Annotated in this window: 56 protein-coding genes (1 of these 56 running past the window's edge); 34 read left to right on the top strand and 22 right to left on the bottom strand. The window is 58.5% G+C overall.

The window, feature by feature from the left end; all coding sequences use genetic code 11:
* The 3 genes from ACP7EE_RS03125 to ACP7EE_RS03135 form a co-directional block, all read right to left on the bottom strand.
* The coding region (locus ACP7EE_RS03125; protein WP_426233427.1) for an IS110 family transposase at positions 1–524 on the bottom strand (524 nt) is incomplete at its 3' end.
* A 318-nt stretch (positions 525–842) separates the two neighbouring features.
* Entirely contained in the window at positions 843–1,610 is a 768-nt protein-coding gene (locus ACP7EE_RS03130) for a TerC family protein (RefSeq protein ID WP_420650041.1), read from the bottom strand.
* Positions 1,611–1,693: 83 nt separating this feature from the next.
* A complete protein-coding gene (locus tag ACP7EE_RS03135; RefSeq protein WP_420650042.1) occupies positions 1,694–3,001 on the bottom strand; it encodes a CitMHS family transporter in 1,308 nt (435 codons plus the stop codon).
* Between the two features lie 414 nt (positions 3,002–3,415).
* Between ACP7EE_RS03135 and ACP7EE_RS03140 the strand changes: the two genes are divergently transcribed.
* The 4 genes from ACP7EE_RS03140 to ACP7EE_RS03155 all read left to right on the top strand — a co-directional run bounded on the left by ACP7EE_RS03140 (position 3,416) and on the right by ACP7EE_RS03155 (position 6,137).
* Positions 3,416–4,429 carry an AAA family ATPase gene (locus ACP7EE_RS03140; protein ID WP_420650043.1) on the top strand — a complete coding sequence of 338 codons (1,014 nt, stop codon included), beginning with the start codon at positions 3,416–3,418 and terminating at the stop codon, positions 4,427–4,429.
* Complete coding sequence (locus ACP7EE_RS03145) at positions 4,426–4,932, top strand: hypothetical protein (protein ID WP_426233429.1); 507 nt, start codon at positions 4,426–4,428, stop codon at positions 4,930–4,932. Before ACP7EE_RS03140 ends, ACP7EE_RS03145 begins: the two co-directional genes overlap by 4 nt.
* A gap of 14 nt (positions 4,933–4,946) precedes the next feature.
* Positions 4,947–5,348, top strand: coding sequence for a GFA family protein (locus ACP7EE_RS03150; protein ID WP_420650045.1), 402 nt, complete (start codon positions 4,947–4,949; stop codon positions 5,346–5,348).
* A 123-nt stretch (positions 5,349–5,471) separates the two neighbouring features.
* Positions 5,472–6,137 carry an NAD(P)-dependent oxidoreductase gene (locus ACP7EE_RS03155; protein WP_426233431.1) on the top strand — a complete coding sequence of 222 codons (666 nt, stop codon included), beginning with the start codon at positions 5,472–5,474 and terminating at the stop codon, positions 6,135–6,137.
* Here the strand turns inward: ACP7EE_RS03155 and ACP7EE_RS03160 are convergent.
* The gene (locus tag ACP7EE_RS03160; RefSeq protein ID WP_426233433.1) at positions 6,126–7,061 is read right to left on the bottom strand and encodes a choline sulfate utilization transcriptional regulator; all 936 of its coding nucleotides are present in this window, start codon (positions 7,059–7,061) and stop codon (positions 6,126–6,128) included. The genes ACP7EE_RS03155 and ACP7EE_RS03160 overlap by 12 nt on opposite strands.
* 114 nt (positions 7,062–7,175) lie before the next feature.
* Between ACP7EE_RS03160 and betC the strand changes: the two genes are divergently transcribed.
* From betC to ACP7EE_RS03175, 3 genes are all read left to right on the top strand, one after another.
* Entirely contained in the window at positions 7,176–8,690 is a 1,515-nt protein-coding gene (gene betC / locus ACP7EE_RS03165; RefSeq protein ID WP_426233435.1) for a choline-sulfatase, read from the top strand.
* 16 nt (positions 8,691–8,706) lie between these two features.
* Positions 8,707–9,627 carry a choline ABC transporter substrate-binding protein gene (choX, locus tag ACP7EE_RS03170; RefSeq protein ID WP_426233437.1) on the top strand — a complete coding sequence of 307 codons (921 nt, stop codon included), beginning with the start codon at positions 8,707–8,709 and terminating at the stop codon, positions 9,625–9,627.
* A 265-nt stretch (positions 9,628–9,892) separates the two neighbouring features.
* On the top strand, positions 9,893–11,461 hold the full coding sequence (locus ACP7EE_RS03175) for a SulP family inorganic anion transporter (RefSeq protein ID WP_426233439.1): 1,569 nt from the start codon (positions 9,893–9,895) through the stop codon (positions 11,459–11,461).
* Positions 11,462–11,552: 91 nt separating this feature from the next.
* Here the strand turns inward: ACP7EE_RS03175 and aroE are convergent, their stop codons facing one another.
* Both aroE and hemF read right to left on the bottom strand, forming a co-directional pair.
* On the bottom strand, positions 11,553–12,374 hold the full coding sequence (gene aroE / locus ACP7EE_RS03180) for a shikimate dehydrogenase (protein WP_420650051.1): 822 nt from the start codon (positions 12,372–12,374) through the stop codon (positions 11,553–11,555).
* A gap of 13 nt (positions 12,375–12,387) precedes the next feature.
* Entirely contained in the window at positions 12,388–13,302 is a 915-nt protein-coding gene (gene hemF, locus ACP7EE_RS03185; RefSeq protein ID WP_426233441.1) for an oxygen-dependent coproporphyrinogen oxidase, read from the bottom strand.
* 177 nt (positions 13,303–13,479) lie between these two features.
* Between hemF and ACP7EE_RS03190 the strand changes: the two genes are divergently transcribed.
* A complete protein-coding gene (locus tag ACP7EE_RS03190; protein ID WP_426233443.1) occupies positions 13,480–14,457 on the top strand; it encodes an NADPH:quinone reductase in 978 nt (325 codons plus the stop codon).
* A gap of 23 nt (positions 14,458–14,480) precedes the next feature.
* On the opposite strand, the gene ACP7EE_RS03195 is transcribed toward ACP7EE_RS03190, so the two are convergent.
* The 8 genes from ACP7EE_RS03195 to ACP7EE_RS03230 all read right to left on the bottom strand — a co-directional run bounded on the left by ACP7EE_RS03195 (position 14,481) and on the right by ACP7EE_RS03230 (position 22,664).
* Positions 14,481–15,794 carry a phenylacetate--CoA ligase family protein gene (locus tag ACP7EE_RS03195; RefSeq protein ID WP_426233445.1) on the bottom strand — a complete coding sequence of 438 codons (1,314 nt, stop codon included), beginning with the start codon at positions 15,792–15,794 and terminating at the stop codon, positions 14,481–14,483.
* Positions 15,784–17,052 carry an aminotransferase class I/II-fold pyridoxal phosphate-dependent enzyme gene (locus ACP7EE_RS03200; protein WP_426233447.1) on the bottom strand — a complete coding sequence of 423 codons (1,269 nt, stop codon included), beginning with the start codon at positions 17,050–17,052 and terminating at the stop codon, positions 15,784–15,786. Before ACP7EE_RS03200 ends, ACP7EE_RS03195 begins: the two co-directional genes overlap by 11 nt.
* Positions 17,049–18,143 (bottom strand): DUF3419 family protein, encoded by a 1,095-nt coding sequence (locus tag ACP7EE_RS03205; RefSeq protein WP_426233449.1) that lies wholly within the window; start codon positions 18,141–18,143, stop codon positions 17,049–17,051. The genes ACP7EE_RS03200 and ACP7EE_RS03205 overlap by 4 nt, the downstream gene beginning before the upstream one ends.
* 33 nt (positions 18,144–18,176) lie before the next feature.
* Entirely contained in the window at positions 18,177–18,911 is a 735-nt protein-coding gene (locus ACP7EE_RS03210) for an iron-containing redox enzyme family protein (protein ID WP_426233451.1), read from the bottom strand.
* Positions 18,889–19,560, bottom strand: a complete 672-nt coding sequence (locus ACP7EE_RS03215; protein ID WP_426233453.1) for a hypothetical protein — start codon at positions 19,558–19,560, stop codon at positions 18,889–18,891. Before ACP7EE_RS03215 ends, ACP7EE_RS03210 begins: the two co-directional genes overlap by 23 nt.
* A 270-nt stretch (positions 19,561–19,830) precedes the next feature.
* On the bottom strand, positions 19,831–20,388 hold the full coding sequence (locus ACP7EE_RS03220) for an L-threonylcarbamoyladenylate synthase (RefSeq protein WP_420650059.1): 558 nt from the start codon (positions 20,386–20,388) through the stop codon (positions 19,831–19,833).
* A gap of 70 nt (positions 20,389–20,458) precedes the next feature.
* Positions 20,459–21,559 carry a DNA-processing protein DprA gene (gene dprA, locus ACP7EE_RS03225; RefSeq protein ID WP_426233456.1) on the bottom strand — a complete coding sequence of 367 codons (1,101 nt, stop codon included), beginning with the start codon at positions 21,557–21,559 and terminating at the stop codon, positions 20,459–20,461.
* A 79-nt stretch (positions 21,560–21,638) separates the two neighbouring features.
* A complete protein-coding gene (locus ACP7EE_RS03230) occupies positions 21,639–22,664 on the bottom strand; it encodes a LysM peptidoglycan-binding domain-containing protein (protein ID WP_426233458.1) in 1,026 nt (341 codons plus the stop codon).
* 169 nt (positions 22,665–22,833) lie between these two features.
* Here ACP7EE_RS03230 and def point away from each other — a divergent pair, with 169 nt between their 5' ends.
* From def to ACP7EE_RS03255, 5 genes are all read left to right on the top strand, one after another.
* Positions 22,834–23,340: a peptide deformylase gene (def, locus tag ACP7EE_RS03235; protein WP_426233460.1), complete on the top strand. Its 507-nt coding sequence runs from the start codon at positions 22,834–22,836 to the stop codon at positions 23,338–23,340.
* A gap of 57 nt (positions 23,341–23,397) precedes the next feature.
* Complete coding sequence (fmt, locus tag ACP7EE_RS03240; RefSeq protein WP_426233462.1) at positions 23,398–24,357, top strand: methionyl-tRNA formyltransferase; 960 nt, start codon at positions 23,398–23,400, stop codon at positions 24,355–24,357.
* Entirely contained in the window at positions 24,354–25,664 is a 1,311-nt protein-coding gene (gene rsmB, locus ACP7EE_RS03245; RefSeq protein WP_426233464.1) for a 16S rRNA (cytosine(967)-C(5))-methyltransferase RsmB, read from the top strand. Before fmt ends, rsmB begins: the two co-directional genes overlap by 4 nt.
* A 22-nt stretch (positions 25,665–25,686) precedes the next feature.
* Entirely contained in the window at positions 25,687–27,060 is a 1,374-nt protein-coding gene (gene trkA, locus ACP7EE_RS03250) for a Trk system potassium transporter TrkA (RefSeq protein ID WP_420650064.1), read from the top strand.
* Positions 27,061–27,228: 168 nt separating this feature from the next.
* A complete protein-coding gene (locus tag ACP7EE_RS03255; protein WP_426233466.1) occupies positions 27,229–27,543 on the top strand; it encodes a tetratricopeptide repeat protein in 315 nt (104 codons plus the stop codon).
* 4 nt (positions 27,544–27,547) lie between these two features.
* Here ACP7EE_RS03255 and ACP7EE_RS03260 read toward each other — a convergent pair whose 3' ends face one another.
* The 3 genes from ACP7EE_RS03260 to ACP7EE_RS03270 all read right to left on the bottom strand — a co-directional run bounded on the left by ACP7EE_RS03260 (position 27,548) and on the right by ACP7EE_RS03270 (position 29,346).
* Positions 27,548–27,787 (bottom strand): PilZ domain-containing protein, encoded by a 240-nt coding sequence (locus ACP7EE_RS03260; protein WP_426233468.1) that lies wholly within the window; start codon positions 27,785–27,787, stop codon positions 27,548–27,550.
* 73 nt (positions 27,788–27,860) lie between these two features.
* A complete protein-coding gene (locus ACP7EE_RS03265; RefSeq protein WP_420650067.1) occupies positions 27,861–28,748 on the bottom strand; it encodes a lysophospholipid acyltransferase in 888 nt (295 codons plus the stop codon).
* Between the two features lie 40 nt (positions 28,749–28,788).
* The gene (locus ACP7EE_RS03270) at positions 28,789–29,346 is read right to left on the bottom strand and encodes a DNA-3-methyladenine glycosylase I (protein WP_426233470.1); all 558 of its coding nucleotides are present in this window, start codon (positions 29,344–29,346) and stop codon (positions 28,789–28,791) included.
* An 81-nt stretch (positions 29,347–29,427) separates the two neighbouring features.
* On the opposite strand from ACP7EE_RS03270, the gene glyQ reads away from it, so the two are divergent.
* The 4 genes from glyQ (at position 29,428) to ACP7EE_RS03290 (ending at position 33,838) form a co-directional block, all read left to right on the top strand.
* The gene (glyQ, locus tag ACP7EE_RS03275; RefSeq protein WP_025112261.1) at positions 29,428–30,381 is read left to right on the top strand and encodes a glycine--tRNA ligase subunit alpha; all 954 of its coding nucleotides are present in this window, start codon (positions 29,428–29,430) and stop codon (positions 30,379–30,381) included.
* Entirely contained in the window at positions 30,378–32,432 is a 2,055-nt protein-coding gene (gene glyS / locus ACP7EE_RS03280) for a glycine--tRNA ligase subunit beta (RefSeq protein ID WP_426233472.1), read from the top strand. The genes glyQ and glyS overlap by 4 nt, the downstream gene beginning before the upstream one ends.
* A gap of 4 nt (positions 32,433–32,436) precedes the next feature.
* Positions 32,437–32,976 (top strand): D-glycero-beta-D-manno-heptose 1,7-bisphosphate 7-phosphatase, encoded by a 540-nt coding sequence (gene gmhB / locus ACP7EE_RS03285; protein WP_426233474.1) that lies wholly within the window; start codon positions 32,437–32,439, stop codon positions 32,974–32,976.
* 82 nt (positions 32,977–33,058) lie between these two features.
* Positions 33,059–33,838 carry a lysophospholipid acyltransferase family protein gene (locus ACP7EE_RS03290; protein WP_420650072.1) on the top strand — a complete coding sequence of 260 codons (780 nt, stop codon included), beginning with the start codon at positions 33,059–33,061 and terminating at the stop codon, positions 33,836–33,838.
* A gap of 168 nt (positions 33,839–34,006) precedes the next feature.
* Here the strand turns inward: ACP7EE_RS03290 and ACP7EE_RS03295 are convergent, their stop codons facing one another.
* Positions 34,007–35,536 (bottom strand): sensor histidine kinase, encoded by a 1,530-nt coding sequence (locus ACP7EE_RS03295; RefSeq protein ID WP_426233477.1) that lies wholly within the window; start codon positions 35,534–35,536, stop codon positions 34,007–34,009.
* Positions 35,537–35,680: 144 nt separating this feature from the next.
* Here ACP7EE_RS03295 and ACP7EE_RS03300 point away from each other — a divergent pair, with 144 nt between their 5' ends.
* Entirely contained in the window at positions 35,681–36,400 is a 720-nt protein-coding gene (locus ACP7EE_RS03300) for a response regulator transcription factor (protein WP_426203552.1), read from the top strand.
* Between the two features lie 55 nt (positions 36,401–36,455).
* Here ACP7EE_RS03300 and gyrB read toward each other — a convergent pair whose 3' ends face one another.
* From gyrB to dnaA, 4 genes are read right to left on the bottom strand one after another with little or no spacing between them, the layout of a single operon-like run.
* A complete protein-coding gene (gene gyrB / locus ACP7EE_RS03305) occupies positions 36,456–38,873 on the bottom strand; it encodes a DNA topoisomerase (ATP-hydrolyzing) subunit B (RefSeq protein ID WP_420650075.1) in 2,418 nt (805 codons plus the stop codon).
* 5 nt (positions 38,874–38,878) lie between these two features.
* Entirely contained in the window at positions 38,879–39,982 is a 1,104-nt protein-coding gene (recF, locus tag ACP7EE_RS03310) for a DNA replication/repair protein RecF (protein ID WP_157714406.1), read from the bottom strand.
* A gap of 17 nt (positions 39,983–39,999) precedes the next feature.
* Entirely contained in the window at positions 40,000–41,103 is a 1,104-nt protein-coding gene (dnaN, locus tag ACP7EE_RS03315) for a DNA polymerase III subunit beta (RefSeq protein WP_420650076.1), read from the bottom strand.
* 39 nt (positions 41,104–41,142) lie between these two features.
* Positions 41,143–42,663, bottom strand: coding sequence for a chromosomal replication initiator protein DnaA (dnaA, locus tag ACP7EE_RS03320; protein WP_426203545.1), 1,521 nt, complete (start codon positions 42,661–42,663; stop codon positions 41,143–41,145).
* 567 nt (positions 42,664–43,230) lie between these two features.
* On the opposite strand from dnaA, the gene rpmH reads away from it, so the two are divergent.
* The 16 genes from rpmH to atpG form a co-directional block, all read left to right on the top strand.
* Positions 43,231–43,365 carry a 50S ribosomal protein L34 gene (rpmH, locus tag ACP7EE_RS03325; RefSeq protein ID WP_003213577.1) on the top strand — a complete coding sequence of 45 codons (135 nt, stop codon included), beginning with the start codon at positions 43,231–43,233 and terminating at the stop codon, positions 43,363–43,365.
* A gap of 16 nt (positions 43,366–43,381) precedes the next feature.
* Positions 43,382–43,783, top strand: coding sequence for a ribonuclease P protein component (gene rnpA / locus ACP7EE_RS03330; protein ID WP_420650078.1), 402 nt, complete (start codon positions 43,382–43,384; stop codon positions 43,781–43,783).
* Positions 43,776–44,021, top strand: coding sequence for a membrane protein insertion efficiency factor YidD (gene yidD / locus ACP7EE_RS03335; RefSeq protein ID WP_010465488.1), 246 nt, complete (start codon positions 43,776–43,778; stop codon positions 44,019–44,021). The genes rnpA and yidD overlap by 8 nt, the downstream gene beginning before the upstream one ends.
* 2 nt (positions 44,022–44,023) lie before the next feature.
* Entirely contained in the window at positions 44,024–45,706 is a 1,683-nt protein-coding gene (gene yidC / locus ACP7EE_RS03340) for a membrane protein insertase YidC (protein WP_426233480.1), read from the top strand.
* 81 nt (positions 45,707–45,787) lie between these two features.
* Positions 45,788–47,158 carry a tRNA uridine-5-carboxymethylaminomethyl(34) synthesis GTPase MnmE gene (gene mnmE, locus ACP7EE_RS03345; RefSeq protein ID WP_426233482.1) on the top strand — a complete coding sequence of 457 codons (1,371 nt, stop codon included), beginning with the start codon at positions 45,788–45,790 and terminating at the stop codon, positions 47,156–47,158.
* Between the two features lie 551 nt (positions 47,159–47,709).
* On the top strand, positions 47,710–49,608 hold the full coding sequence (mnmG, locus tag ACP7EE_RS03350; RefSeq protein ID WP_426233484.1) for a tRNA uridine-5-carboxymethylaminomethyl(34) synthesis enzyme MnmG: 1,899 nt from the start codon (positions 47,710–47,712) through the stop codon (positions 49,606–49,608).
* On the top strand, positions 49,605–50,249 hold the full coding sequence (rsmG, locus tag ACP7EE_RS03355; RefSeq protein ID WP_426203538.1) for a 16S rRNA (guanine(527)-N(7))-methyltransferase RsmG: 645 nt from the start codon (positions 49,605–49,607) through the stop codon (positions 50,247–50,249). Before mnmG ends, rsmG begins: the two co-directional genes overlap by 4 nt.
* A gap of 18 nt (positions 50,250–50,267) precedes the next feature.
* Entirely contained in the window at positions 50,268–51,065 is a 798-nt protein-coding gene (locus tag ACP7EE_RS03360) for a ParA family protein (protein ID WP_003229787.1), read from the top strand.
* Positions 51,066–51,074: 9 nt separating this feature from the next.
* Entirely contained in the window at positions 51,075–51,947 is an 873-nt protein-coding gene (locus ACP7EE_RS03365; protein WP_420650083.1) for a ParB/RepB/Spo0J family partition protein, read from the top strand.
* Between the two features lie 148 nt (positions 51,948–52,095).
* Positions 52,096–52,503: a F0F1 ATP synthase subunit I gene (locus ACP7EE_RS03370; protein WP_420650084.1), complete on the top strand. Its 408-nt coding sequence runs from the start codon at positions 52,096–52,098 to the stop codon at positions 52,501–52,503.
* Positions 52,504–52,519: 16 nt separating this feature from the next.
* Positions 52,520–53,389: a F0F1 ATP synthase subunit A gene (gene atpB / locus ACP7EE_RS03375; protein WP_420650085.1), complete on the top strand. Its 870-nt coding sequence runs from the start codon at positions 52,520–52,522 to the stop codon at positions 53,387–53,389.
* Positions 53,390–53,523: 134 nt separating this feature from the next.
* Positions 53,524–53,781 (top strand): F0F1 ATP synthase subunit C, encoded by a 258-nt coding sequence (gene atpE, locus ACP7EE_RS03380; protein WP_003097235.1) that lies wholly within the window; start codon positions 53,524–53,526, stop codon positions 53,779–53,781.
* A gap of 58 nt (positions 53,782–53,839) precedes the next feature.
* Positions 53,840–54,310, top strand: a complete 471-nt coding sequence (locus ACP7EE_RS03385; protein WP_420650086.1) for a F0F1 ATP synthase subunit B — start codon at positions 53,840–53,842, stop codon at positions 54,308–54,310.
* A gap of 12 nt (positions 54,311–54,322) precedes the next feature.
* Positions 54,323–54,859, top strand: a complete 537-nt coding sequence (locus ACP7EE_RS03390) for a F0F1 ATP synthase subunit delta (RefSeq protein WP_426203532.1) — start codon at positions 54,323–54,325, stop codon at positions 54,857–54,859.
* A 21-nt stretch (positions 54,860–54,880) separates the two neighbouring features.
* The gene (atpA, locus tag ACP7EE_RS03395; protein ID WP_158830525.1) at positions 54,881–56,425 is read left to right on the top strand and encodes a F0F1 ATP synthase subunit alpha; all 1,545 of its coding nucleotides are present in this window, start codon (positions 54,881–54,883) and stop codon (positions 56,423–56,425) included.
* A gap of 50 nt (positions 56,426–56,475) precedes the next feature.
* On the top strand, positions 56,476–56,603 hold the 5' end (the start) of the coding sequence (atpG, locus tag ACP7EE_RS03400) for a F0F1 ATP synthase subunit gamma (protein WP_426233486.1). 733 nt of this gene lie beyond the right edge of the window; the window shows 128 of its 861 coding nt (coding positions 1–128); it begins with the start codon at positions 56,476–56,478; its stop codon lies beyond the right edge, outside the window.

Consider the following 56,603-nt stretch of genomic DNA (forward strand, 5'->3'; position numbering starts at 1 on the left):
ACCAGCGTTTCAAGCCTCTGCATTGATGTCAGGTGTTCGGCAAACGCGCTTTTGAGCAGCGGCTCGTTCGCCCAGCTTTGCGCCAGGGCTACTCGCGCCTGAACCAGCGCCGCGCGACGGCGAAACAGACTAAGAAGGCGGCGATATAACGGCGATGGAGGGGTCCAGGGATGAAGCTCCTGGTATTCGTTCTTCAGATAACGAGCCAGCAGTTTGGCGTCCAGCGCGTCGGTTTTGGCGCGAACTTTCACACCTTTGCGGTAATGACTCAGTTCGTAGCCGCCGACCATGTAAATCGTGCAACCGGCTTCATAGGCCAGATCGGCGAGCGCCAAGTGATAGGTGTTGGTTGATTCGATGGCGAGATCAACCGGTGCAGGCAAGGCTTTCAACCATTTTTTGATGGCAGCCTTGTCATTGGAGATCGTCTCGAGCAGATCCAGCTCAGCCTGATAGATGACCAGTTCATTCTTGGCGACATCCACGCCCACGATAGGCTTTACGACAGAAATCGGCATTGCCATTGAACATCCCCCCGAGATATGGTTTTGAACACTTGAAGGGGTCACCCAGAGGCGCAGGCTTGTTTCTATCGTCGGTCGAGCCAGATGCATTCTTTATCGGCGCTTGGGTGAAAGGAGGAGGGGCGAAATCTCCCACGGATCTGTACTGCGTCAACAGTCAGAAGCCAGCCTAGTCCCTCCTCCTCCCTTCAAGTACCAAGCATACAAGTCTGGCTTGCCAGCGATGGCGTGCGTTCAGCAGACATTGATGTCGCTGACACTCCGCTATCGCTGGCAAGCCAGCTCCCACAGGTTTTGTCTTGTAGCTGATCTTCCGGATTACTGCCCCGGAATATCCTTGCGCAGTTTCACTGGATCCTGCTGTTTGCGCTTTTTCGCCATCGCGCCGCGCAGCTTGATGTTGATCGCTTCGACCGCCAGCGAGAACGCCATGGCGAAGTAGACGTAGCCTTTGGGAACGTGCACGCCGAACGCTTCAGCAATCAGCACGGTGCCGACTACCAACAGGAACGACAGCGCCAACATTTTCAACGACGGGTGCTTGTCGATGAACTCGCTGATCTTGCCCGCGGCCAGCATCATCACCAGTACCGCCACAATGATCGCCGCAACCATGACCGGCACGTGCGAAACCATGCCCACGGCAGTGATCACCGAGTCCAGCGAGAACACGATGTCGATGATCGCGATCTGGATGATCGTGTAGAGGAAGTTGCCGCCCTTGCCCGATGGGCCGTCGGCGCTTTCGTCTTCGCCTTCCAGCGCGTGGTACATCTCCTGCGAGCTTTTCCACAGCAGGAACAGGCCACCGAAGAACAGGATCAGGTCGCGACCGGAAATGCCCTGGCCGAACACTTCGAACAGGTCGGCGGTGAGGCGCATGACCCAGGTGATCGAGAGCAGCAACAGGATTCGCGTGATCATGGCCAGCGCCAGACCGAATATCCGGGTGCGCTGCTGCATGTGCTTGGGCATGCGGCTGACCAGGATCGAAATCATGATGATGTTGTCGATGCCCAGCACGATTTCCAGGGCAGTCAGGGTGAAGAAGGCAACCCAGATTTCAGGGTTGGTCAGCCATTCCATGTGTATTCCTTTGAGCAGTTGTTAAACCGCAAAAGGTTCTGACTTCAAACAACGAAGGCAGAACCCGAGCGGTGAGTCTTGAGTTATAGAGTGCTGAACAGCGGGAAAGTCCCCAGCAGCAGTGCAGCAATCAGGATGCAGATACAAACCAGAATCGCCCATTTCAGGGTGAATCGCTGGTGGTCACCAAAATCAATGCCAGCCAGGGCGACCAACAGATAGGTCGATGGCACCAACGGGCTCAGCAAGTGGACGGGCTGACCGACGATCGAGGCACGGGCCATTTCCACAGCGGTAATGCCGTAGTGGCTGGCGGCTTCGGCCAGGACCGGCAACACGCCGTAGTAGAACGCATCGTTGGACATGAAGAAGGTGAACGGCATGCTCACCAGCGCCGTGATCACGGCCAGGTACGGGCCAAGGAAATCCGGGATCACTGCCAACAGGCTCTTCGACATCGCATCGACCATGCCGGTGCCGGTCAGGATACCGGTGAAAATACCGGCAGCAAAGATCAGTCCGACCACTGCCAGCACACTACCCGCGTGAGCCGCAACGCGATCCTTCTGCTGTTGCAGACAAGGGTAGTTGACGATCATCGCGATACTGAACGCCACCATGAACAGCACCGGTAGCGGCAGCAGGCCGGCGATCAGGGTGCACATCAGGCCGAGGGTCAGGGCGCCGTTGAACCAGATCAGTTTCGGACGACGGGCATCGGGAAATTGCGAGACGCTGATTTCACTGTGATCGATGTCGTCGCCGATCAGGTGCAACTCACCCAGACGCGCGCGTTCACGTTTGCCGTAGAAGTAAGCGATCACCAGAATCGCCAGCACACCGGCAGCCATCGCCGGGATCATCGGTACGAAGATGTCCGACGGATCCACATGCAGTGCACTGGCAGCGCGGGCGGTCGGGCCACCCCACGGGGTCATGTTCATCACGCCGCCGGCGAGGATGATCAGGCCGGCCATGATCCGCGGGCTCATGCCGATGCGGCTGTACAGCGGCAGCATGGCGGCCACGCAGATCATATAAGTGGTCGCGCCGTCACCATCAAGGGAAACGACGAGTGCCAGAACGGCAGTACCGACCGAAACTTTCAGCGGGTCGCCCTTGACCAGTTTGAGGATCTTGCGCACGGCCGGGTCGAACAGGCCGGAGTCGATCATCAGGGCGAAATACAGAATGGCGAACATCAGCATCACGCCGGTCGGCGCAAGCTTGGTGATGCCTTCGAGCATCATCGGACCGATCTTCGGCGCAAAACCACCGAACAGGGCAAAAACAATCGGGATGATGATCAGAGCGATCAGCGCGGACAGGCGCTTGGTCATGATCAGGAACATGAACGTGATGACCATGGCGAAGCCAAGGAAAGTCAGCATGGGAATACTCCAGGCGTAGCGCGTCTAGGGAATGAGCAGATCGGACGGGATCAGCGCAGAACGGGAAGGACGAGGCGTACGGGCGGAGTTACAGCAGGGAGGCGGGTTGCAGAGGACATCAGAATCACCATTGTTGTTGTTAATTGGACCGTGCGCGCGGGGTATCACGCGCATTGGCCAACCGGTCTGTTGCCGGTAGTTGGGCGATCCTAATCGGGGAACCTTTCAGCTACCTTTCGATGGTGACAGGTCTGACGGAAGGCTCATCCAGTTTCTCGCAAGAAATAGGCACGGGATGGAAAAGGGTCGTAAGACCCTTCCGTAGATATTGAAGGGCCATGCCCGCCGCTGTATGGAAGGAGTTCGCAATGCTAGGCTTGCGCCCATTGCAAAGCTTGAGAGGAGCTCCAACCAATGATCAACAGTGTTGAACTAGACAATTTCGGTCCTTTACAACGAGTCCGCTGGAGCAAGCTCTCAAACTTGAATCTGGTCATCGGCGCAAACAGTAGCGGCAAAACATTTTTGCTTAAGACACTTTATTGCACGATGCGAACCCTCGAAGAATATCAGCGGGGCAACGAGCAGCGTTCAGCTGCGGAAATTCTGGCCGACAAACTTTATTGGACCTTTCAGGCGGACAAGATTGGTGACCTGGTCACTAAGAGTGCCGATGGGCCATTAGCCTGCAAGGTGAAAGTAGATGCACGTGAATTTCGGTTCGGGTTCGGCAAAGACACCACAAAGAATATTGCAACGCTGGAAAGCCACGTCCCGCCGCAAGACAGCAACTCCATCTTTTTGCCTCCTAAAGAAGTGCTCTCTCTACAGCACATTATTTTAAAGAGCCGTGATGTCGACAAGGACTTCGGGTTCGACGATACCTACTACGACTTGGCCAAAGCGCTGCGTCTTATGCCGACTAAAGGTAAAAATCATGCGCACTTCGTGAAGGCACGTAGCAGTCTTGAAGACATGTTCGGTGGCAAAGTCGAGTTCGACAGCAGCGCAAATCGCTGGCAGTTCAAAAAGGGTAACCAAAAATTCCAGATCGGTTCGACCGCAGAGGGCATCAAGAAAATTGCCATTCTCGACACGCTGCTGGGTAATCGATACCTCACCAAAGACTCCATTATTTTCATTGATGAACCGGAATCCGCACTGCATCCGGTGGCGATCACTAAATTGATCGATATCATCGTCTCTCTTGCGGAGAACGGAATTCAATTTTTCATTGCGAGTCACTCGTACTTCGTCATCAAAGCCCTGTATCTGGCAGCTCAAAAGCAAAACATGTCGATCCCGGTTTTGTCATCGCGTGAAGGCGAATGGTTAAGTGATGATCTGCTCAAAGGCATGCCGGACAACCCCATCGTCGACGAATCAATCCGCCTGTATGAAGAGGAAGTGGAGTTGGCCTTGGGATGACTATTTCAATCAAAGAGTCAGGGATGACTTTTGGGCCTTTTCCTGAAAAGAAGCTATTTCCGATCGAAACCAGCCCCTTAGCCAAATCCCTCGGGGAAGGACTGAAGCTTACTGAGTTTGTTCTGCTGCGAGATTTTGCAAATAAACCCCAGGAAGCTTGGTTTATCGAGGCCAAATCAAGCGCCCCCAAAGAAACTACGATTTTTGTCGAAGAAATTCGGCAAAAATTTACAAACTCGGTACAGCTGACCATCGCCGCCTGCCTCAAGCGTCACACTGGTAGTGAAGAATACTTATCTGCGGATTTTCTGGATCTGGACCTTGAAAACTGTGGAATCAAATGCATTCTGGTCATCAACTCTTTTCCGAAAGAATGGATGGTCAACCTCCAGGACGCATTGAACAAAGCGATGAATTCTTTAGCTAAAACTCTGGGGCTCAAACCCGGGTCGGTAATCGTCATAAACGATGAAATGGCTCGCGCACGTAACCTGATCAGTTAGCAAGGCCAGGCAACATGACAATACGGCACAGCGGTGGCTGTCACTGCGGACATATTCGTTATCAGTTCAGCGGAGCGCTGCATGACATTGCCCATTGTCATTGCTCGATCTGCCGCCGCGTAAGTGGCGGCATAGTCACCACATGGATCACCGTGCCGGCGGCGAATTTCCAATGGTTGGCGGCGGCGCCGTCGCGCTATGACTCGTCAAACAGCTGCGCGCGGTTCTTCTGCCCGAACTGCGGCGCGCAACTGGCGCTGGTGACATTGCTCAGTCCCGAAAGTATCGACCTGACCATCGCCACGCTGGATCACCCGGAGCAGGCGCCGGCCGAGCGGCATATCTGGACCGACAGCCAATTGCCCTGGCTGCATCTGGATGAGCACTTGCCTGGTGAGCCTGAAGAAACGCTTTGATCAAGATATAGACAGGTCCAGCGGTCGCACCCTGTGCATTGCAACGCCTGCGAATCGGTTCGAACCCTCGGCATTGCCCGTGTGTCTCACACCATACAAGGGACAATAAAAGGGACCTCAGCCATGAAAAATGCCGAAACCCCGGCGGTGAAAGTGGTGCTCTACGGTGCCATGAGTAGCCTCGGCAGTGCGTTGATGGCTGAACTGCTGCGCCGCCAGCATGAAGTCATCGCCATCCTCGACGACCTGACCGCCCTCGCGCCACGCCCCGGATTGCGCACCAAGAGTGGCGATCTGTTTGATGCCGAGCGGGTCAATCAAAGTGTCGCCGGCAGCTCGGCGGTGATTTGTCTGTTGAATGCGCCGGGCTTGCCGTTCAACAGCGAGCACATTGAGAAATCCGTAGTGCTCGGGCCGGTCGAGCAAGTGCTGGCGGTGGATGCGTTGATCGACGGCCTGCAAGCGGCGAGTGTTACGCGATTGTTTGTGGTCGGCGAATTCGATGCGCTGGACGAGCCGGAACTGGATGATCGCCTGCAGCGCCACGCCGCCGAAGAAATCCGCGAAGCGCTGCAAAGCAGCCCGCTGCACTGGACGCTGGTGAATGCACCGCGCGGCGTGGCGGGGCTGACGATTGAGCATTTCAGCCAGGTCAGCAGCTCGCTTGAGCCGGGATTGGCCGAGCCGCTGGAGCGATTGCAACGGGTGGCGGTGGGGATTGCGGATGAGCTGCGGTTGAATTTGCATGTGGGTGAGCATGTGAGTTTTGTGGCAGCTTCAGATAACTGAAAGATCGCAGCCTGCGGCACTGCTCGCCTGCTCCGCCATCAACCAATCCACAAACTGCTGAATCAACACTCCGCGCCGTTTGCGCTGCGGCAGCACCACGTAGTAACCAAGGCGCGACAGCGTTGTTTGCGCGATCGGTCGCACCAGCAACCCTTGGCTGAGCAAGTTATCCACAAGGTGCCGCCAACCAATCGCCACGCCTTGGCCGCCAATCGCCGCTTGGATCAACAGCGTGTAATTGTCGAAACGCAATTGCCCCGGCGCTGGCGGGGTGGCGATGCCGAGCTCGCGGAACACGCCACTCCAGTCGAACCAGTTGCTGCTGTTCTCGCCACGCAGGTGCAGCAGCGGAAACTCCAGCAGTGCCTGAGCCGGCAAGGGCAGGGCGCGCTCCTTGAGCAATTGCGGGCTGCACACCGGAAACACTTCTTCGCTGAACAGCCAGTGGCTTTCCCCCTGCTTGAAGCGCCCGTCGCCGAACAGGATTGCCACATCGATGTCAGTGCGCAGCATGTTGTGATTGCGTTCGCTGGTGACCAGGCTCACATCAACCTGCGGGTTGGCCTCGTGAAAACGGTGGAGACGCGGCATCAGCCAATACGCGGCAAACGCAAAATCGGTGGCAACTTGCAGCACCTCATGTTGCTCTTGTGTACTGATCGCACTCAATCCTGCGTCGATATTCTGCAAACCGAGGCTAACTTGCTCAAATAGCAGCGCGCCGACCTCAGTCAATTCGATGCCACGATAGATCCGGTCAAACAGCCGCGTGCCGAGCTGTTCCTCCAAGCGTTTGATCTGCTGACTGATCGCCGGTTGCGTGGTGCCCAGCTCGACCGCCGCTGCGGTGAAGCTGCGCTGTCGGGCCGCTGCCTCGAAGGCGCGCAGCAAATCCAGCGACAAATCGCCAAGGGCTTCATACATAAGCTGTGCTTATCCTAGTCATTGCCCGGCGCGGGCTTTACCGGGTAGAGCATGGACTCCATGCTCGATCGCAGCAATGTCGCATAAATATTCACTATGGAATGCCGCGATCACATGAAGCGCAAGAACATCCTCTTCATCATGGCCGATCAAATGGCCGCGCCAATGTTGCCGATCTACGGCCCGTCTCCAATCAAACTGCCCAATCTCAGCCGCTTGGCCGCACAAGGCGTGGTGTTCGACGCCGCCTATTGCAACAGTCCACTGTGCGCGCCGTCGCGTTTCACCCTGGTCAGCGGCCAGTTGCCGAGCAAGATCGGCGCCTACGACAACGCCGCCGATTTCCCCGCCGACATCCCGACCTACGCCCACTACCTGCGCCGCCTCGGCTACCGCACCGCGCTGTCGGGCAAGATGCATTTCTGCGGCCCGGATCAGTTGCACGGCTATGAAGAACGCCTGACCAGCGACATTTACCCGGCCGATTACGGCTGGTCGGTAAATTGGGACGAGCCGGACGTGCGTCCGAGCTGGTATCACAACATGTCCTCGGTGCTGCAGGCCGGGCCGTGCGTGCGTACCAATCAGCTGGATTTCGACGAAGAGGTGGTGTTCAAGGCCCAGCAATACCTGTTCGATCACATCCGTGAGGACGGCGATCAACCCTTCTGCCTGACCGTCTCGATGACTCACCCACATGATCCGTACACGATTCCCAAGGCGTTCTGGGATTTGTACGACGATGCGGATATCCCGCTGCCTACGACGCCGGAGCAACATTCACTCGATCCACATTCCCAGCGTTTACTCAAAGTCTACGATCTCTGGGACAAGCCGTTGCCTGTGGATAAGATCCGCGATGCGCGCCGCGCCTACTTCGGCGCTTGCAGTTATATCGACGCCAACGTCGGCAAGCTCCTGCAAACGCTGGAAGAAACCGGGCTGATCGACGACACGATCATCGTGTTCTCAGGTGACCACGGCGACATGCTTGGCGAGAAAGGCCTCTGGTACAAAATGCACTGGTTCGAAATGGCCGCCCGCGTGCCCCTGTTGATAAGTGCACCAGGGCAATTCGCTGCGAGCCGGGTCAGCAACGCGGTATCTACGGCCGACCTGTTGCCAACCTTCGTCGAACTGGCCGGCGGCACACTGCAAGCCGACCTGCCGCTGGACGGCCGATCGCTGCTGCCGCATCTGCAAGGGCAGGGCGGGCACGATGAAGTGTTCGGCGAATACATGGCCGAAGGCACGATCAGCCCGCTGATGATGATCCGGCGCGGTGCCTGGAAATTTATCTACAGCGAAAGCGACCCTTGCCTACTCTTCGACATAGCCAACGATCCGCGTGAATTGGAAGAACTCAGCCAGTCGCCGCAGCATCGCCTGTTGTTCGACGATTTTCTTGCCGAGGCGCGGGCCAAATGGGATATCCCGGCGATCCACCGCGATGTGCTTGAAAGCCAGCGGCGTCGGCGGTTCGTCGCCGAGGCGCTGACCATCGGCAAGCTGAAGAGCTGGGATCACCAGCCGCTGGTGGACGCCAGTCAACAGTACATGCGCAACCACATCGACCTCGATGATCTGGAGCGCAAAGCCCGTTATCCACAACCCTGCCAAAACCAATAATGCGAAGGGGAAGTCCATGCTCAAGTTATCCACAGTCGTCACCGTCAGTCTGCTGGCAATGGGCAGCGCTTCGGCCTACGCCGAGCAGAGTTGCGACACGGTAAAAATGGCCGATCCGGGCTGGAGCGACATTGCCGCGACCAACGCCATCACCGGGTTTCTGCTGGACGGCATGGGCTACAAGGCCAAGGTCGACACCCTTGCAGTGCCGATCACCTTTGGCGGATTGAAGGATGGCCAGGTTGATGTGTTCCTCGGCAACTGGATGCCGGCGCAGCAGGGGTTCTATGACAAGTTCGTCGCGACCGGTGACGTCACGCAACTGGCGAAAAACCTCGAAGGCACCGAATTCACCCTCGCCGTGCCGGATTACGTGTGGGATGCGGGTGTGCATAACTTTGTCGACCTGAATAAATACGCCGACAAGTTTGAAAAGAAGATCTACGGGATCGGCTCGGGTGCGCCAGCCAACATCTCGCTGCAAGAGATCATCAAGAAAAACGACTTCGACCTTGGCCAATGGAAGCTGATCGAGTCGAGCGAACAAGCAATGCTGGCCGAAGTATCGCGGGCAGTGAAGAAGCAGAAATTCGTGACCTTCCTCGGCTGGACCCCGCACCCGATGAACGTGCAGTTGAAAATGCATTATCTGAAGGGTGGCGAGAAATATTTTGGCAACACCGGCAGCGTATTTACCCTGACGCGCAAGGGATATGCCGAAGCCTGTCCGAATGTGGGCAAGTTGCTGACCAATCTGGCCTTCACCCAGGAGATGGAGAACAGCATCATGGCTGAGGTGGTGAACAACAAAGTCAGCAACGCTCAAGCGGCGAAGGCCTGGATCAAGGCGAATCCGGGGGTTTTGGATAAGTGGCTGGATGGCGTGAAAACCGTAGATGGGAAAGAGGCTTTAGGGGCGGTGAAGGCCAAGCTCTGATCGTGGGGTGCTGACGACTTATGTTCGCTCGAGATCTTTTCCCCCCTCACCCCAACCCTCTCCCCCCAAGGGGGGCGAGGGGGAAAGGGAGCCGATCTCGGTTGCTTCTGGAATCTGAGTTCGACTCGATATTTCAGGTCGATGTCGCTTGAAACGCCAACTCGGTCAGTTCCCTCTCCCTCTGGGAGAGGGTTAGGGTGAGGGGCTCTTCTCAACTGACACCCTGATACCCTTGCAAACACCCAACCCCAAACCGCGAGACCCCATGCCCCTCCCGACCCGCCGCTCACTCCTGCCCTTCCTGACCTGGCTGCCCCGGCAGACCCGCGCCAGCGTCGGGCGCGACCTGATCGTCGGTCTCAGCGGTGCGATTCTCGCGTTGCCGCAGTCGATTGCCTACGCGCTGATCGCCGGTCTCCCACCTGAATACGGCCTCTACGCGGCAATCATCCCGGTCCTGATCGCCTGCTTATGGGGTTCTTCGTGGCACCTGATCTGCGGCCCCACGGCGGCCATCTCCATTGTGCTTTACGCCAGCGTCAGTCCACTTGCCGTCCCGGCATCACAGGACTACATCACCCTGATTTTGCTACTGACCTTCCTCGCTGGAGTTTTCCAGTGGCTGCTCGGCCTGTTGCGCTTCGGCGCACTGGTGAATTTCGTCTCGCATTCGGTGGTGCTGGGTTTCACCCTCGGTGCGGCGGTGGTGATTGTCATCGGTCAATTACCCAACCTGCTCGGGCTGGATTTACAGAGCAAAGCCACGGCATTGGACAGCCTGATGGATCTGCTGCGGCATCTGGGAACTGTGGATAAACCCTCGCTCGCGCTCGGTGTGGCCACGGTGCTGGTCGGCGCGGCATTGAAACAGTTGCTGCCGCGCTGGCCAACGCTATTGATCACGCTGGTGCTCGGCAGTCTGCTGGTGTGGCTGTGGCCGGCGATGTTCGGCCATGTGCAATTGGTCAGCGCCTTCGTTGGACGTTTGCCGCCGTTCAGTGCGCTGGATCTGGATCTGGACGTGATCCTGCGCCTGCTGCCGAGCGCTGTGGCGGTGGGCATGCTCGGGCTGGTTACGAGTCTGTCGATTGCGCGCTCGATTTCCGCGCGCTCGCAGCAGTTGCTCGATGCCAATCAGGAAGTTCGTGCGCAGGGTTTATCCAATATCGTCGGGGCATTTTTTTCGGGATCGCTGTCCGCCGGATCTTTCACTCGTTCCGGATTGAGCTACGAGGCGGGGGCCTGTTCACCGCTGGCCGGCGTGTTTTCCGCGTTGTGGGTAGCGCTGTTCGCGATTTTCGGCGCGGGGTTGATCGCGCACATTCCGATCCCGGCAATGGCCGGCAGCATTCTGTTGATCGCCTGGGGGCTGGTGGATATTCGCGGGATTCGCGCGCTGCTGCGAGTCAGCCGCGCAGAATTCTTGGTGATGGCTTTGACCTGTCTCGCCACATTGCTGCTGGAATTGCAGACAGCGATTTATGCCGGAGTGCTGGCGTCGCTGTTTTTCTATCTCAAGCGCACCTCACAGCCGCGCGTGCAGCATTGGCGCGATGGCGAGGATGATGTGCTGCGGGTCGGCGGGTCGATCTTTTTCGGCGCCAGCCATTACCTGCAAGTGCGCCTGCAACGCATGCACGGCGCGCGCGTGGTGATCGAAGCACAGCAGATCAACTTCATCGACTATTCCGGGGTGGAAATGCTGCATCAAGAGGCGCGGCGCTTGCTCAAACAAGGACGCTGCCTGACATTGCGCCGCGCGCGGCCGCAGGTGGTTGAGGAGTTGAGGAAGCTGGAAGGGCCGGAGAAATGTCCGATCCGCTTTGAGGAGTGATCAGATATCGGTGTCGACTTCAATCGCTGGCAAGCCAGCTCCCACAGGGATGGAGGTGATCCTTGTGGGAGCTGGCTTGCCAGCGATGCTTTTAAAGGGCCAGTTGGCGGCGCAGTTCGGCGAGTACGGGCGCAGTGTCCGGGCGCACCCCGCGCCACAGCAAAAACGCCTCTGCCGCTTGCTCAGCCAACATCCCCAACCCATCCATCGACACCGCCGCGCCATGCTCGCTGGCCCAACGACAAAACGCCGTCGGCTCCTTGCCATACATCATGTCGTAGCACAGGGTTTTACCCGGCTCGATCAGGCTCGGTGCAATCGGCGGGACATCGCCGGTCAGGCTGGCGGATGTGGCGTTGATGATCACGTCCACCGGCTCGCGCAACCAGTCGAAACCACTGGCCGACACCGGCCCCAGATCGATGAATAACTCTGCCAGCAATTCGGCTTTTTCCACCGTGCGATTGGCAATGATCACCGACGCCGGTTTTTCCGCCAGCAATGGCTCCAGCGCTCCGCGCACTGCACCACCAGCGCCGAGCAGCAGAATGCGTTTGCCGGTCAGGCTGAAACCGGCATTCACCGTCAGATCGCGTACCAGTCCGGCGCCGTCGGTGTTGTCGCCGAGCAGCGAACCGTCGGCGAGTTTGCTCAGGGTATTCACTGCGCCGGCACGCTCAGCGCGCGCGGTCAGGCTGTTGGCCAGGCGATAGGCGTCTTCCTTGAACGGCACGGTTACGTTGGCGCCGCGACCTTGCTCGAAAAACGCCTTGGCGCAACCGGAAAAATCGTCGAGCGGCGCCAGCAGTGTGCTGTAGTCGAGGCTCTGCCCGGTCTGCTCGGCGAACAGTTTATGAATCAGCGGCGACTTGCTGTGGCCGATCGGGTTACCGAAAACGACGTAACGATCCATCACAACTCCTCGTTCAGGCCTGGGCCAGCCAGTCGCGGTCTTGCAGAAAGTAGTCGGTCAGGCGTGCCTCTTCGCTACCCGGCTCGGCCTTCCAGTCGTAGGCCCAGCGCACCTGCGGCGGCAGCGACATCAGGATTGACTCGGTGCGTCCGCCCGATTGCAGGCCGAACAGCGTGCCACGGTCGTAAACCAGATTGAATTCAACGTAACGGCCACGGCGGAATTCCTGGAACTCGCGCTGCTTGGCGGTGAATTCATCATGCTTGCGCCGCTGCACGATTGGCAGATACGCATCGATGTAGGCGTCACCGATGGCGCGCATGAAGGCGAAACTGGTATCGAAGTCCCACTCGTTCAGGTCGTCGAAGAACAGTCCGCCGATGCCGCGCGGTTCGTGACGGTGCTTGATGTGGAAGTAGCTGTCGCACCACGCCTTGTAGCGCGAGTAAACGTCCGGGCCGAACGGCGCGCAGGCCTGCTCGGCCACGCGGTGCCAATGGATGCAATCTTCTTCATTGCCGTAATACGGGGTCAGGTCGAAGCCGCCACCGAACCACCAGACCGGCTCTTCGCCTTCTTTCTCGGCGATGAAAAAGCGCACATTGGCGTGGGACGTCGGCACATGCGGGTTGTGCGGGTGAATCACCAGCGACACGCCGAGGGCTTCAAAGCCGCGTCCGGCCAGTTCCGGCCGATGGGCGCTGGCCGACGGTGGCAGACCACTGCCGAACACATGGGAAAAGTTTACGCCGCCCTTTTCGATCAACGCGCCGTTCTCGATCACTCGAGTGCGACCGCCGCCCCCAGCCGGACGAGCCCAGGCGTCTTCGACGAAGCGCGTGCCGCCGTCCTCGGCTTCCAGCGCAGCGCAGATGCGATCTTGCAGGTCGAGCAGATAGGCTTTTACGGCGTCGGTGCGGGTCGTCATGACATCCCCCTGGATCGGTAAAACAGATCGGGCAAAACTACGCGGCGCCCCCGCAGGCAATGGGGGGCGGCGCAAATGGGCGCGTAGCATACCATCGCAGGCCGGCACGCCGCAGTTGACGAAGATCAAGGTTGGGAGTTCGATAGGCAGCTCGCAAACGACCCAAGGAATAGGCAGATGGCAAAGCGAATCCAGTTCCACGCCCACGGCGGCCCCGAAGTGCTCGAGTACGTTGACTACCAGCCCGCCGAGCCCGGCCCGCAGCAGGTGCGCGTGAGCAACAAGGCGATCGGTCTGAACTTCATCGACACTTACTACCGCAGCGGTCTCTACGCGCCGCCAGCATTGCCGTCGGGTCTCGGTGCCGAGGGTGCCGGCATCGTTGACGCGGTGGGCAGCGAAGTCACCCGCTTCAAGGTCGGTGATCGCGTGGCGTATGGCAGCGGCCCGTTGGGTGCTTATAGCGAACGGCACGTCCTGCCCGAAGCCAATCTGGTGAAGCTGCCCGACGCCATCAGTTTCGAAACCGCCGCCGGGGTCATGCTTAAAGGCCTGACCGTGCAATATCTGCTGCGTCAGACTTATGAACTCAAGGCTGGTGAAACCATTCTGTTCCACGCCGCCGCCGGTGGCGTCGGTTCGCTGGCCTGCCAATGGGCCAAGGCTCTCGGCGTGAAACTGATCGGTACGGTCAGCTCGAAAGAGAAAGCCGACCTGGCCAAGGCCAACGGCGCATGGGCGACCATCGACTACAGCCACGAAAACGTTGCCCAGCGAGTGCTGGAGTTGACCGACGGCAAGAAAGTCCCGGTGGTCTACGACGGGGTTGGCAAGGACACCTGGCTGACCTCGCTCGACAGCGTGGCGCCACGTGGCCTGCTGGTGAGTTTCGGTAATGCGTCCGGCGCGGTGGACGGGGTGAACCTGGGGATCCTGTCGGCGAAAGGTTCGCTGTACGTGACCCGGCCGACCCTGGCGACTTACGCCAACAATGCCGCGAACCTGCAACGGATGGCGGATGAGCTGTTCGAGATGATCATCAGCGGCAAGATAAAGGTGGATATCAGTCAGCGTTATCCACTGGCTGAAGCGGCGAAGGCGCAGACCGAGTTGTCGGCGCGGCGCACCACGGGTTCGACCATCCTGCTGCCATGACGACAAGCTGCCCCGGCGATGCTTCATAAGTTGATCGGGGTAAGTTGCAATTCAACAAAAAACGGCGTCTTGCCGGCCGAGGTTGTTGCAAAGTCCTCTCGGGCCAGACGCTGCACCTGCAACCCCAATACTCCGGGCAAGCCGAGCAATGCGCTCGCCTGCGCCTCGCCCTGCAGTGCCCGTTCGATCACCGCCTGCGCATCGGCAGCCAGTTTTTCCTGGGCGATGACCAGACGCATGCGAGCACCGTTAGCCTGACGATCGACCTGCACCTGAATATCGGCGGCGCACAACTTGGGCAACATCTGACCGAGCGCATGCATTACCTGCCGCTGAGTGATGATCGCGCCGCCCAGCTTGATCGATGTTTCGACCCGACCCTCGAGCTCCAGCACGGGCCAGGAACTGCCACAGGCACAACTTCTCACCTTGCGCAGCATTCGCCCACGATCGCCAATCCTGTACCGCAACAACGGCACGTGATCGGGCAGCAGCGGCGTCAACAGTAATTCGCCGGTCTGCTCTTCGGGCATGGCTTGCAGGGTCACGGGATCAACTACTTCGAGCAGCATCGCGTCGGCATGCAGATGATAAAACCCGTGCTCAAGGTGTGCGCATTGAAAGCCGATGGGGCCGGTTTCCGTAGAGCTGTAGCCGAACGACCTTATCTTCAGCATCGGCCAGTCCCGGGTGAGTTGTTCGCGCAACGATTGACTGCAGGGTTCTCCGATGTAGTACAGCCACTTCAGACTGCCTAACTGCGTTGCGCCGATCTGATCATGGTTGAACAGCGCCGCAGCGAAGGAGGGTGTGCAAATCAGCGCATCGGCCGCCTGTGACTGAATCAGCTCGGCAATCCGTTGAACGCCCATCTGCGAACCGGCGGGCAACAGGCGCGCACCAATGTGCTGGACGACCGCCGATGCGTATTGAAAGGCTCCCTGCATTTCACCGGAGGTCAGACAGTTGATGACGATGCCTGGACGTTCGTCAGCCTCCCCAAACATCCGCGCACCCAAGGAAACGATGCCGGTATTGAACGCCCATGAATGGGTGATGTGCTTACGGTTGCCGGTGCTGCCTCCCGACGTGAGAGTCAGGCCGCCGCCCGGTGCGCGGTGTGAGGCTTCGCCGAGCACGGAGAACAGCACACCGCCGTGCTCGTCCTCCACGGCTTGAATCGGCAGTCGATGCAGGTCGTTTGCGGTCTGCACGTCTCTGAGCTGGGGATATAACGCGCTGAACCACGGCAGGGAGCGCGCGTGCGCCAATTTGCGCGCAAAGGCCTCAGCAGCATCCCCGTCAGCACCGGCATTGATTATCGGATCACTGTTCATCGCCACGCCCCCCCTGACGAATACCCAACGCATCGAACCCGCTGCCGACAGCGCTCGCGAGATGCTCCAGCTGGGTCTGGCTATGACTGGCACTGATGGCCAGACGCAAGATCGCCTCGCCCTTGGCCACTACCGGAAACACAGCGGTGGTGACCGCAATCGTCTGTCGGCGCAGATGCAGCGCAAGGTTGATCGCATCGCTCTCGGCGCCGACGCGCACGAACCGAATGGGTGAGGCCACTAGATGGTTGCCCAGCACCGGCCCGAGCAGACCGTCGATCACGGCCACATTGCGCCACAGATCCGCCTGCAACTGTCCCAGCTCAGGGGAAAGGTGGATTTTGCCGGAGGCGACTGCTGCGCCCACGCCGCCCATGGACAGTGGCCCGCCGAATGTATAGGTCGATGCATGGCGCCGTATCATCTCGGCATCGGCTGCCGTGTGCACAGTAATTGCACCGCCAGTTGCGCCGAACGCCTTGGACAGCGAGGACAGCAGGATCAGTCGAGCGCGCTGTCGCTGGTCGGCTGCGAAAAGTGCATAGCCACCGCCTGCTTCGCCATGAATCGAAGTGCCGTGGGCATCATCCGCGTAGAGATAACCGTCGAAACGCTCCGCCAGTTGCAGCAGACGGTTGACCGGATACAAACCGCGCATTGAGCCGATGCTGTCGGTGAGGATGATCGGTGTATTGCCAGCGGCAACCGCAGTAGAGCATGCGTGCTCCACTTGCTCGAGATCGCTGCAATCGCAACGCAGCACGGGGCCGAACTGGCACAGGATGCCCTGCAGCACTTGCATCGAGGCATGCGCAGCCCGGTCGACGATCCAGCCAGGTCCACGACGCAAGGGATAGGAAGGCAATTCGCCGGATCCGAGCAGCGGCAGACAGCCAAGATGCGCGCTGCCTACCGAGTTGAAGGTCACCGAATGCCCCTGGAATATCCGGTTCAGTTGCTCATCCAGCTCGCGCATGGGCGGCAGCAGAGCCCGGGTTCGCGCAGCAGCGAACTGCACGCCGAATGACTGGACGGCGCTCATCGCGCCTTGAATAAGGCGTGGATCGCACTCCAGCCCGAGGTAAGAGCATGAGAGAAATTCAGTCAGCCGCTCACCGCTATTCAACTCGATTTCCTTGCCCTCACGTTTCACCAGGTTCAAACCGTTGAGCCCGGCTTCGAACAATTGCTGCTGATCGTCCCGAGCCTGACGCACACGGTTTTTGACCCAATTTACGGTTGGTTGAATCGTGTTCATGGGAATGCCTGCAAAGGGGGCGTCTGGCGATAGATCTGCACACGCCATAGCTGGGTTGTTTCGCGTTCGATCACTGGCTGGTATTGGGCGGTGATATCGCAGAAACCTGCACTATCAGGTTGCACCACGTGCAAATGGCCACGCATGACTATCAACGCCTGCCCGCTCAGCGCCGGGCGCAGACGTTGCAAGACACTGGCGCCGGCCCCTTGGGGCATGAAGGACGGCACGTCCGACAGCGAGACGAAATCGACATCCGCAGACGTGGCAACACAATCGAGGATGTCCGCCTGCACCACGCGCAACTCGCACTGCTGAAGTCCCTCGCGCGCACGGCTGAAAATTATCGGGTCACATTCCAGTGGGTAGCCCTGCGGATAGCGCAGTTCTCCGAAGAACAGCATTTGCAGGAAAAAGCTCTCCTTCACCACTTGAGTGGTAAACAAGGCGTGGAAAATCTGCTGATATACCGCGCGCGAACTGATACCAAGATTGTTGGGTGGAAATGAGCCTCGATACAGCAGCGAGTTGAGCACTGCCGCGTTCCCCAGCAGCGCGATTACCGCTTTCCAGCGCGTGAGCGGGAAACGGCTTCGGTAATATTCCGTCTGCGCGCCAAGTTCGCTGTGTCGGAAAATTTCTCGACCCGCCCTTCCGGTAAACAACCCATTGACCTTGGCCAGCCGCTGCAGCGTCTGCTCGAAAGCCCCCATGTAAATCGGTGCCTTCCAGTCACGGGACCGGAACAACTCCGCCAGCCAGCGGCGATCCGCCGAGGGCAAATTCAGCTGCTGAAAAATCGACTGGCGGCGTATCGCCGAACTCTCTGGCTGGTAGCCCAGGAATTCCATGAACGACGCGTGATCGGTCTGCTCCAGAAGAGCAAATCGCAACCGCGTGAAGGCGAGTTGCGGCGCACTTATATCGGTGCAGGTCATGCGCATCGGACTGCGGGCCAACAGCGGCAACAGCCGTCCGCCACACCCGGCGACACCGACTATATGTTTGGCACGCTCGGGCAGAATCGCGTGCTCAAGTGCTGTGTCTTCATCCCCCAGCGTGTAGTTGAGCCGCTCGAAATATTCAGCCATTCGCGCCTCCGCTCATCGGAGGGTGTCGGGCTCTCATGACCGGTCCAGGGCGTGGAGAAAGTCATAACGGGGCGCCAGGCCTTTTTGCCAAGCCTCATATTGCTCATATACAGCTTCAAGCATATTGCCGGTCAGGCGCAGACTGGTTTCCATTACGCTGGCAATCGCATCCCAATCAGCCTGGTTCTTGCACGTGCGCTGCAGCATGAGTTTAATTTCGTTGAAGTGCTCGATATCAATATCGGAATGGGCAATGAAGAAGGTCAACTGGGCAGGTTTCAGCGCCAGCGTTTCACTCAGTTGATTGATGATTGGCATGATGAACTGGTAGGCGTTTTCCGCCCAATAACTGTAACCGAGCCGTTGCAGGGGATTACCTGTAAAGGAAATCCAGTACAAGTAAGCAATCAGAACGTCGGTTGCCGGAAGTGCAGATGGCATATCGAAAACTTGATTCTTCAAACCAAGACTCATGACATCGTGCAACGCCATTCTTTCATGGCCGACTTCTTGCGCTGCGTGTTCAAAACAGAATTTGGCATATACCGGATTATCCGCATGTCGGACACCCACCAACCCCTGATTTCTCGCGTTGTGGGCGGTGTAGTGAAAGGTTTCGATCATATATATCGCATACAGCGCCTTGGAAACATTGCCCTCGCGAATTACTTTTACCAACTGCGAGTTATCCAGGATATCCGCCCAGATCTTGTCGATTCTGTCATCTAGCCGGCTCAACTGTTGTTCAAAACTGCGGGGCGAGTTCATCAGCATGGATTTCCGTTTGGTTGAGAATTTTGTCGGTTGGCGGACTTACGGCCGCAAGGATTTGCGGCCACTTGGCTGAAAGCAGCCAGTAATCGCCGCGTTTGCGCTGCTCGATATGCAATGAATTGGTGGTAATCGGCGTAAGCCCGAAGCGCTGGAACAGACGCCGCTGCGGAGATCGGCACAGCGCAGTGACGCCCTCATAACCGTGTTGGATCGCCCAATCGGTCGCGGCCGCAAGCAGGCCGTTGATCAACACCGGCAAGTGACTTGGCGAGTGCGCGATCAAGCGGCTGAACTCGACATGTCGAGACAGCGCTACGGTAGGAGATACATGCTGCTGCGCCAGCGCTGCCCACTCGAACGGCGCAGGTGTAACTCTTAATACCGCCACTGGCTGATCGTCCTGATACAGCAAGAAGTGGGTGCTACGTGATGTAATTGCCAAGCGTGTTTCGAGTGATCTTGCGCTGGACGTGAGCATGTAATGTTGTAATCGCAGACGAAACTGCTGAGAAACAAAACGTTCAAACTCCCGCGTGTCTGATCCAGCTTCAAGAATAACGATACGATAATTTTCATGACGACTCTTTAACGTCGCCTTGAGTGCCTGCAGATAATCCGTGAGTTGTAAATCCGTAGTATCCATTCCATCTCCGCAGAAGTTAACTTTTCGAAATGTCCGGGCGCACTTGAATGATGGATGGTTTTAGAAAAATCGCCACTTCGCGAATTCTGATAATGACGTGGGAAAATTCACGAAAGTTCGATGCTTGTCGATACATCTGACACACGGAGGAAAAATACAAACAACATCGTGTTGTAAGTTGCTATTTACTCGAAGGAAAAATCGCAGGCATGCGTAGTACTCCTCGCTATAAAAGCCGAGGAGTAATCGATAAATCAAATCAGAGTTATATCAATCGGGACGGACGACGTGGCCGGTGGCCAGATCACGGATGATGCTGGGATTCTTGCGCCCACCAAGCAAACCGCCAAGCACCAGATCAAGCTGGCCACGGAAATACTGCTCGACCCGCAACCGCGAGCGCGCTGCTGGCCGACCTTGTGGATTGGCCGATGTCGACACTAGCGGTCCGACCAGTGAACACAGGTCGCGAACCAGTGGATGATCACTGACGCGCAGCGCCACGGTTTCGTGCACCCCGGTGATCCACTGCGGCAACTGGTTGCGATGCGGCACCAGCCACGTGTTCGGCCCCGGCCAGGTGCTGGCCATGCGGTCCAGCCACAGCTCCGGGAAGTCTTCGAAGAGGAAGTCGAACTGGCGGATATTGTCGGCGACCAGAATCAGGCCTTTGCCCACCGAACGGCCCTTGAGCATCAGCAGCCGTTCCACCGCTTCTTCATCCCACGGATCGCACCCCAACCCCCAGACGGCTTCGGTTGGATAGGCAATGACCGCCCCGGCACGAATCTCTCGCGCGGCTTGTTGCACACGCCAACTGTTGACCATGAAAAACTCTCCGCAAACAGGTTTCGCGCAGTTTACCGATCTTCAATGTAAATCCCAGCCTGTATGAACGTTAGATCATGCGCGCAAACCAGCGGCCGTTTTCGCAGACTGCGCGGCCGTCCATCTCCAGCTCGGTCAATGCGGCCAGCACTTTGGGCAGCGCCCAGCCACTGCTGTCGACCAGCCCTTCGCTGGTATGCGGTGCCGCGTGCAGCAGGCGCAATAGCGGGTTATCCACGCTCGTCGTCGCCTCCGACATCGGCAAATGCTGCCAGCCGCGCAACGCTTCGAGGATGTGTTCGATGGTTTCCACCAGCACCGCGCCGTCGCGGATCAACTGATGGCAGCCGCGCGCACCGGGGTGATGGATCGAGCCTGGAATCGCGTACACCTCGCGTCCCTGTTCCGCGGCCAGCCGCGCGGTGATCAGCGATCCGCTGGCCACACTTGCCTCGACTACCAGCACGCCAAGGGACAAGCCGCTGATGATCCGGTTGCGTCTGGGGAAGTTGCTGGCGCTCGGCCCGGCGTCCAGCGGAAACTCGGACAGCACCGCGCTGCCCGATGCGATCATGTCGTCGGCCAGGCGTCGATTGCGTTGTGGATAAAATTTTTCCAGCCCCGTCCCAAGTACCCCGACGGTTTGCCCGCCGACATCCAGCGCGGCTTGGTGCGCGGCCGCATCAATGCCCAGCGCCAGGCCACTGGTGATCACGAAACCGGCCCCGGCCAGGCTGCGGGAAAACGCGGCGGCGGTGTCCATGCCTGGACGTGAAGCGCGACGACTGCCGACCATCGCCAACTGCGGTTTTTCCAGGATCAGTGGGTCGCCAGCGACGAACAGCAGCGGCGGCGGGTCGGGAATCTGCGCCAGCAGTGCCGGGTAATCCGGCTGATCCCACATCAGTAAATGCTGGCCCGGCCGCTCTAGCCAGCGCATCGCGTGGCTGGCGCCATCGCGCACCTCCGGGCAACGCCGTGCTTCGGCACACGCCGCCGGCATTCCCAACGCGCGCCAGGCACTGGCCGGCGCGCTGATCGCCTTGGAGGCCGAACCAAACGCCTCGAGCAGTCTGGCAAAACGTTTCGGGCCGATTTCCGGCAGGCGGTGCAGGCGCAAACGCGCCTCCAGTTCCGCCGGGGAAATCGGCGTACATACGGACATCATCATGGATCATCCTTGACCGTTATAAGCCCCGAACCATTCGGAACAAGCTGTGGATAAGTCTGTTGGTAACTTGTTAAGCCAGCTAAGGATTTCGCACCTTGTCGAGCACCGCCAGCGAGCGCGATGCGTTGAGCACGAGGCCGTAACTGAGTTTGTCGTAGGTGCGGAACACCATCAGCAACCCGGCGCGTTCGTCGGGGATTTTCAGCGGCTGACCGGTGACCCGGTCGCGTACGGTTTCGCCGGTTTTCATCACCACCAGCACATTGCCTTCGGCCAGACCGTCGCGTTTACCTTTATTCAACGTGACCACATCCATCGCGCCGATCTGCGTTACGCCGCGCGGCACGTCGATGATCAGTCCGTTGATATCGGTTTGCGGGGCGCTGGGCATAAAGGTCGAATTGATCGAGCGTTCTTCGCCGCTGAACAAGCGGTCACCGAGACGCACTTCCTGGGTGGTGCGTTGCAGGGCGAGGGTGGCGACATCACCTTCGGTCGCGACAATTTCGCCGCCGCCGATGTCATCGGCGTTGATGCCGAGAAACTCCTTGCTCTGTGGATCGGTGTAGACCTTGCCTTGCCGGAAGATTCCGTAGACCGGCTGGTTCGGGTCGAAATGCCCGCGAGCGAAGATCCGGTCGCCGGTGCCGCTGAGCACACGTTCGGCATCGCCGGCAACGATGTACGGCGCTTTGTCGAAGTCCTCGACCTTGTCGACGATGCGGTTGCTCAGCAGAAAGCTGTTGATCGATTTGAGCGGAATGCTCGGAATCGCGTCGGCCACCGGGCTGGTGCGAATGCGTGGCGACAGCTTGATGGTGCCGCGTGAGGCGCCGCGATTGAGCAGCAGACGCGGCTGGCCGTTGACGTAACTCAGGGTCAACAGGTCGCCGGGATAGATCAGATTGGGGTTTTCGATTTGCGGATTGGCCTGCCACAACTGCGGCCACTGCCAGGGCTCGCGCAGATATTTGCCGGAAATGTCCCAGAGCGTGTCCCCCGAAACCACCGTGTATTGCTGTGGAAAACCTTCCTTGAGCTGCACTTGCCCGTGCGCCGTACCGGCCGAGACCAGAAAGAGCAGGGCGAGTAGTGATTTCCTCATGCGGTGAATCCCTTTATTATGTGCGTTCGCGTGAAACGCCAGAGCCCCCGTGGCTCGCTCCGTGCTCTATTCTGAAAAGCACGGCGCTACGTTTCACAACGGTAGCCTGCATCTTCGGACCTGCCAGGCCATCGCCCGACTTTACTCAACGCGTGCAGCAATCAAGCCTATGGCCATTTTAAACATCCTCGAATTCCCGGACCCGCGTCTGCGCACTATCGCCAAGCCTGTGGCCGTAGTGGACGACGAAGTGCGTCAGTTGGTCGATGACATGTTTGAAACAATGTATGAAGCGCCGGGCATCGGCCTTGCCGCGACCCAGGTCAACGTGCACAAACGTATCGTCGTGATGGACCTTTCCGAAGACCGCACCGAGCCACGGGTGTTCATCAACCCCGAGTTCGAATCGCTGACCGAAGACATGGAGCAATACCAGGAAGGCTGCCTCTCGGTACCGGGCTTTTACGAAAACGTCGACCGCCCGCAGAAGGTCAAGATCAAGGCTCTGGACCGCGACGGCAAGCCTTACGAACTGATCGCCGAAGGCTTGCTCGCAGTGTGCATCCAGCACGAATGCGACCACCTCAACGGCAAATTGTTCGTCGATTATCTGTCCACGCTCAAACGCGATCGCATCAAGAAGAAGCTGGAAAAGCTTCACCGCCAGAACGCTTGATGCCCTCCTTCAAAGGCTTGCTGCGGCAAGCCTTTTTCTTTTTGTGAGAACCCTCTGATGACCGAGCCACTGCGCATTGTCTTTGCCGGCACCCCGGAATTCGCCGCCGAACACCTCAAGGCCCTGTTAAACAGCCCTTACGAGATCGTTGCGGTCTACACCCAACCGGATCGCCCGGCCGGTCGCGGACAAAAACTCATGCCGAGCCCGGTCAAGCAGCTCGCGTTGGAAAACAACATCCAGGTGTTGCAGCCGCCGACCCTGCGCAACGAAGACGCGCAGGCCGAGCTCGCCGCGCTCCAGCCGGATTTGCTGGTGGTGGTCGCTTATGGCCTGATCCTGCCGCAAGTGGTGCTGGATATTCCGCGTCTGGGCTGCATCAACAGTCACGCCTCGCTGTTGCCGCGCTGGCGCGGTGCAGCGCCGATTCAACGCGCTGTGGAAGCCGGCGATAGCGAAAGCGGCGTAACCGTGATGCGCATGGAAGCGGGCCTCGACACCGGGCCGATGCTGCTCAAAGTCGTCACCCCGATCAGCGCCGAAGACACCGGCGGCAGCCTGCACGACCGCCTCGCGGAAATGGGTCCTCCGGCTGTGGTGCAAGCGATTGCCGGTCTGGCCGCTGGCACGCTGCAAGGCGAAGTGCAGGACGACAGCCTCGCCACCTACGCACACAAACTCAACAAGGACGAAGCACGCATCGACTGGAGCCGTCCGGCGGTCGAGCTGGAACGTCTGGTACGCGCTTTCAATCCTTGGCCGATCACCCACAGCACGCTGAATGGCGAAGCGCTGAAAGTGCTGGCGGCCACACTGGCCGAGGGCAGCGGCAAACCGGGCGCGATTCTCGGCGCCAGCAAGGACGGTCTGATCGTCGCCTGCGGTGAACAAGCCCTGTGCCTGACCCGTCTGCAATTGCCCGGCGGTAAAGCGCTGAACTTCAGCGACCTGTTCAACAGCCGTCGTGAGAAATTCGCCGTCGGCACCGTCCTCGGCGCAGCGGTGGACGCGCAATGAACCCGCGTCTGGCCGCCGCCAAGGCACTCGCCGCTGTCCTGAGCGGCAAAGCCTCGCTCAACAGCTCCCTGCCGACGCAACTGGATAAGGTCGAGGATCGCGATCGCGGTTTCACTCAGGATCTGGCGTTCGGCACCGCGCGTTGGCAGCCACGGCTGTCAGCGCTGGCAGCCAAGCTCTTACAGAAACCGTTCAAGGCTGCCGATGCTGATGTCGAAGCGCTGCTGCTGGTCGGTCTCTATCAACTGCTTTACACCCGCGTGCCGCCGCACGCGGCCATCGGTGAAACCGTGGGTTGCGCCGAGAAGCTGAAAAAGCCGTGGGCCAAAGCGTTGCTCAACGCCGTGTTGCGTAATGCACAGCGCGAAAGTGAGGCGATTTTCGCCGAACTGGAGCGAGACCCGGTGGTGCGTACCGCTCACCCGCGCTGGCTGCAAAAATCCCTTAAGGCTTTCTGGCCGGAACAGTGGGAGGCGATCTGCGAAGCCAACAATGCGCATCCGCCGATGATCCTGCGAGTCAACCGCCGCCATCACAACCGCGACGCTTACCTGGGCTTGTTGGCTGAAGCCGGGATCGCCGCGACGCCGTGCGTTTACAGCGGTGACGGGATCATCCTCGAAGCGGCCGCCGACGTGCCCAGCCTGCCGGGTTTTGCTGAAGGCTGGATCAGCGTGCAGGACGAAGCCGCGCAACTCGCCGCCGACCTGCTTGACCTCGCGCCGGGCCAACGCGTGCTCGACGCCTGCTGCGCACCCGGGGGCAAGACCTGCCACATCCTCGAAGCCGAACCGGCGCTGGCCGGCGTGGTGGCGGTGGATCTGGAAGCCAAGCGTCTGGTGCGAGTCAGGGAAAACCTTGAACGCCTCGGCCTGAGCGCCGAACTGATCGCCGCCGACGGTCGCGACACGGCCAAGTGGTGGGACGGCAAACCGTTCCAGCGCATCCTGCTCGACGCGCCATGTTCGGCGACGGGTGTGATCCGCCGGCACCCGGACATCAAGCTCACGCGTCAGGCCGATGACATCGCCGCTCTCGCGACCCTGCAAGGCGAGCTGCTCGACGCTATGTGGCAGACCCTCGAAGTCGGCGGCATTCTGCTTTACGCCACGTGCTCGACCTTGCCGACCGAGAACACCGAGGTCATCGCCGCGTTCCTCGAGCGCACGCCCGGCGCACGCGAGCTGGACCTGGCCACTACGGCCGGGATCAAACAGCCGCATGGTCGCCAATTGCTGGCCCAGCAGGGCGGCCATGACGGGTTCTACTACGCCAAGCTGATCAAGATCGCTGCCGCGCGCGGCTAAACGGATTCAATGGAGTGACTGGATGAAAATCATCATCCTCGGTGCGGGACAGGTCGGCGGTTCGCTGGCGGAACATTTGGCCAGCGAGGCCAACGACATCACGGTGGTCGACACCGACGGCGAGCGCCTGCGCGACCTCGGTGACCGGCTCGACATCCGCACCGTGCAGGGCCGTGGCTCGCTGCCGACCATCCTGCGTCAGGCCGGTGCCGACGACGCCGACATGCTGGTGGCGGTGACCAACAGCGACGAAACCAACATGATTGCCTGTCAGGTCGCGCACACGCTGTTCCACACGCCGACCAAGATTGCCCGGGTGCGCGAAGCGTCCTACCTGACCCGCGACGAGTTGTTCGACAACGAAGCGATTCCGGTCGACGTGCTGATCAGCCCCGAGCAGGTGGTGACCAATTACATCAAACGCCTGATCCAGCATCCCGGCGCTTTGCAGGTGATCGACTTCGCCGAAGGCAAGGCGCAACTGGTGGCGGTGCGCGCCTATTACGGCGGGCCGCTGGTGGGCCAGCAACTGCGCCAGTTGCGCGAGCACATGCCGAATGTGGAAACCCGCGTAGCGGCGATTTTCCGCCGGGATCGGCCGATCCTGCCGCAGGGCGACACGGTGATCGAGGCCGATGACGAAGTCTTTTTCATCGCTGCCCGTGCGAACATTCGCGCAGTGATGAGCGAAATGCGCCGCCTCGACGAAACCTACAAACGCATCGTGATTGCCGGGGGCGGGCAGATCGGCGAGCGCCTGGCCGAAGCCATCGAAAGCCGTTATCAGGTGAAGATCATCGAGATGAACCCGGCGCGTTGCCGCTACCTCTCGGACACGCTCGACAGCACCGTGGTGTTGCAGGGTAGCGCCTCAGACCGCGACCTGCTGCTGGAAGAAAATATCGCCGACGCCGATATTTTCCTCGCGCTGACCAACGATGACGAAGCCAACATCATGTCGTCGCTGCTGGCCAAACGGCTGGGTGCGAAGAAGGTCATGACGATCATCAACAACCCGGCCTACGTCGACCTGATCCAGGGCGGCGACATCGACATCGCCATCAGCCCGCAACTGGCGACCATCGGCACCTTGCTCGCTCACGTGCGGCGTGGCGATATCGTCAGCGTGCACTCACTGCGTCGCGGCGCGGCCGAAGCCATCGAAGCGGTGGCGCATGGCGATTCGAAGTCGAGCAAGGTCATCGGCAAGGCCATCGAAAACATCGCGCTGCCGCCAGGCACTACCATCGGCGCGATCATCCGTGCCGAAGAGGTAATTATCGCTCACGACAACACGGTGATCGAGGCGGGCGACCACGTGATCCTGTTCCTCGTGGATAAAAAGCATATCCGCGATGTGGAGAAGCTGTTTCATGTTGGCCTGAGCTTCTTCTGATCCTGATTTTTCTGTGTCTGTTATGACCTCATCGCTGGCAAGCCAGCTCCCACAGGGTTTCGGGTTGTTCAAAAATGTGATGTACACCAGAGATCCCTGTGGGAGCTGGCTTGCCAGCGATGGCGGCGCCACAGACTTCCCCTGACACACCCGAAAAGGAATCCACCAATGCTCGAATCCCTGGAAAAAATGCTCGCCAAGGGTGTGGATAACTCTTTGCTGCGCTTCGGCCTGGGCAAGGGTTATCTGGATCTGGGGGAGAATGCCAAGGCTGCCGAGCACTTCCAGCGCTGCGTCGAGCTAGACCCGAAGTATTCGGCGGCGTGGAAACTGTTGGGCAAGGCGCAGCTAGGGCTGAATGACAACGCCGCCGCGCGTCAGGCGTGGGAGCAGGGTCTGGAAACCGCCCGCGCCCATGGCGACAAGCAGGCAGAGAAAGAAATGACGGTGTTTCTGAAAAAGCTCGAACGGCAAGCGCCGTGATCGATCAGAGATAGCGCAGACCGATGCCCTCGGCATCGACCATCACCACTTCCATACGTACACGTGGCGCGCCTGCGGGTAAATCCTGCACCTGGCCATAGACCACCGCGCCCGTGGGCAATCCGGCGAGACGCGGATGCTGAACGTAGACGCCCGTAGTAGACAGATTGCGCGTCTGCCCCAGGCATTCGCCGAAGCTTTCGTGGGTGATCTTGATGCGCAATGATTTGCGGTGTTCGGACATCTTCTGCGCCCTTGAATGAACGGTTGTGGATAACCTGCCCGCGGGAAGTTATCCACAGATCATGCCAAATGCATCAATACCAGCGTTCTTCGCCCGGCGGCCGTTTCTTGAAGCGCTTCATGCTCCACATGTACTGGCTCGGATACGCCGCCACATAGCGCTCGACCACCTGGCTCATCGCCGCGCAGGAAGTCTCGGTATCGGTGCTGTACATGGCTTCCGGCGCCGCTTCGAGGATTACCTTGTAGCCGGAACCGTCCGGCAGCCGCAGCGCGTGCAGAAACACGCCGACGGCTTTGTGCCCGGCGAGCATGTTCGGCACGAACTTGCTGGTCAGCGCTTGAGTGGCAAAGAACGGCACGAAGATCCCGGCGGATTCGGCCGGTTCCGGGTCAGCGGGAATGCCCACTGCACCACCTTTGCGCACTTCCTTGATCACGCTGAGGATGCCTTCCTTGGTCGAGGCAGCGACTTTGTTACCCAGTTGCACGCGCTGTTTGCGCAGCAAGTCATCCACAGCCTTGAGCTTGGGCGGACGGTAGAAAATGATCGGTTTGCACTGGCTGCAATAGAAGTGGTTGAGCACTTCCCAGTTGCCGAGGTGACTGGTGATGCCGACCACGCCTTTGCCCGAGGCCAATGCGTCTTTAAGCACGTCGAGGCCTTCGACTTCACGCACCAGATCAATCGAGCGCTGCGCCGGCCAGATCCACGCGCAGGCACTTTCGGTCAGGGACTTGCCGATGTCCTTCAGGCTCTGGCCGACCAGACGCTCGCGCTCGGCCGCATCCATCTGTGGAAAACATTTGGCGAGGTTGATCCGCACCACGTCGCGGGAGCGGTTGGGGGTTTTCCACATGATCCAGCCGATCGCTGAACCCACGGCTTGCACGGCCCGCCACGGCAGCAGGGCAAACAGCCGCAGAGCGCCTACCAGCAAGGCGCCTTTAAACTTTTCCACAGGTCACTCCTGATCTTGTGCGGTGCGCGAGGCGGCCATTCTAACCGCCGTTGGCGAGCTGCGCGTAGCGGTCGCAGTTCCGGGTGTGATCCATGACCATCCCCGAGGCCTGCATGAATGCGTAGCAAATGGTCGGGCCGACGAACGTGAAGCCGGCCTTTTTCAAGGCTTTGCTCATGGCCACGGCTTGCGGGGTGATGGCCGGGACTTCGCTGCGATCCTTGAAATGATTGATCACCGGCGTACCGTCGACGAACGACCAGAGAAACTTCACCGGGTCTTCCAGCGCCAGCCAGGCTTGCGCATTACGTCGGGCGGCATTCAATTTGAGACGGTTGCGAATGATCCCCGGATCAAGCATCAACTCAGCGATTTCCGCATCGCTCATCTGCGCCACGCGCTGCACGTCAAAGCCGAACAGCACCTCGCGATAACGCTCGCGCTTGCGCAGCACGGTGATCCACGACAGGCCGGCCTGGAACCCTTCGAGCAAAAGCAACTCGAACAAACCCTGCGCATCGCGTAGCGGCGTGCCCCACTCCTGATCGTGATAAGCCATGTACAGCGGATCTTCAGAACACCAAAAGCAGCGTGGCATAAGGCTCCAGGGGGTGGAGGCGCGACTGAATCGGGTATACTCCCGCTCTTTAAATCGCAGCCCAAGAAACAGGTGAATTTCGTGAGCCAGCCTACGCCAGCCGTGCGTACCTTCCAAGACTTGATCCTCGCGCTCCAGCAGTACTGGGCCGAGCAAGGTTGTGTGGTACTTCAGCCCTACGATATGGAAGTAGGCGCCGGCACTTTCCACACCGCGACCTTCCTGCGCGCCATCGGCCCGGAAACCTGGAACGCCGCTTACGTGCAGCCAAGCCGCCGTCCGACTGACGGCCGTTATGGCGAAAACCCGAACCGTCTGCAGCACTACTACCAGTTCCAGGTCGTCCTGAAGCCGAACCCGGACAACTTCCAGGAGCTATACCTGGGCTCGCTCAAGCATGTCGGCCTCGACCCATTGGTCCACGACATCCGCTTCGTCGAAGACAACTGGGAATCGCCGACCCTCGGCGCCTGGGGTCTGGGCTGGGAAGTCTGGCTCAACGGCATGGAAGTCACCCAGTTCACTTACTTCCAGCAAGCGGGCGGCATCGAGTGCTACCCGGTGACCGGCGAGATCACCTACGGTCTCGAGCGTCTGGCCATGTACCTGCAAGGCGTGGATTCGGTCTACGACCTGGTCTGGGCTGACGGCCCGATGGGCAAAGTCACTTACGGCGACGTGTTCCACCAGAACGAAGTGGAGCAGTCCACTTACAACTTCGAACACGCCAACGTCGACAAGCTGTTCGAACTGTTCGACTTCTATGAAAGCGAAGCCAAGCGCCTGATCGAACTTGATCAACCGCTGCCGTTGCCGAGCTACGAAATGGTTCTGAAGGCCTCGCACACCTTCAACCTGCTGGATGCGCGCCGGGCAATCTCGGTGACTGCGCGTCAGCAATACATCCTGCGCGTACGCACCCTGGCGCGTTCCGTCGCCCAAGCCTATCTGCTGGCTCGCGCCAAGCTGGGCTTCCCGATGGCAACCCCGGACCTGCGTGACGAAGTACTGGCCAAGCTGGAGGCTGCACAATGAGTGCGCAAGATTTTCTGGTTGAACTGGGCACCGAAGAACTGCCACCCAAAGCGCTGAATACTTTGGCTGACGCGTTCCTCGCCGGGATCGACAAGGGCCTGCAAGCTGCCGGCCTGAGCTACGAAGCAAAAACCGTCTACGCTGCGCCGCGTCGTCTGGCTGTGCTGATTACCGCGCTGGCCACCCAGCAACCGGATCGAAGCATCAACCTCGACGGCCCGCCACGTCAGGCTGCGTTCGATGCTGAAGGCAACCCGACTCAGGCAGCGCTGGGCTTCGCCAAGAAGTGCGGCGTGGATCTGAGCGAAATCGATCAAAGCGGCCCGAAACTGCGCTACAGCCAGAGCATCGCCGGCAAGCCGACTGCGAGCCTGCTGCCGACCATCGTCGAAGATTCGCTGAATGACCTGCCGATCCCGAAACGCATGCGTTGGGGTGCACGCAAAGAAGAGTTCGTGCGTCCGACCCAATGGCTGGTGATGCTGCTCGGTGACCAGGTCATCGACTGCACGATCCTCGCGCAGAAGGCTGGCCGTGACTCCCGTGGGCACCGCTTCCACCACCCGGAAAGCGTGCGCATCGGTTCGCCGTCGAGCTACCTGGCCGACCTGCGTGCCGCTTATGTACTGGCCGATGCCAACGAGCGTCGCGCAATCATCAGCAAGCGCACCGAAGAGCTGGCGACGATGCAGGAAGGCACGGCGATTGTGCCGCCAGCCCTGCTCGACGAAGTGACCGCGCTGGTTGAATGGCCGGTGCCGCTGGTCTGCTCGTTCGAGGAACGTTTCCTCGACGTGCCGCAGGAAGCGCTGATCACCACCATGCAGGACAACCAGAAGTACTTCTGCCTGCTGGACGCCGATGGCAAGTTGCTGCCGCGTTTCATCACCGTGGCCAACATCGAATCGAAGGATCCGCAGCAGATCGTCGCCGGTAACGAGAAAGTGGTTCGTCCACGTCTGACCGACGCCGAATTCTTCTTCAAGCAAGACAAGAAGCAGAAGCTCGAAATGTTCAACGAGCGCCTGAAGAACGTGGTGTTCCAGGAAAAACTTGGCAGCGTCTATGACAAGGCCGAGCGCGTCTCGAAACTGGCGGCTTACATCGCCGCCCGCATCGGCGGCAACGCTTCGTGGGCTGCCCGCGCAGGCTTGTTGTCGAAATGCGACCTGGCGACCGAAATGGTCGGCGAGTTCCCCGAGATGCAAGGCGTCGCCGGTTACTACTACGCCCTCAACGACGGCGAGCCGGAAGATGTCGCGCTGGCACTGAACGAGCAGTACATGCCGCGTGGCGCTGGCGCTGAATTGCCGGCGACCCTGACCGGTGCAGCCGTGGCCATCGCCGACAAGCTCGACACTCTGGTCGGAATCTTCGGCATCGGCATGCTGCCCACCGGCAGCAAAGACCCGTATGCCCTGCGCCGTGCCGCTCTCGGCGTGCTGCGTATCCTGATCGAGAAGAAACTCGATCTGGATCTGAACGACGCCGTGGCTTTCGCCGTGAGTGCGTTCGGTGCCAAGGTCAAGGCTGCCGGCCTCAACGAATCGGTGCTGGACTTCATCTTCGACCGTCTGCGTGCGCGTTACGAAGACGAAGGCGTGGATGTCGCTACCTATCTGTCGGTACGTGCCCTGAAGCCGGGCTCGGCGCTGGATTTCGATCAGCGTGTGCAAGCGGTGCAAGCGTTCCGCAAACTGCCGGAAGCGGCAGCGTTGGCAGCAGTGAACAAGCGTGTGTCGAACCTGCTGAGCAAAGTCGAAGGCGCCGTGCCAAGCGTGGTCGAGGCCAAGTATTTCGACAACGCCAACGAGTTCTCGCTGTACTCGGCGATCCAGCAGGCGGATCAGGCTGTACAGCCGATGGCTGCAGCACGTCAGTACAACGAATCGCTGGCACGCCTGGCCGCGCTGCGCGAGCCGGTGGATGCGTTCTTCGACGCGGTAATGGTCAATGCCGACGACGCCAAAGTGCGGGCCAACCGTTACGCGCTGCTGGCGCGTCTGCGTGGTCTGTTCCTCGGTGTCGCTGACATTTCGCTGCTGGGTTGAGGGATTGCTGTTGAAACTGCTGATTCTCGATCGGGACGGAGTGATCAATTACGACTCCGACGCTTACATCAAGTCGGTAGAGGAGTGGATTCCGCTGCCCGGCTCGATCGAAGCGATTGCGCAGTTGAGCAAGGCCGGCTGGACCGTGGCGGTCGCCACCAACCAGTCGGGCATTGCTCGCGGCTACTACGACCTCGCCACCCTCGACGCCATGCACGCGCGCCTGCGCGAGCTGGTGGCGGAGCAGGGCGGTGAAGTCGGGCTGATCGTTTATTGCCCACATGGGCCGGATGAGGGCTGCGCTTGCCGCAAACCGAAACCCGGCATGTTGAAGACCATTGCGCAGCATTACGACGTGTCGCTGACGAATGTCTGGTTCGTCGGCGACAGCCTTGGTGACCTGGAGGCCGCCAAAGCCGTCGATTCACAACCTGTTTTGGTAAAGACCGGGAAAGGCGTAGAGACTCAGGGCAAAACCCTGCCGGTTGGCACCCTGATTTTTGATGATCTGGCGGCGATTGCCGCAGAACTTATCCACAACTAGAGTGCTTCTGACGTTCCTGACCAAGGATTGATCGGGAGTGCGCTTGAACAGTCGGGCATTGCCCGTAACGGTAAATGTCGTCATGTCGATACTGCGGGCCATCAGAATTTTTCTCTTTTACCTGCTGCTGGGCACCAGCTCTTTGCTGTGGTGCAGCCTGAGTTTTTTTATCGCGCCATTTTTGCCATTCAAGGCGCGCTATCGCTTCATCAACGTGTACTGGTGCCGCTGCGCCTTGTGGTTGAGCAAGGTGTTCCTCGGGATCACTTACGAAATCAAAGGTGCGCACAACGTGCCTGACCGGCCCTGCGTGATCCAGTCGAACCACCAGAGCACTTGGGAGACTTTCTTTCTCTCCGCATATTTCTCGCCCTTGAGCCAGGTGCTCAAGCGCGAATTGTTGTTCGTGCCGTTCTTCGGCTGGGCCATGGCCATGCTGCGGCCGATTGCGATTGACCGCGACAACCCTAAAGCCGCGCTCAAAGTCGTGGCGAAAAAAGGCGACGAGCTGCTCAAGGACAATGTTTGGGTGCTGATTTTTCCGGAAGGCACGCGCGTTCCGTTCGGCACTGTTGGCAAATTCTCGCGCAGTGGTAGCGCGTTGGCGGTGAATGCCGAGCTTCCGGTGCTGCCGATTGCACACAATGCCGGCAAATTCTGGCCGAAAGCCGGGTGGGGCAAGACGCCCGGCGTGATCACCGTGGTCATCGGCGAACCGATGTACGCCGAAGGCACAGGGCCGCGAGCCATTGCCGCATTGAACGACCGGGTGCAGGCCTGGAATGAGCAGACGCAACGGGAAATGGGTTCGCTGCCACCGGCCGCGCAGGCACCGGCGGAAAGCGACCGGATTGCTGTCTGAGATTTTGTGGATAACCTGTGTACGGTTTTGTTGAAAAACCATGAATATGTTATCTAACTCGTTGATCTACATATATATTTCTTAAGCTCATAAAACTCCGAAAAAGGTGCATAAGTTTTTTTCGGGCGCAAAAAAGCCGGCTGATATAGCCGGTTTTTTTATGCCTGTTCATTCAGGGATCAGCGGTAACTCCAAGCGGAATGTCGTGCCTTCGTCGATCACGCTGCGGCACTCGATGCGGCCACCATGGTGATCGATCACGGCTTTGACCATAGACAGCCCCAGCCCTACGCCGTCGGTGCCTTGCGCGGATGAAAAGCGCCGGTATTGGGTGAACAGTTCGGGCAGTTCTTGCGCGGCGATGCCTTTGCCTTGGTCCGCGAGTTCGCAGTGCAGCCAGTTCTCGTGACAACTGATCCGCAGGCAGATTTTCGTGTCGGCCGCGCTGTACTTGATCGCGTTCTCCAACAGATTGAACAGCGCTCGAGTCAGCAGGCCCTGGTCAGCCATGATCAGGCGTTCCTGGGATTGCTCGTCGATTTCATGCAGCAGTTCGATGTGTTTTTGTTGGGCGATTGGCAGTGCTTGATCAAGTACGTCGAGAACCAACATGGCGAACAGGCTCGGCTGGAACTGGTAAGCCTCCGATTCGGCGCGGGCCAGCAACACGAAACCATCGGTGAGATCGAGTGCTCGACGCACTTGGCGCTCGATCTGCTCGAATAGCGGCGAATCCCCAACCTCATGACGCTGCACATCAAGCAACGCGAGGATCGCTGAATGCGGTGCACGCAAGTCGTGAGAGAGGAAGCGCAGTAGAACTCCGCGTTGTTCCTCGGCGGCGCGCTCGGCACTCAGATCGGTCAGACTCCACAGCCAGCCAATCGGTGTTTCGCCGTCCACCGGCAGCAGCGCGGCGCGTTCCAGACGCAGGCTGCGTTCCTTGTGATCGCGAAACTCCAGCAGCGGCAAGTCGGACAGCGCCGGGCGTGGGTCTGTGGACAACTCCGGATAACCCAGATGCGCCAACTGCTCAAGGACATCATCCCCAGCCAGAACGGCGCCAAACAGATCCCGGGCATTGCGGTTGCCCAGCAGAATCTTGCCTTTGGGGTCGCTGATCAACGTCGCGACCGGCAGGTATTCCAGACCATCAGCAATGAAGCGTCGCGTATCGCGGGTGCGACTCATGGCTTGTTCGAGGGCCATGATCTGTCCTTGCAAGCGGTCGGCGCTGGGAAACTGCGCACGGCGGCGTTCGGGGAAAACTTTCGGTTCACTGTCGAGCCGCGCCAGTTCCCAGCCGAAATAGGTCAGCACCACACTCAGGCGCCGCCAGTTCCAGATCAGGTAGCCGAATAGCATGCCCAATACCGCGGGCGTTGGTGACCACCAGTGTCTGAGTTCCGCCAGAGCGGCGCTGGACGCTAACGTGCAGGCCATGCCGATCAACGTCACCCACAACGCCAGACGTGGCCGCCATAGCAACAGCCCAAGCACGCAAGCCACCAGCGTCACCGACAACAAGGCGCTCAGTCCTGGGGAGGCGTCATGCAGACTGATTTGCGCACGCCACGAAAGCAGCGCAGTCAGCGGCAACAGCACTAGACTTATCCACAGCCACTCGCGCACCAGTTGCCGAAACAAACGCTGCACCTGACTCGGCTCACGGCTTTCATGCCGACGCTGATTATTCATGGCAAACAGGGCAGGGCGGAGTGAATGGATTCATGGGCCACGGGTCTGAGGACGGAGACCCGAAGAATCATAGCGGACGTCGATCAACGGCGGGCCGCTTACTTTCACCGGGGTAAACAGCCCAGCAAGAAGGACACCTCGCGTATGCGCGTTGCAATACTGGACGATGAACCCGCCGAACTGCGCCGGGTCGAGCAGACCCTGCAACAGATGGCCGAAGCCGGGGAGCAGCCATGGTCACTGCACAGCTTCGAACGTGGTGAAGACCTGCTGCGGCAGTTGCGCCGGGAGACCTTCGATCTGTTGATCCTCGATTGGCAATTACCCGATCTGACCGGATTGGCGTTGCTACGTTGGACTCGCGAACACATGGAGGTGCCACCGGCGGCGATCATGCTCACCAGTCGTGACGGGGAGAGCGATATCGTTCAGGCGCTGAATGCCGGGGCTGATGATTACGTCAGCAAACCGTTTCGGCCCAACGAACTGAAGGCGCGGGTGGCGGCAGTGTTGCGCCGGCACAGTCAGAAACGTACAGCATCAGCGGAAATCTTGAGCTTCAACGATCTGGTGTTCGATGACGCAGAGCTGACTGTCACCCGTGATGGCAAACCGATCGTAATGACCGAGCGCGAGTATCGGCTAGCGCATTGTCTGTTCAGCAACCTGGGTCGGCCGTTGTCACGGGATTATCTGTACGAGCGCTTTTGGCCGCATGAAGAAATGTCTACCTCGAGGCCGCTGGATACGCATATCTATCGACTGCGCAACAAGCTGGGGCTGACGGCGGATCGGGGTTGGCAGTTGCTGACGATTTACGGGTATGGGTATCGGTTGGAGAGTGTGGCGGACGCGGACGCGTAAAGATCAAAAAAAGGCCAACGCAATTGCGTTGGCCTTTTTATGGTGCCGACCGGGATCAGAAATCCAGGTTGGAAACCGCCAACGCATTGCTCTCGATAAACTCACGGCGAGGTTCGACCGCATCACCCATCAGGGTGTTGAAGATCTGGTCTGCGCCGATGGCGTCTTCGATGGTGACTTTCAGCATACGGCGCACGCTTGGGTCCATGGTGGTTTCCCACAGCTGATCCGGGTTCATTTCACCCAGACCTTTGTATCGCTGAATGGTGTGACGCTTGGTGCTTTCGGCCATCAACCAGTCGAGGGCTTCCTTGAACTCGGTCACGGCTTTCTTGCGTTCGCCACGCTGGATGTATGCGCCTTCGTCGAGCAGGGTGCTCAGTTGAGCGCCGAGGGTAACGACGGTTTTGTAGTCGTTGCTGCCGAAGAAGTCGCGGTTGAAGGTGACGTAGTTCGACAGGCCGTGGGAGATCAGTTCAACCTCTGGCAACCACACGCCGCGCTCGCGATCTTCACGCAGGCTGGCTTTGTACACCAGACCGGATTTCTCGACGGTACGCAGGCGTGCTTCGTACTGCGCCAGCCAGTCCTGCATCGCGGCGTGGTCGCCGAGCTTTTCCAGGCTCACGGCCGGCAGGTAGATGAAGTGCTCGGTCAGTTCCTGTGGGTACAGGCGCGACAGACGCTTGAGGGTCTTCATCACCATGCGGAAGTCATTCACCAGACGCTCCAGCGCCGGGCCGGAAATGCCCGGAGCCTCTTCGTTCAGGTGCAGGCTCGCATCTTCCAGGGCCGACTGCGTCATGTACTCTTCCATGGCGTCGTCGTCTTTGATGTATTGCTCTTGCTTGCCTTTCTTGACCTTGTACAGCGGCGGCTGGGCGATGTAGATGTAGCCACGCTCGATCAGCTCCGGCAGCTGACGGAAGAAGAAGGTCAGCAGCAGGGTACGGATGTGCGAACCGTCGACGTCAGCATCGGTCATGATGATGATGTTGTGATAGCGCAGCTTGTCGATGTTGTACTCGTCGCGACCGATGCCGCAGCCCAGCGCAGTGATCAAGGTGCCCACTTCCTGGGAAGAGATCATCTTGTCGAAACGCGCCTTCTCGACGTTGAGGATTTTGCCCTTCAACGGCAGGATGGCTTGGGTCCTGCGGTTACGCCCCTGCTTGGCAGAGCCGCCCGCGGAGTCACCTTCCACGAGGTACAGTTCGGACAGCGCCGGGTCTTTTTCCTGGCAGTCAGCGAGTTTGCCCGGCAGGCCGGCGATGTCCAGCGCGCCTTTGCGGCGGGTCATCTCACGGGCCTTGCGTGCAGCTTCACGGGCACGTGCAGCGTCGATCATCTTGCCGACAACCAGCTTGGCTTCGTTCGGGTTTTCCAGCAGGAAGTCGGAGAAGTACTTGCCCATTTCCTGTTCGACCGCAGTCTTCACTTCGGAAGACACCAGCTTGTCTTTGGTCTGGGAGCTGAACTTCGGATCCGGTACCTTCACCGAAATTATCGCGGTCAGACCTTCACGCGCATCGTCACCGGTGGTGGCGACTTTGTGCTTCTTCGCCAGGCCTTCAGCTTCGATGTAGGTGTTCAGGTTACGCGTCAGTGCCGAACGGAAGCCCACCAAGTGGGTACCGCCGTCGCGCTGCGGGATGTTGTTAGTGAAGCACAACAGGTTCTCGTTGAAGCTGTCGTTCCACTGCAGGGCGATTTCCACGCCGATGCCGTCTTCACGCTGGATGTTGAAGTGGAACACCTGGTTGACCGGAGTCTTGTTGGTGTTCAGGTATTCAACGAACGCACGCAGGCCGCCTTCGTACTTGAACAACTCTTCCTTGCCGCTGCGCTCATCCTTGAGGACGATGCCGACACCGGAGTTGAGGAAGGACAGTTCACGAATGCGCTTGGCCAGGATGTCCCAGCTGAAATGAATATTCTTGAAGGTCGCGTCGGAAGGACGGAAATGGATCTGCGTACCGGTGGTTTCACTCTCGCCAACGATTTTCATCGGCTCTTGCGGAACGCCATGCACGTAAGTCTGTTCCCAGATCTTGCCGCTGCGGCGAACGGTCAGGATCAGCTCTTCGGACAGGGCGTTAACTACGGAAACACCAACACCGTGCAGACCGCCGGATACTTTGTAGGAGTTATCGTCGAACTTACCGCCCGCGTGGAGGACGGTCATGATGACCTCGGCGGCGGAAACGCCTTCCTCTTTATGCACGTCTACCGGGATGCCACGGCCGTTGTCGCGAACGGTGATGGACTCATCCGGGTGGATGATGATGCTGATGTCGTCACAATGGCCGGCGAGGGCTTCGTCGATCGAGTTGTCGACCACCTCGAACACCATATGGTGCAGGCCGCTGCCATCATCGGTGTCGCCAATGTACATACCGGGACGTTTGCGTACGGCATCCAGGCCTTTCAGCACTTTAATGCTCGTTGAGTCGTACGTATTTTCTTCGCTCAATGCCTTCACTCCCGATGGTCGTGGGTCTGGGTGATACGGCCCTGTTCCACGTGGAACAGAGCGACTGGCGTTTCCGTCTGCCAGCCTTCCCTCAATAATTCGTGATCTACACAGGTGATGAACACCTGGCAGCGTAAGTCTTCCAGCAAGCGGCACAGCGCGCGTCGGTGGTTCTCGTCCAATTCAGACGGCAAGTCATCCACCAGATAAATACACTGGCCGCGTCGGGCCTGGCTCACCAGATGCCCTTGGGCAATTCGCAATGCGCAGACCACCAACTTCTGCTGACCCCGGGACAAGATGTCCGCGGCATTGTGTGCGCCCAATCTAAGACGCAAATCAGCGCGTTGCGGTCCGGCCTGGGTGTGACCCATTTGCTGGTCCCGTTGCACGGAGCCAGCCAACACAGCACTCAATTCGCGGTCTTTGTCCCAGCCCCGGTAATAGCTGAGCGTCAAACCTTCGAGCTCAACCAGTTCGCTCAAAGTCTGTTCAAAGACTGGTTTCAAGGCTTTGATGTAGGCGCGGCGGTATTCATCTATTTCAGCGCTGGCCTGGCACAGTTCCCTGTCCCAAACCGCTTGCGAAACGGCGTCAAGTGTACCATGCCGCAGCCAGGAGTTTCTCTGGCGCAGGGCCTTCTGCAAGCGCTGCCAGGTCGACATGAACCGTGGTTCCACATGGAACACACCCCAGTCGAGAAACTGCCGGCGAATCTTCGGCGCGCCTTCCAACAGACGGAAGCTGTCCGGGTTGATCAGCTGCAACGGCAAAATTTCCGCCAGCTGCGCGGCACTGCGGGCGTTCTGGCCATCGATGCGAATCTGGAACTCGCCCTGCCGGTCACGCGAAATCCCCAAGGCACTGTGGCCACCCTCGGCCAGCTCAACCTGACCGAACACGGTGCAGGCGAGTTGCTCGTACTGGATGACCGGCAACAGACGCGTGCTACGAAACGAACGGGCAAGCCCCAGCAGATGAATGGCTTCCAGAACACTGGTTTTGCCGCTGCCGTTGGCGCCGTAAAGAATGTTGATGCGGGGGGAGGGGGAGAAGGTCACCGGGTGCAAATTGCGCACCGCGGTGACCGAGACGCGACTTAAGGACATCCAGGGTCAGCGCAAGATTACAGACGCATCGGCATGACAACGTAAGCCGAGTCGTCATTGTCGGACTCTTGCACCAGCGCACTGCTGTTGGAGTCAGACAGGATCAGGCGAACCTGCTCAGTGGTCATCACGCCCAGTACGTCGAGCAAGTAGCTCACGTTAAAGCCGATTTCCAGCGAGCCGCCGTTGTATTCAACGCCGACTTCTTCTTCCGCTTCTTCCTGCTCCGGGTTGTTGGCCTGAATCTTCAACTGACCGTTGGCCAGTTGCAGACGAATGCCGCGGTACTTCTCGTTGGACAGAATCGCGGTACGGCTGAACGCTTCACGCAGCGCCTGACGGTCGCCCAGTACCAGCTTGTCGCCGCCCTTCGGCAGAACACGCTCGTAATCCGGAAACTTGCCGTCGACCAGTTTCGAGGTGAAGGTGAATTCACCAGTGGTGGCGCGGATGTGATGCTGACCCAGCACGATGCTAACGATGCCGTCCGGCTCGGTGAGCAGACGCGCCAGTTCGAGAATACCTTTGCGCGGCACGATCACCTGATGGCGATCTGGCTGACCGATATCGGCCTTCATCGAGCACATCGCCAGACGGTGACCATCGGTGGCGACTGCGCGGATGATGCCTTCAGATACTTCCAGCAGCATACCGTTCAGGTAATAGCGCACATCCTGCTGTGCCATGGCGAAGCTGGTGCGTTCGATCAGACGACGCAGCTTGCTCTGCTCAAGGCTGCAAGTCAGCGAGCCCGGGCCTTCTTCCACAGTCGGGAAATCATTGGCCGGCAGGGTCGACAGGGTGAAGCGGCTACGGCCAGCCTTCACCACCAGCTTCTGCTCGTCGACCTTGATGTCGATCAGCGCATCGTTGGGCAGGCTTTTGCAGATGTCCATCAGCTTGCGCGCAGGCACGGTGATGGAACCTGTTTCAGCCGGCTCCTCGAGTTGCACACGGCCGACCAGTTCGACTTCGAGGTCGGTACCGGTCAGCGACAGTTGCTGGCCTTCGACGACCAGCAGCACGTTGGACAGAACCGGCAAGGTCTGTCGGCGCTCGACGACACCTGCGACCAGTTGCAGGGGTTTCAACAGGGCTTCGCGTTGAATGGTGAAATGCATGGTCTAGTCCCTTGCCTTAATAAGCTGCGCTGGTGTTCATCAAGTGGTCAGTGTACGCAGCAGGTTCTTGTAGTCCTCGCGGATGTCCGCGTCGGATTCCTTGAGTTCGTTGATCTTGCGGCAGGCGTGCAACACGGTCGTGTGGTCGCGGCCGCCAAACACGTCGCCGATTTCCGGCAGGCTGTGGTTGGTCAGTTCTTTGGACAACGCCATCGCGACCTGACGCGGACGTGCCACCGAGCGCGAACGGCGCTTGGACAGCAAGTCGGAAATCTTGATCTTGTAGTACTCGGCGACCGTGCGCTGAATGTTATCCACAGAAACCAGTTTGTCCTGCAATGCCAACAAGTCTTTCAGGGATTCGCGAATCAACTCGATGGTGATGTCGCGGCCCATGAAGTGCGAGTGGGCGATCACGCGTTTCAGCGCGCCTTCCAGCTCACGGACGTTGGAGCGAATGCGCTGGGCAATAAAGAACGCGGCGTCATGCGGCAAGTCGACTTTGGCCTGATCGGCCTTTTTCATCAAGATCGCAACGCGGGTTTCCAGCTCCGGCGGCTCGACGGCAACTGTCAGGCCCCAGCCGAAGCGGGATTTGAGGCGCTCTTCAAGGCCTTCGATTTCTTTCGGGTAGCGGTCACTGGTAAGAATGACCTGCTGACCACCTTCAAGCAGGGCGTTGAAGGTGTGGAAAAACTCTTCCTGGGAACGTTCCTTGCGGGCGAAGAACTGAATGTCATCGATCAGCAACGCATCCACCGAACGGTAGAAACGCTTGAACTCGTTGATCGCGTTCAGTTGCAACGCCTTGACCATGTCGGCCACGAAACGCTCGGAATGCAGGTACACAACCTTGGCATTCGGGTTCTTCTTTAATAGGTGGTTACCCACTGCATGCATCAAGTGGGTTTTACCCAAACCGACGCCGCCATAAAGGAACAGCGGGTTGTAGCCATGCTTGGGGTTATCCGCCACCTGCCAGGCCGCCGCACGGGCGAGCTGGTTGGATTTACCTTCGACGAAGTTCTCGAAGGTGAACGTGCGGTTCAGGTAACTGGTGTGCTTGAGCGCACCTTCGACCTGCACAGTGCGTTGCTCCGCGCGAATCGGAGCTTGCTGCGAGGCCGCGCCAGCCATTGGATCGAAGCTGTCGCGTGACGGCTCTTCACTGATTTCAGCGGATTTCTGCGTTGCCCGTTTAGCCGGAGCAGCCGTCTGCACCTGTGCGGGTGCACTGGCCGGAGCGGCGGCGGCCTGCGCCTGGGAGGCAGCCGCGGCGAGCGGTGCGTTCGGCGCGGCACGCGGCGCCGAACTGCGTTTGCTGCCTATTAATAAGGACAGCGCCGGCGCGAGGCCGTTGCCATGCTCGTCCAGTAGTTCGATGACACGACCGAGGTACTTTTCGTTGACCCAGTCCAGCACAAAACGATTCGGTGCATAGACGCGCAACTCGTCGCCTTCGGCTTCGACCTGTAGTGGACGGATCCAGGTGTTGAATTGTTGGGCAGGCAGCTCTTCGCGCAAAAGCTCCACGCACTGCTGCCAAAGTTCCACTGACACGGATATCCCCTAAGTTGAAAGCCGGTGAGGCAAAAACAAGCGGCCATTGTAGCGGCGAGCCGCCCACTTATCCACATGCAGGTGGTGCGGAGCACATGATTTATCAATGCGTTAACCGCAGAAAAAGCGACCAACGGCATGTGAATAAGCTCTGTGGATAACCGTGTCTAAGCTCACTGGACAACTGGGGGTTGAACTCGGCGGATAACCTGCCTGTGGATAAACACCCATTCCACCCACAGGTTATCCGACAGCGCTGCACAGGCTGAACACGGTTTTCCACTGTAGTTGTCATCCTCTGTACATCACGAGTTAGAAGGCTTTAAGGCAGTTATCCACAGAGGATGGCATGCCTAGCTTTTATAAGCTTTACAGAAAAGCTTTAAATACTTCCCTTCTTTATTTCTATATCTAGCGCACAGGCATTCACCCTGAAATGCCGTGCAGATCTATTTATAAGGAAACGCTGGTTGGAAATTGACCTGAAGGCTTGCTTTCTCTAGAATCCCCGGTCTCTTAAAACGGGGGCCATTCCGGCCCGTTGTGGACGAACCAGGTAACACGACAATGAAACGTACTTTCCAACCAAGCACTATCAAACGCGCTCGTACTCACGGTTTCCGTGCTCGCATGGCTACCAAGAACGGTCGTGCCGTCCTGTCGCGTCGTCGCGCCAAAGGTCGTGCGCGTCTGGCAGTTTGATAATCCGGCAATGGAGGTGAGTCAGGACTTCAGTCGGGAAAAGCGTCTGCTTACCCCCCGGCATTTCAAGGCAGTCTTTGACTCCCCTACCGGCAAGGTTCCGGGGAAAAATCTCCTGCTCCTTGCGCGCAACAACGATCTTGATCACCCCCGTCTCGGGCTGGTTATCGGGAAAAAGAGCGTAAAGCTCTCCGTCGAGCGCAATCGCCTCAAACGTTTGATGCGTGAATCGTTCCGTCTGCACCAGGATTCACTGGTCGGCTGGGACATTGTTATCGTCGCGCGCAAAGGTTTGGGTGACGTAGAAAACCCCGAATTGATTCAGCATTTCGGCAAACTCTGGAAACGTCTGGCTCGTAATGCGCCGGTTCCAGCAGTCAAAGCCGAAACTGTAGGGGTAGACAGTCCAGATGCGTAAACTGGCACTCGTTCCGATCCAGTTTTACCGCTATGCCATTAGTCCTCTGATGGCCAGTCACTGTCGCTTCTACCCCAGTTGTTCCTGCTACGCGTATGAAGCCATAGAAAATCATGGCCTTCTACGCGGTGGCTGGCTGACCTTTCGTCGTTTAGGTCGCTGTCATCCGTGGAATCCCGGTGGTTATGACCCGGTTCCACCTATCCCTACCTCCCGTTCTTCTTCGATGGCCGAGTAATCATGGATATCAAACGCACGATCCTGATCGTCGCCCTGGCAATCGTGGCCTATGTCATGGTCCTTAAATGGAACCAGGATTACGGTCAGGCTGCCTTGCCGACTCAGAATGTTGCTTCCACTACGACCACACCGGGCCTGCCGGAAACTTCCACTGGCAATAATGCTGCCGCCAGTGACGATATTCCGCGTGCCGCCAGCGATACCAGCGCACCTGTTGAAGCACCGGTTGCTTTCAGCAAGGATCTGATCCAGATCAAAACCGACGTGCTCGATCTCGCGATCGATCCACAAGGTGGCGATGTTGCTCAGCTGACTTTGCCGCTGTATCCGCGTCGTCAGGATCGTCCAGACGTTCCGTTCCAGCTGTTCGACAACGGCGGTGAGCGTGTTTACCTGGCTCAAAGCGGTCTGATTGGCACCAACGGTCCGGACGCAAATCCGGCTGGTCGCCCGATCTACTCCTCGGAGAAGAAGACTTATCAACTGGCTGACGGTCAGGACCAATTGGTCGTGGACCTGAAGTTCAGCAAGGACGGCGTCAACTACATCAAGCGTTTCACAGTGAAACGCGGCATGTACGACGTAACCGTTTCCTACCTGATCGACAACCAGAGCGCTCAGCCCTGGACTGGTGCGATGTTCGCCCAGTTGAAGCGTGACGCCAGTGCTGATCCTTCGTCGACCACGGCTACCGGCACCGCGACTTACCTGGGCGCTGCCCTGTGGACAAGTTCGGAGCCGTACAAGAAAGTGTCCATGAAGGACATGGACAAGGGTCAGGTCAAAGAAACCGTCACCGGTGGTTGGGTAGCTTGGCTGCAGCACTACTTCGTGACTGCATGGGTGGCTCCGAAGGGCGAAAACAACATCGTCCAGACCCGTAAAGACAGCAAAGGCAACTACATCATCGGCTACACCGGTGCTTCGTTGACCGCTGCTCCGGGTGCGAAAGTTGAAACAAGCGCTGTTCTGTACGCCGGTCCGAAAAGCCAGGCAGTACTGAAAGAGTTGTCCCCAGGTCTGGAGTTGACTGTCGACTACGGCATTCTCTGGTTCATTGCTCAGCCGATCTTCTGGCTGTTGCAACATATCCACAGCATCGTGGGTAACTGGGGCTGGTCGATCATCTTCCTGACCATGCTGATCAAAGGGATTTTCTTCCCTCTGTCGGCCGCCAGCTACAAGTCGATGGCCCGCATGCGCGCCGTGGCTCCAAAACTGGCAGCACTGAAAGAGCAACATGGCGATGACCGGCAGAAAATGTCGCAAGCCATGATGGAGCTGTACAAGAAAGAGAAGATCAATCCACTGGGTGGCTGCTTGCCGATCCTCGTGCAGATGCCGGTCTTCCTTTCCCTGTACTGGGTTCTGCTGGAAAGCGTGGAAATGCGTCAGGCGCCGTTCATGCTGTGGATCACCGACCTGTCGATCAAGGATCCGTTCTTCATCCTGCCGATCATCATGGGCGCGACCATGTTCATCCAGCAGCGTTTGAACCCGACTCCGCCGGATCCGATGCAGGCTAAAGTGATGAAAATGATGCCGATCATCTTCACCTTCTTCTTCCTGTGGTTCCCTGCTGGTCTGGTGCTGTACTGGGTTGTGAACAACTGCCTGTCGATTGCACAACAGTGGTACATCACGCGTAAGGTCGAATTGGCTACGAAAAAAGCCGAGGCGTAACTTACTCTGTGGATAACACCACTCAAAACGCCCCCTAGTGGGGCGTTTTGCTATCTGCCATTTTTGTCTGGATATCGGTTTATGAGCGTACCTCGTGAAACCATCGCCGCCATCGCCACCGCTCAAGGTCGCGGCGGTGTGGGCATCGTCCGTATTTCCGGGCCGTTGGCCAGCGCTGCGGCCAAAGCAATCAGCGGCCGCGAACTGAAACCCCGATACGCTCACTACGGCCCGTTTTTCAGTGACGATCAACAGGTGCTGGATGAAGGTCTCGCGCTGTATTTCCCGGGTCCGAACTCGTTTACCGGTGAAGACGTACTGGAATTGCAGGGCCACGGCGGCCCGATAGTTCTGGATATGTTGCTCAAGCGATGTCTGGAACTCGGTTGCCGTCTTGCCCGTCCGGGCGAATTCAGTGAGCGCGCGTTCCTCAATGACAAACTCGACCTGGCTCAGGCCGAGGCGATTGCCGATCTGATCGAAGCCAGTTCTGCCCAGGCGGCGCGCAACGCGTTGCGTTCGTTGCAGGGCGCATTTTCTCAGCGTGTGCATAACCTCACTGAACAATTGATCGGGTTGCGGATTTACGTCGAAGCCGCAATTGATTTTCCGGAAGAGGAAATCGATTTCCTCGCCGATGGCCATGTGCTGAGCATGCTCGACAAGGTGCGCGACGAACTGGCCACAGTGCTGCGTGAGGCCGGGCAGGGCGCGTTATTGCGTGACGGTATGACCGTGGTAATTGCCGGTCGTCCGAATGCCGGCAAGTCCAGTCTGCTGAATGCCCTCGCGGGTCGCGAAGCCGCGATCGTCACCGAGATTGCCGGCACCACCCGGGATATCTTGCGTGAACATATCCACATCGACGGCATGCCGCTGCACGTTGTGGACACCGCCGGGCTGCGTGATACCGACGATCATGTGGAAAAGATCGGCGTCGAGCGTGCATTGAAGGCGATCGGCGAGGCAGATCGCGTGCTGTTGGTAGTTGATGCAACTGCTCCGGAGGCTGCAGATCCGTTCGCACTCTGGCCGGAATTCCTCGAAACCCGTCCCGATCCGGCGAAAGTCACGCTGATCCGCAACAAGGCCGATCTGACCGGAGAAGCCATCGCTCTGGAAATCAGCGACGATGGCCATGTGACGATTAGTCTGAGCGCCAAGTCGGCCGGAGAAGGACTGGATCTGCTGCGTGATCATCTCAAGGCCTGCATGGGCTATGAGCAGACATCGGAAAGCAGCTTCAGCGCCCGTCGCCGGCACCTGGAAGCCTTGCGCCATGCGAGCGATGCGCTGGAACACGGTCGAGCTCAGTTGACGCTGGCCGGCGCAGGAGAGTTGCTGGCCGAAGATCTCCGTCAGGCCCAGCACTCTTTGGGTGAAATCACCGGCGCATTCAGCTCCGATGATCTGCTCGGACGGATCTTTTCCAGCTTCTGCATCGGTAAGTAAGCGAGCTATCCCCCAAGACGGACCCGTTCGCGGTCCGTCTTTCTCTCTATTCTCTAAATTCCGATCCCGAGTGCGGGGCTGATTCTTCAGCCTGAGCGAATTTCTCTCGCCCAAAATTCCTTGATTCGTCGATTTTCTGTGGATTAAGCCCTGTGAATAACTGCCACTGAGGGCAGTTGATAACAGGGCCTGAAAACTGGATATAACTGCCCCTGTGGATAACCACCCCTTTCATCCACAGGCTTACACCGGTTATCCAAACCCCTCATTGGCACATGACCACAGCTTTCAATGTCTCTGTACACAGCTATTTACATGGCCTACAGAGATCTATCCACAGAAATCATGCTCAGTAAGAATAAGCATTAAAACAAAGGTTTTATAAATTTCTTTCTTTTTTATTCTTTTAACCGCGGGTTTTCCACAGCTGGTTAATTTTTGTGCAAAGGGTTCTTTAGAAAGGGCGAAGTCCCTATACTTGCCGACCGGGTTCAAAAACCCGAGATCGAACATTCCCGTAAATACCTACTTAAGCAGGCACGAGGTGCGTGGTGGATTTCCCTTCCCGTTTTGAAGTGATCGTCATCGGCGGCGGTCATGCCGGTACCGAGGCAGCACTGGCCTCAGCACGCATGGGCGTAAAAACCCTGTTGCTGACGCATAACGTGGAAACCCTCGGTGCCATGAGTTGCAACCCTGCCATCGGTGGCATTGGCAAAAGCCATCTGGTCAAGGAAATCGACGCCCTCGGCGGTGCGATGGCCATGGCTACCGACAAGGGCGGCATCCAGTTTCGCGTGTTGAACAGCCGCAAAGGCCCGGCCGTGCGTGCTACCCGCGCTCAGGCCGACCGGATTCTTTACAAGGCCGCTGTCCGCGAAACCCTGGAAAGCCAGCCGAACCTGTGGATATTTCAGCAAGCCGCTGATGACCTGATCGTCGAGCAGGAACAAGTACGCGGTGTTGTCACGCAAATGGGTCTGCGTTTCCTCGCCGATTCCGTGGTGTTGACCACAGGTACGTTCCTCGGCGGACTTATCCACATCGGTTTGCAGAATTTTTCCGGCGGTCGCGCCGGTGATCCACCGTCGATTGCCCTGGCTCACCGTTTGCGTGAATTGCCGCTGCGTGTGGGTCGCCTGAAAACCGGTACGCCACCGCGCATTGATGGCCGATCTGTGGATTTCTCGGTGATGACCGAGCAGCCAGGTGACACGCCGATCCCGGTGATGTCGTTCATGGGCAACAAGGAACAGCATCCGAAGCAGGTCAGCTGCTGGATTACTCACACCAACGCCCGGACCCACGAAATCATCGCGGCCAACCTCGACCGTTCGCCGATGTATTCCGCTGCCGGCGAGATCGAAGGCATTGGTCCGCGTTATTGCCCGTCGATCGAAGACAAGATCCATCGCTTTGCCGACAAGGAAAGCCATCAGGTCTTTATCGAGCCGGAAGGTCTGACCACTCATGAGCTGTACCCGAACGGGATATCCACAAGCTTGCCGTTCGACGTGCAGTTGCAAATCGTGCAATCGATTCGCGGCATGGAAAACGCGCACATCGTGCGTCCGGGTTATGCCATCGAGTACGACTATTTCGATCCACGCGATTTGAAATACAGCCTGGAAACCAAGGTCATTGGCGGTCTGTTCTTCGCCGGGCAAATCAACGGCACCACCGGTTACGAAGAAGCCGGCGCCCAGGGTTTGCTCGCCGGGACCAACGCTGCGCTGCGTGCACAGGGCAAAGATGCCTGGTGCCCGCGTCGCGATGAGGCGTACATCGGGGTGTTGGTCGACGACCTGATCACCCTCGGTACCCAAGAGCCGTACCGCATGTTCACCTCGCGTGCCGAATACCGTTTGATCCTGCGTGAAGACAATGCCGACCTGCGTTTGACCGAAAAAGGTCGCGAACTGGGTCTGGTCGATGACGCGCGCTGGGCCGCGTTCTGCAAAAAACGCGAAAGTATCGAACTCGAAGAGCAACGCCTGAAGAGCACCTGGGTTCGTCCAGGCACGCCGCAGGGCGATGCGATTGCCGAAAAATTCGGCACGCCGCTGACCCACGAATACAACTTGCTCAATCTCTTGAGCCGTCCGGAAATCGACTACGCTGGTCTGGTCGCAGTGACCGGCGACGGCGCCGAAGATCCACAGGTTGCCGAGCAGGTCGAGATCAAGACCAAGTACGCCGGTTACATCGACCGTCAGCAGGACGAAATCGCCCGTCTGCGCGCCAGTGAAGACACCAAACTGCCTGTGGATATCGATTACACCAACATTTCCGGCCTCTCCAAGGAGATCCAGAGCAAGCTTGGTGCGACGCGTCCCGAGACGCTGGGCCAGGCTTCACGGATCCCGGGTGTAACCCCGGCTGCGATTTCGCTGTTGATGATTCATTTGAAAAAACGCGGCGCGGGCCGTCAGTTGGAGCAAAGCGCTTGAGTTCTAAGGTCACCTCGCAACACGCCGAAGAGTTATCCACAGGAGCCCGCGCGCTCGGTGTCGATCTCAGCGAAACCCAGCACCAGTTGCTGCTGGGTTATCTGGCCCTGTTGATCAAATGGAACCAGGCCTACAACCTGACCGCCGTGCGTGATCCGGACGAAATGGTTTCGCGGCATTTACTCGATAGTCTCAGCGTGATGTCGTTCATCGAAAACGGCCGTTGGCTCGACGTCGGTAGCGGCGGCGGCATGCCGGGCATTCCGTTGGCGATCCTGTATCCGGACTCGCAAGTGACCTGTCTGGACAGCAACGGCAAGAAAACCCGCTTCCTGACTCAGGTCAAACTCGAACTCAAACTGGATAACTTGCAAGTTATCCACAGTCGCGTCGAAGCGTTCCAGCCTGTACAGCCATTCAACGGGATCATTTCCCGGGCATTCAGCAGCATGGAAAACTTCAGCAACTGGACGCGCCACCTCGGCGACGCCGATACGCGCTGGCTGGCAATGAAGGGCGTTCATCCGGCCGATGAGCTGGTAGCATTGCCGGCAGACTTCCACCTCGATAGCGAACACGCCCTGGCCGTACCCGGTTGCCAAGGCCAACGCCATCTGCTGATACTGCGCCGCACGGCATGATTGGGAACACAAGCAAGAATGGCTAAGGTATTCGCGATAGCGAACCAGAAGGGTGGTGTGGGCAAGACCACCACCTGCATCAACCTCGCAGCATCCCTGGTCGCTACCAAGCGCCGGGTGCTGTTGATCGATCTCGATCCACAGGGCAACGCCACCATGGGTAGCGGTGTGGATAAACATGGCCTGGAAAACTCGGTCTACGACCTGCTGATCGGCGAATGCGATCTGGCGCAGGCCATGCACTACTCCGAGCACGGCGGTTATCAACTGCTGCCGGCCAACCGCGATCTGACGGCGGCGGAAGTGGTGCTGCTGGAAATGCAGATGAAGGAAAGCCGTCTGCGCAGTGCGCTGGCGCCAATCCGTGAAAACTACGATTACATTTTGATCGACTGCCCGCCGTCGCTGTCGATGCTCACATTGAACGCACTGGTTGCCGCTGACGGGGTGATTATCCCCATGCAGTGCGAGTACTTTGCGCTCGAAGGTTTGAGCGACCTTGTGGATAACATCAAGCGTATCGCCGAACTGCTCAACCCGAACCTGAAAGTCGAAGGCCTGTTGCGGACCATGTATGACCCGCGCCTGAGCCTGATGAACGATGTTTCGGCGCAGCTCAAGGAGCACTTCGGCGAGCAGCTGTACGACACGGTGATCCCGCGCAACATCCGCCTGGCCGAAGCGCCTAGCTACGGCATGCCGGCGCTGGCGTACGACAAGCAATCGCGCGGCGCACTGGCCTATCTGGCACTGGCGGGCGAGATGGTTCGCCGTCAGCGCAAAAATTCACGCATCGCCGCCGCTCAGCCAACTTAAGGAATCCCCATGGCCGTCAAGAAACGAGGTCTCGGACGAGGACTGGATGCACTGCTGAGCGGTCCGACTGTCAGCTCGCTGGAAGAACAAGCGGCGCAAGCGGACACCCGTGAACTGCAGCACTTGCCGCTGGACCTGCTCCAGCGCGGCAAATACCAGCCGCGCCGGGACATGGACCCGCAGGCGCTGGAAGAACTCGCGCAGTCGATCAAGGCTCAAGGTGTGATGCAGCCAATCGTGGTGCGCCCGATTGGCGGTGGCCGCTTTGAAATCATCGCTGGTGAACGCCGCTGGCGCGCGAGTCAGCAAGCCGGGCAGGAAACCATTCCGGCCATGGTGCGCGACGTGCCGGATGAAACCGCCATCGCCATCGCGCTGATCGAGAACATTCAGCGCGAAGACCTGAATCCGATCGAAGAAGCGGTTGCCTTGCAGCGTTTGCAGCAGGAATTTCAACTGACTCAGCAACAGGTTGCAGACGCTGTGGGTAAGTCCCGGGTGACTGTGGCTAACCTGTTGCGACTTATTGCGCTGCCGGAAGTCATCAAGACCATGTTGTCTCATGGCGATCTGGAAATGGGGCACGCGCGTGCTTTGCTCGGTCTGCCGGAGAATCAACAGGTTGAAGGTGCGCGACATGTTGTCGCACGCGGTCTGACTGTGCGCCAGACCGAGGCACTGGTTCGTCAGTGGTTGAGTGGTAAACCGGAGCCTGTTGAAGCGGCAAAACCGGATCCGGATATTGCCCGGCTCGAGCAGCGTCTGGCCGAGCGCCTAGGCTCTGCGGTGCAGATTCGCCACGGCAAGAAGGGTAAGGGGCAGTTGGTGATCGGTTACAACTCCCTCGATGAGCTCCAGGGTGTGCTCGCACACATCCGCTGAAACATTTACTCATGTAGCGCGCAGTCGGAAATCACTACCTGACAGTTGAATAGGGGCAGAACCGCCCCTATACTCTGCGCGCATTTTGTCGGCACAAATTATGCCAAGTTATTGAATTCTGGCAGCCGACCATTGGAGAGCAAAAGTGATGGAAACCCGCAAGCCAAACCGCCTGCCGTTCCATCGCATGGCAGTTTTTCCGGTGTTGATGGCTCAATTTGTCGTTTTGCTGATTGCCGCTTTGGCGTTCTGGCAGTGGCATGGGGTCGTTGCCGGATACTCGGGACTTTGCGGAGGCCTGATAGCCTTGCTGCCCAATGTATATTTCGCTCACAAGGCATTTCGGTTTTCCGGCGCCCGAGCAGCCCAGTCCATCGTCCGGTCATTTTATGCCGGCGAGGCAGGCAAACTGATTTTGACGGCAGTGCTGTTTGCACTGGTGTTTGCAGGTGTGAAGCCATTGGCGCCGATCGCAGTATTCGGTGCCTTCGTGCTGACTCAGTCAGTCAGCTGGTTCGCTCCCCTGCTGATGAGAACAAGACTTTCGAGACCTTAGGGCGTTTGAGGCAACCATGGCAGAAACAACCGCTTCGGGCTATATCCAGCACCACTTGCAGAACCTGACTTTCGGTCAGCATCCTACCGGCGGCTGGGGCTTTGCCCACACCGCAGCAGAGGCCAAGGAAATGGGCTTCTGGGCTTTCCACGTCGATACTCTCGGCTGGTCGGTCGCATTGGGTCTGATCTTCGTCCTGCTTTTCCGCATGGCGGCAAAGAAGGCGACTTCCGGTCAGCCAGGTGCTTTGCAGAACTTCGTTGAAGTTTTGGTCGAATTCGTCGATGGCAGCGTGAAAGACAGCTTCCATGGCCGTAGCCCGGTGATTGCACCGCTGGCACTGACCATCTTCGTCTGGGTGTTCCTGATGAACGCCGTCGACCTGGTACCGGTCGACTGGATTCCTCAGCTGGCCATCCTGATCTCCGGCGATGCACACATCCCGTTCCGCGCCGTGTCGACTACCGACCCGAACGCGACTCTGGGCATGGCGCTGTCGGTGTTCGCACTGATCATTTTCTACAGCATCAAGGTCAAGGGCATCGGCGGCTTCATCGGCGAACTGACCCTGCACCCGTTCGGCAGCAAGAACATCTTCGTTCAAGCGCTGCTGATCCCGGTGAACTTCCTGCTGGAATTCGTGACACTGATCGCTAAACCGATCTCTCTGGCTCTGCGTCTGTTCGGCAACATGTATGCCGGCGAGCTGGTGTTCATTCTGATCGCCGTGATGTTCGGCAGCGGTCTGCTCTGGCTTAGCGGCCTGGGCATTGTTCTGCAGTGGGCGTGGGCTGTGTTCCACATCCTGATCATCACGCTGCAGGCATTCATCTTCATGATGTTGACCATCGTCTACCTGTCGATGGCGCACGAAGAAAACCATTAAGACCAGTCTCGACTAGTCTGATGTCCCTCCCGGTCAAACGGGAGGGGGCTCCTCACGGGGCACCATGAAACGATTTGTTTTACCGCTTTAATCTAAAAAACCTAAACCATACGACGTAAAAGTCGGGAGGAAAGATGGAAACTGTAGTTGGTCTAACCGCTATCGCTGTTGCACTGTTGATCGGCCTGGGCGCACTGGGTACCGCAATTGGTTTCGGCCTGCTGGGCGGCAAGTTCCTGGAAGGCGCAGCGCGTCAGCCGGAAATGGTTCCAATGCTGCAAGTTAAAATGTTCATCGTTGCCGGTCTGCTCGACGCCGTAACCATGATCGGTGTTGGTATCGCGCTGTTCTTCACCTTCGCGAACCCGTTCGTTGGTCAGATCGCTGGCTGATTACTCGGATCTTCCGGGTAATTTGGTGTGATGGACAACGTAACTGCGAGGTGTTGGCGTGAACATTAATGCGACCCTGATTGGCCAGTCCGTTGCGTTCCTGATTTTTGTACTGTTCTGCATGAAGTTCGTATGGCCTCCGGTCATTACCGCTTTGCGCGAACGTCAAAAGAAGATCGCGGATGGTCTGGACGCTGCCAGCCGAGCAGCTCGCGACCTGGAGTTGGCCCAAGAAAAAGCGGGTCAGCACCTGCGTGAAGCGAAAGCTCAGGCAGCTGAAATCATTGAGCAAGCCAAGAAACGCGGTAATCAGATTGTTGAAGAGGCTGTTGAAAAAGCCCGTATCGACGCTGACCGTGTGAAGGTTCAGGCTCAGGCCGAGATCGAACAGGAAATCAACAGTGTCAAAGACGCTCTGCGTGCCCAAGTGGGCTTGCTGGCAGTCGGCGGCGCTGAAAAGATCCTGGGTGCCACAATCGATCAAAACGCGCACGCAGAGCTGGTTAACCAACTGGCTGCTGAAATCTAAGCGAGGGCGATCATGGCAGAACTGACCACGTTGGCCCGACCTTACGCTAAGGCGGCCTTCGAGCACGCTCAGGCCCACCAGCAACTGGCCAATTGGTCAGCCATGCTCGGCCTGGCTGCAGCGGTGTCGCAAGACGACACCATGCAGCGCGTGCTCAAGGCCCCGCGACTGACGAGCGCAGAAAAGGCCGCCACGTTTATTGACGTGTGCGGCGACAAGTTTGATGTGAAGGCACAGAACTTCATCAACGTCGTTGCCGAAAACGACCGTCTCCCGCTTCTGCCGGAGATCGCCGCTCTTTTCGACCTGTACAAGGCCGAACAAGAGAAATCGGTAGACGTTGAAGTGACCAGTGCTTTTGCATTGAACCAAGATCAGCAAGACAAACTCGCCAAGGTTCTCAGTGCACGACTCAACCGGGAAGTGCGCCTGCAAGTCGAGGAAGACAAAGCCCTTATTGGGGGTGTTGTCATCCGCGCCGGCGACCTGGTTATCGATGGCTCGATTCGCGGCAAACTCGCGAAACTTGCCGAAGCATTGAAATCTTGAGTTTGAAGGGGCAGCAGAGCAATGCAGCAACTCAATCCTTCCGAAATAAGTGAAATTATCAAGGGCCGCATCGACAAGCTCGATGTGACCTCCCAAGCCCGTAACGAAGGCACTGTCGTCAGCGTATCTGACGGCATCGTGCGGATTCACGGTCTGGCCGACGTAATGTACGGCGAGATGATCGAGTTTCCGGGCGGCGTCTACGGTATGGCCCTCAACCTGGAGCAAGACTCCGTAGGTGCCGTTGTATTGGGCGCTTACCAGTCTCTTGCCGAAGGCATGAGCGCCAAGTGCACTGGCCGCATCCTCGAAGTTCCGGTTGGTAAGGAACTGCTGGGTCGCGTAGTCGACGCACTGGGTAACCCTGTTGACGGTAAAGGTCCACTGGGCAACACCGAGACCGACGCGGTCGAGAAAGTTGCTCCAGGCGTGATCTGGCGTAAGTCGGTAGACCAGCCTGTACAGACTGGCTACAAGGCTGTCGATGCCATGATTCCTGTCGGCCGTGGCCAGCGTGAGCTGATCATCGGCGACCGTCAGATCGGTAAAACCGCTTTGGCCATCGACGCGATCATCAACCAGAAAGACAGCGGCATTTTCTGCGTCTACGTAGCTATCGGTCAGAAGCAATCGACCATCGCCAACGTGGTTCGCAAGCTGGAAGAAAACGGCGCCCTGGCCAACACGATCATCGTGGCTGCCAGTGCTTCGGAATCTCCTGCGCTGCAATTCCTGGCACCGTACTCCGGTTGCACCATGGGTGAATTCTTCCGCGACCGCGGTGAAGACGCGCTGATCGTTTATGACGATCTGTCCAAGCAAGCAGTGGCTTACCGCCAGATTTCCCTGCTGCTGCGCCGTCCACCAGGCCGTGAAGCTTATCCAGGCGACGTGTTCTATCTCCACTCCCGTCTGCTGGAGCGCGCATCCCGCGTTTCGGAAGAATACGTAGAGAAGTTCACCAACGGCGCAGTGACCGGCAAAACCGGTTCCCTGACCGCACTGCCGATCATCGAAACCCAGGCTGGCGACGTTTCCGCGTTCGTTCCGACCAACGTGATTTCCATCACCGACGGTCAGATCTTCCTGGAATCGGCCATGTTCAACTCCGGGATCCGTCCTGCTGTGAACGCCGGTGTTTCGGTATCCCGTGTGGGTGGTGCCGCGCAGACCAAGATCATCAAGAAGCTCTCCGGTGGTATCCGTACCGCTCTGGCTCAGTACCGTGAACTGGCGGCATTCGCCCAGTTCGCTTCTGACCTGGACGAAGCGACCCGCAAGCAACTTGAGCATGGTCAGCGCGTTACCGAGCTGATGAAGCAGAAGCAATACGCACCAATGTCGATCGCTGACATGGCGCTGTCGCTGTATGCCGCTGAGCGTGGGTTCCTGACTGACGTTGAAATCGCCAAGATCGGCAGCTTCGAGCAAGCGCTGATTGCTTTCTTCAACCGCGATCACGCCGATTTGATGGCGAAGATCAACGTGAAGGGTGACTTCAATGACGAAATCGACGCTGGCATGAAAGCCGGTATCGAGAAGTTCAAGGCCACCCAAACCTGGTAAGCCGCAGCGGGAGCCGCGAGGCTCCCGCTTGCTAACCTGATAGGTGTTACATGGCAGGCGCAAAAGAGATTCGCAGTAAGATTGCGAGCATCAAAAGCACGCAAAAGATTACCAGCGCCATGGAAAAAGTGGCGGTCAGCAAAATGCGCAAGGCACAAATGCGCATGGCTGCTAGCCG

This window comes from Pseudomonas sp. TWP3-2 (assembly GCF_049897765.1).
In the GTDB taxonomy this organism is placed as follows: Bacteria; Pseudomonadota; Gammaproteobacteria; order Pseudomonadales; family Pseudomonadaceae; genus Aquipseudomonas.

What these genes read in the sequence shown, in the direction of transcription:
- ACP7EE_RS03130 (WP_420650041.1), bottom strand. Translation starts at nt 1,610, where the DNA reads ATGGAATGGCTGACCAACCCTGAAATCTGGGTTGCCTTCTTCACCCTG.
- ACP7EE_RS03135 (WP_420650042.1), bottom strand. Translation starts at nt 3,001, where the DNA reads ATGCTGACTTTCCTTGGCTTCGCCATGGTCATCACGTTCATGTTCCTG.
- ACP7EE_RS03140 (WP_420650043.1), top strand. Translation starts at nt 3,416, where the DNA reads ATGATCAACAGTGTTGAACTAGACAATTTCGGTCCTTTACAACGAGTC.
- ACP7EE_RS03145 (WP_426233429.1), top strand. Translation starts at nt 4,426, where the DNA reads ATGACTATTTCAATCAAAGAGTCAGGGATGACTTTTGGGCCTTTTCCT.
- ACP7EE_RS03150 (WP_420650045.1), top strand. Translation starts at nt 4,947, where the DNA reads ATGACAATACGGCACAGCGGTGGCTGTCACTGCGGACATATTCGTTAT.
- ACP7EE_RS03155 (WP_426233431.1), top strand. Translation starts at nt 5,472, where the DNA reads ATGAAAAATGCCGAAACCCCGGCGGTGAAAGTGGTGCTCTACGGTGCC.
- ACP7EE_RS03160 (WP_426233433.1), bottom strand. Translation starts at nt 7,061, where the DNA reads ATGTATGAAGCCCTTGGCGATTTGTCGCTGGATTTGCTGCGCGCCTTC.
- betC (WP_426233435.1), top strand. Translation starts at nt 7,176, where the DNA reads ATGAAGCGCAAGAACATCCTCTTCATCATGGCCGATCAAATGGCCGCG.
- choX (WP_426233437.1), top strand. Translation starts at nt 8,707, where the DNA reads ATGCTCAAGTTATCCACAGTCGTCACCGTCAGTCTGCTGGCAATGGGC.
- ACP7EE_RS03175 (WP_426233439.1), top strand. Translation starts at nt 9,893, where the DNA reads ATGCCCCTCCCGACCCGCCGCTCACTCCTGCCCTTCCTGACCTGGCTG.
- aroE (WP_420650051.1), bottom strand. Translation starts at nt 12,374, where the DNA reads ATGGATCGTTACGTCGTTTTCGGTAACCCGATCGGCCACAGCAAGTCG.
- hemF (WP_426233441.1), bottom strand. Translation starts at nt 13,302, where the DNA reads ATGACGACCCGCACCGACGCCGTAAAAGCCTATCTGCTCGACCTGCAA.
- ACP7EE_RS03190 (WP_426233443.1), top strand. Translation starts at nt 13,480, where the DNA reads ATGGCAAAGCGAATCCAGTTCCACGCCCACGGCGGCCCCGAAGTGCTC.
- ACP7EE_RS03195 (WP_426233445.1), bottom strand. Translation starts at nt 15,794, where the DNA reads ATGAACAGTGATCCGATAATCAATGCCGGTGCTGACGGGGATGCTGCT.
- ACP7EE_RS03200 (WP_426233447.1), bottom strand. Translation starts at nt 17,052, where the DNA reads ATGAACACGATTCAACCAACCGTAAATTGGGTCAAAAACCGTGTGCGT.
- ACP7EE_RS03205 (WP_426233449.1), bottom strand. Translation starts at nt 18,143, where the DNA reads ATGGCTGAATATTTCGAGCGGCTCAACTACACGCTGGGGGATGAAGAC.
- ACP7EE_RS03210 (WP_426233451.1), bottom strand. Translation starts at nt 18,911, where the DNA reads ATGAACTCGCCCCGCAGTTTTGAACAACAGTTGAGCCGGCTAGATGAC.
- ACP7EE_RS03215 (WP_426233453.1), bottom strand. Translation starts at nt 19,560, where the DNA reads ATGGATACTACGGATTTACAACTCACGGATTATCTGCAGGCACTCAAG.
- ACP7EE_RS03220 (WP_420650059.1), bottom strand. Translation starts at nt 20,388, where the DNA reads ATGGTCAACAGTTGGCGTGTGCAACAAGCCGCGCGAGAGATTCGTGCC.
- dprA (WP_426233456.1), bottom strand. Translation starts at nt 21,559, where the DNA reads ATGATGATGTCCGTATGTACGCCGATTTCCCCGGCGGAACTGGAGGCG.
- ACP7EE_RS03230 (WP_426233458.1), bottom strand. Translation starts at nt 22,664, where the DNA reads ATGAGGAAATCACTACTCGCCCTGCTCTTTCTGGTCTCGGCCGGTACG.
- def (WP_426233460.1), top strand. Translation starts at nt 22,834, where the DNA reads ATGGCCATTTTAAACATCCTCGAATTCCCGGACCCGCGTCTGCGCACT.
- fmt (WP_426233462.1), top strand. Translation starts at nt 23,398, where the DNA reads ATGACCGAGCCACTGCGCATTGTCTTTGCCGGCACCCCGGAATTCGCC.
- rsmB (WP_426233464.1), top strand. Translation starts at nt 24,354, where the DNA reads ATGAACCCGCGTCTGGCCGCCGCCAAGGCACTCGCCGCTGTCCTGAGC.
- trkA (WP_420650064.1), top strand. Translation starts at nt 25,687, where the DNA reads ATGAAAATCATCATCCTCGGTGCGGGACAGGTCGGCGGTTCGCTGGCG.
- ACP7EE_RS03255 (WP_426233466.1), top strand. Translation starts at nt 27,229, where the DNA reads ATGCTCGAATCCCTGGAAAAAATGCTCGCCAAGGGTGTGGATAACTCT.
- ACP7EE_RS03260 (WP_426233468.1), bottom strand. Translation starts at nt 27,787, where the DNA reads ATGTCCGAACACCGCAAATCATTGCGCATCAAGATCACCCACGAAAGC.
- ACP7EE_RS03270 (WP_426233470.1), bottom strand. Translation starts at nt 29,346, where the DNA reads ATGCCACGCTGCTTTTGGTGTTCTGAAGATCCGCTGTACATGGCTTAT.
- glyS (WP_426233472.1), top strand. Translation starts at nt 30,378, where the DNA reads ATGAGTGCGCAAGATTTTCTGGTTGAACTGGGCACCGAAGAACTGCCA.
- ACP7EE_RS03290 (WP_420650072.1), top strand. Translation starts at nt 33,059, where the DNA reads ATGTCGATACTGCGGGCCATCAGAATTTTTCTCTTTTACCTGCTGCTG.
- ACP7EE_RS03295 (WP_426233477.1), bottom strand. Translation starts at nt 35,536, where the DNA reads ATGAATAATCAGCGTCGGCATGAAAGCCGTGAGCCGAGTCAGGTGCAG.
- ACP7EE_RS03300 (WP_426203552.1), top strand. Translation starts at nt 35,681, where the DNA reads ATGCGCGTTGCAATACTGGACGATGAACCCGCCGAACTGCGCCGGGTC.
- recF (WP_157714406.1), bottom strand. Translation starts at nt 39,982, where the DNA reads ATGTCCTTAAGTCGCGTCTCGGTCACCGCGGTGCGCAATTTGCACCCG.
- dnaN (WP_420650076.1), bottom strand. Translation starts at nt 41,103, where the DNA reads ATGCATTTCACCATTCAACGCGAAGCCCTGTTGAAACCCCTGCAACTG.
- rpmH (WP_003213577.1), top strand. Translation starts at nt 43,231, where the DNA reads ATGAAACGTACTTTCCAACCAAGCACTATCAAACGCGCTCGTACTCAC.
- yidD (WP_010465488.1), top strand. Translation starts at nt 43,776, where the DNA reads ATGCGTAAACTGGCACTCGTTCCGATCCAGTTTTACCGCTATGCCATT.
- yidC (WP_426233480.1), top strand. Translation starts at nt 44,024, where the DNA reads ATGGATATCAAACGCACGATCCTGATCGTCGCCCTGGCAATCGTGGCC.
- mnmE (WP_426233482.1), top strand. Translation starts at nt 45,788, where the DNA reads ATGAGCGTACCTCGTGAAACCATCGCCGCCATCGCCACCGCTCAAGGT.
- ACP7EE_RS03360 (WP_003229787.1), top strand. Translation starts at nt 50,268, where the DNA reads ATGGCTAAGGTATTCGCGATAGCGAACCAGAAGGGTGGTGTGGGCAAG.
- ACP7EE_RS03365 (WP_420650083.1), top strand. Translation starts at nt 51,075, where the DNA reads ATGGCCGTCAAGAAACGAGGTCTCGGACGAGGACTGGATGCACTGCTG.
- ACP7EE_RS03370 (WP_420650084.1), top strand. Translation starts at nt 52,096, where the DNA reads ATGGAAACCCGCAAGCCAAACCGCCTGCCGTTCCATCGCATGGCAGTT.
- atpB (WP_420650085.1), top strand. Translation starts at nt 52,520, where the DNA reads ATGGCAGAAACAACCGCTTCGGGCTATATCCAGCACCACTTGCAGAAC.
- atpE (WP_003097235.1), top strand. Translation starts at nt 53,524, where the DNA reads ATGGAAACTGTAGTTGGTCTAACCGCTATCGCTGTTGCACTGTTGATC.
- ACP7EE_RS03390 (WP_426203532.1), top strand. Translation starts at nt 54,323, where the DNA reads ATGGCAGAACTGACCACGTTGGCCCGACCTTACGCTAAGGCGGCCTTC.
- atpA (WP_158830525.1), top strand. Translation starts at nt 54,881, where the DNA reads ATGCAGCAACTCAATCCTTCCGAAATAAGTGAAATTATCAAGGGCCGC.